Here is a 57,671-nt window from a genome sequence, read left to right as displayed (position 1 = left end):
GACGTTTTGCGACAACGCCTTCCATCCCATGTTCACGGCTGTACTCGGCGGCCGCGGCGCCCGGCCCGGGTAGCAGTGGCGGTACCTCGACGTAACGGGATCGCCGGAAGGCCGGGGCGAGCTCCTCGAGTAGCTCGCGCCGCTGCGACCACGGTTTGCGCAGCAGCGACGTCCCGTTGAGGTAGAGCAGGTCGAACAGGTACAGCTTGAGGGTGACCTCGTCGTCGGCCGATCGGCGTCCGGCGAGCAGCGTGAAATTGGTGCGGCCGGTGGCGTCGAGGGCGACGACCTCCCCGTCCAGTACGACGTCGATGAGCCCGAGTTCGTCGGTGATGCAAGCGAGTTCGGGAAAGTCGGCGGTCATGTCCAGGCCGGAGCGCGAGGTGAGCCGGAATTCGCCGCCGATATAACGAACCAGGAGGCGATAACCGTCCCACTTGCCCTCGAAGGCCCAGTCCTTCGAGTCGAGCTTCTCGATGGATTCATCGGTTGCCAGCATCGGGCGCGGATCACGCAAACTCTCCGGCAGGATCGGTCGTGGTTCGTCGCTCATCAGGTGGGCGAGCCAATTCTTGTCGCCGGTCTTGATCAACGCGTACCGGCCCTGGACGCGTTCACCGTGCAGCCGGACGATGATCTCGTCGTCACGCCATTTCTCGGTCTCGTAGGTACCGCGATCCCAGATCTCGACGTGCCCGCCGCCGTACTCACCGGCCGGGATGTCGCCGGCGAAGTCGGCGTAATCCATCGGATGGTCCTCGGTCTGCACGGCGAGGCGGTTCTGGTCGGGATCGTCGGGCAGGTTCTTCGGTACTGCCCAACTCACCAGCACGCCATCGTGTTCGAGCCGGAAGTCGTAATGCAGGCGCCGGGCGTGATGCTCTTGGATCACGAAGATCGGCCCACCCGGCTCGTTCTCGCGCGACACCCGGGCCCCGTCCACCCCGGATCGTGACTTCGTGAATTCGTTGTCCCTGAACTTCGTGTCACCGAAGGGCTCCGGGGTGACCGCGGCGTTGCGCTTGCGCCGGTACTCGCGCAGGTTGATCACCTGGCCGCCCTCGGCGGAGACCGACTCCGGTTGTGCCGCATCGGCAGCCGAATCACCCGACTCCTCTGGGCCGGCTGGGACCCCGTCGTCGTCGAGTCCGTCGAGGAGATCGCCCCACTCATCGATCCGCTCGAGGACCTCGGTGTAGAGCAGCTGCGTCAGATCGGGATCGGCCATCTCGTCCCACGTCCGCGGTGCGGCCACCCAGGGCTGTTCGCGGCCCCGCAGCGAATACGGAGCGAGGGTGGTCTTGGACGCGCTGTTCTGGCTCCAGTCGATGAATACCTTGTGGGGCCGTTCGGATTTCGCCATGATCGCGGTGACCCGATCGGGCTGTTGCTGGGCCAACGAGGTCGCGATCTGCTTGGCGACCGTTCGCGCCGAATCCGCCGACACCGGCGTCGGGAACCTCGCATACACGTGAATTCCCTTGCCGCCACTGGTGACCGGATACGAGTCCAGTCCGGCGGCGTCGAGCATGTCGTGGATGTCGCGGGCGACCTCACCGCACTCGGCGAGGGTGACCCCGGGCCCCGGATCGAGGTCGAGGACGAGTCGGTTGGCCTTGGGGCCCTCGGCGGCGAAGTCGGCGAGCGCGTCGTCTCGCGGCAGTCGCCATTGTGGCGTATGCAACTCGAGTGCTGCCATCTGTGCGAGCCACACCAGTGTTGCGGGTGAATCGGCCACGACGTATTCGATGATCCGACTGCTGTGTTCGACTCCGCGCCGGGTCACCCAGTCGGGGATGCCCTCGGGAACCGACTTCTCGAAGAACGGGGTGGACTCGACGCCATTGGGCCAGCGTTTGCGGGTGACGAGACGATCGGCCAGATGCGGGAGCATCACCTCGGCGATCCGCGCGTAATAGTCGATGACGTCGAACTTGCGGGTGCCGGTCGACGGGTAGAGCACCTTGGCCAGGTTGGTCACCGAGATGGTGTGCCCATCAACCTCGAGTGTCTGCCCGGACGCCATGGTTCAAGCCTGCCACGTCCTCAAGATGGGCGTGGGACCCGCAGAGACCGGGTGAGGATGGCACAATGGCGACCATGCGCTCGATCTGGAAGGGCGATCTGAGCTTTGGTCTGGTCAACGTGCCGGTCAAGGTCTATTCGGCCACGGAAAGCCACGACCGGAAGTCGTATCAGGTCGACTCGTCCGACGGCACCCGCATCCGTTATCGACGGGTCCGGGAGGGCACCGACACCGAGGTCGAGTTCTCCGACATCGCCAATGCCTACGAATCCTCCGCGGGCGACACGGTGATCCTCACCAAGGACGATCTCGCGTCCCTGCCCGTGCAGAAGAGCCCGGAGATCTCGATCCTGGAATTCGTGCCGGTCGAGCAGGTCGATCCGATCTACTTCGACAAGCCCTACTATCTCGAACCCTCGTCGAAGTCACCGAAGGCCTACGTCTTGCTCGCCCGCGCCCTGCAGGAGACCGACCGGCTCGCCATCGCATCGTTCACGCTGCGCAACCGGACGCGGATGGCGGCGCTGCGGGTCATCGAGCCCGGTGTGATGACGCTGCAGACGCTGTTGTGGCCCGATGAGGTCCGCAAGCCCGATTTCGGGTTCCTCGACGACGACGTCGAGATCCGGGACCAGGAACTGAAGATGGCGTCCTCGTTGATCGATTCGATGGCGCAGGACTACGACCCGAGCGAGTTCTCCGACACCTACCAGGAAGAGCTGGCGAAGCTGATCGACGCGAAATCCGATGGCTCCGAGGCATTCCCGGAAGCCGAGGAGGACTCCACCGAAGACGAGGACTCCGAGGTCGCCGACCTGCTCGCCGCGCTGCGGGCATCGGTCAAGGACCGCGGTACGGCCGAGGAGTCCGACGACTCCGGGGTATCGAAGGCGCCCGCGAAGAAGGCCGCCAAGAAGGCTCCGGCGAAGAAGGCGGCCGCAAAGAAGGCGCCGGCCAAGAAGGCCGCAGCGAAGAAGGCGCCGGCCAAGAAGGCGGCGTCGTCAGGGTCCGACGACGAGTCGAAGACCGCGGCGAAGAAGACCTCACGCCGCGCGAGCTGAGCCGCGCGCCACGAAAAATCGGTGGCCGCCGATGCCCGGCGTCGGGCAAGCTCGTGAGGTGAGTTCGTCGACGTCCGCCCTGCCGCGCGCGCTGCGCCCCTTCGGCGGTGGGCAGTATCGGTTGCTGGCGGCGGGCCTGATGTTTGCTTTGTTCTCCGATGGCGTGTGGACGATCACGCTGGTCTGGCAGGTCATCGGTCTCGGCGGTGGACCCGGCCAGGTGTCGCTGGCGACCGGCTTGGCCGCGGTCGGCATGGTGATCTCGACGCTGGCCGGCGGCGTGCTCGCCGACCGGGTGTCGCAGCGTTCCATCATCATCGGGCTCGAGATCGTCAAGATGGCGGTCTTCGCGATCGTGGCGTTCTGCGCGATCGGCGGCGTCCTGACGATGCCCGTCGTGGCCGCGGCGGCCGTCTTCGGCGGCATCACCACCGGCATGTACTACCCCGCATACTCGGCGTTGTTGCCGGGCATCGTCGCCGCCGATGAGCTGCAGGCCGCCAACGGCATCGAGGGCATCGTCCGGCCGGTGCTGTTCCAGGCAGCCGGCCCGATGATCGCCGGAGCGGTGATCGCCGCGGCCGCCCCCGCCCAGGCGGCGCTGGTCGCCGCGGTGGCCAGCGTGGGTTCGGCCCTGTGCTATCTGCGGATGCGGCCGGTGCCGTTGCGTCGTGACCCGAACACCTTGCGCGGTCCCGCGATTGCCTCGATCGTCACCGATCTGGCCGAGGGATTCGCCTACATGTGGCGCACGCCGTGGTTGTGGTCGACGCTGTTCTTCGCGACCATTCTCGTGCTGGCGACGATGGGGCCGATCGAGGTACTCATCCCATTCGCCCTGCGGGAGCGGGTGCACGGCGGTGCCGGTGACCATTCGCTGGTGCTCGCGGCCTTCGGCGCCGGAGCCGCGATCAGCTCGCTGGTGTTCGCCTCGATCCCGATGCCGCGGCGATACCTCACGTTGATGTTCGGGTTGTGGGGTTGGTCGTCGATTCCGTTGGTGCTCATGGGCGTTGCCGGACACACCTGGGTGTTCATCATCGCCGGATTCATCATGGGGGTGTTGTTCGACGGGCCGATGGTGTTGTGGGGCACGCTGTTACAGCGTCGCGTCCCGCCTGGGCTGTTGGGCCGGGTGGCCAGTCTGGACTTCTTCGTCTCGGTGGTGCTGATGCCGGTGTCGATGGCGTTGGCGGCCCCGGTCAGTCACGCGATCGGACTCACCGCGACGTTCGTGGTGTGTGGGCTGGCGCCGGTACCGTTCGCTGCGGTCTTCTACGTCGCGGCCAAGCTGTGGCGTGACGAGATCGATCACCCGCTCGATCTCTCCACTCCCGGGCCGGCCGTCGCGGTGATGCACGACGAGATGTCGGCGTCGGCGTATGTCGATGCCGAGAACGCCAGGGTGTCCGATCAGGACTGATCCGCCGCGCCGAGGAACTCCGCGGCGGCCTCCACGATCGACTCCGTCAGGGCCGAGAGCAGGGGCGAGGCGAGCTTCCAGTACTGCCAGTAGAGCGGGACGTCGACGCGCCGTTCGGTGAAGGTGACCAGGCGTCCCGCGTCGAGAGCGTCGGCGATCTGCACCCGCGGGACCGCGCCCCAACCCATCCCGTACTCGACCGCTCGGTGGTACTCGGTGGAGGCCGGGATGTAGACCGCCGGTGGATCGGCCGGTGCTGGACTGAGCATGCGCAGTACCTCGCGCTGCAGATTGTCGCTGCGGTCGTATTGCACCATCGGCGCCCGGGCCAGCGCGGCCTCGGTCGGGCCGTCCGGCATCCATCGGGCCAGGTAGTCCGGGGTGGCGACGGGGATGTAGCGCATGACGCCGAGCATCTGCATCCGGCAGCCGCGGATGCGGTCCGGGACCGAGCTGATCGCCCCCAGCACCTCACCGGTCCGCAAATGGTCGGCGTTGCGGCTCTCGTCGTCGCGGATCACCTCGACGGCGGCCGGGTGGCCGTGGTGGAACCGGGCCAGCGCGGGCAGCAGCCAGGTGGCCAGTGAGTCGGCGTTGGCCGCGATAGGCAGGTGCACGAGGGGCTGGTCGTCGTGCGCGCCGTCGGAGGTGACGCCGGTCAGCTCCAGCCGCGCCTCGGTGGCCAGCAGTTCCCACTGTTCGGCCAGCCGGAGCAGCACCTCCCCGTCGCGCGTCGCCCGCACCGGTTTGGTGCGCTGGACCAGCACGCGACCGATGGAGTGCTCCATCGCCTTGATGCGTTGGCTGATCGCCGACGGTGTGACGTGCAATTCCGCCGCCGCGGCCTCGAAAGTGCCCGCCCGCAACACGGTCGCCAGCGTTTGCAGGCCGTCCTGACTGACATCCATATGAAGTCACTCTAATGATTCATGAGAAACATTCGCTGGCCTTCGGATTGTCGCGCTCCTAGCGTTGTCGACATGAACGCATTCCTGCTGCCGGCACTGGCCGGCCTGCTGACCGGTGCCGGGCTGATCATCGCGATCGGACCGCAGAACATCTTCGTTCTGCAGCAGGGTGTGCGACGCGTCCATGTGGCCCCGGTGGTGGCGGTCTGCGCGATCTCCGACGTCGTGCTCATCACCGCGGGGGTGGCCGGCCTCGGTGCGCTCGTAAGCGCCCACCCGAGCGTGGTGACCGCGGCCAAGTACCTCGGCGGGGCGTATGTGATCGTGCTCGGGCTGATGGCCGCCCGACGCTGCCTGCGCAGTCGGGAGGCGATCGCCGACAATGCCGGCGAGGTCACCACGGCGAGTCGCTGGGTGGCGATCGGCACGGCGCTGGCCCTCACCTGGCTCAATCCGCACGTCTACCTCGACACCGTGCTCACCATGGGCGCCATCGCCAATAGTCATGGAAATGGCAAGTGGGCCTTCGCAATCGGAGCCTGCTGTGCGAGCCTGATCTGGTTCTCACTCCTGGGCGGCGGCGGTCGCCGCATGGCGCCGATCTTCGCCAAGCCTGTCGCATGGCGCATCCTCGACGCCGTCGTCGCCGTGGTCATGATCGGGATGGGCGCTGTGTTGGTGGGGTCGGCGTAGGGCGTCATGCCGGTGCTTTTGTGTGTCGACCTCGGCGATGTGTGTCCTGCAGGACACACAAACCCGAAGTCGGCACGGATTCGCAGCGCCTCGCGGGCTCAGACGAGCCCGTGCCGATACGCGTAGGCAACCAGCGCCGCACGGTCGCGGCACGCGGTCTTGGCGAGCAGGTGATTGACGTGGGTCTTGACGGTGCTCACGCCGACGACGAGGTGGGCGGCGATCTGTTGATTCGACATCGCCTGCGCGATCAGGCCGAGCACCTCCACCTCACGCTCGGTGAGACCGTCGGGCGCCTCGGCCGGTGCCGCCTGCGCAGCCGACCGCTCGTGGGACAAGACCGCGCGCAACGCCTTCTCGTCGAGCATCGACCGACCGCCGGCCGCGGCGAGCACCGCCGCCTCGATGGCCTCGGGATCGGCGTCCTTGTTGAGGAATCCGACGGCCCCGGCGTCGAGGGCCTCGACGATCGTGGTGTCGTCGTCGTAGGTCGTCAACGCCACTGCGGCAGTGCGTGATCCGTCGGCGCGCAGCCGTCGTATTCCCTCGATGCCACCGATCCCCGGCATGCGGAGATCGGTGAGCAGCACGTCGGGGTCGGTCCCGGCGACGAGGTCGAGGGCGGATTCGGCCGAGGCCGCCACCCCGAGGACCTCGATGGTGTCGAACAGCGAGAGCATCGACCGCAGGCCCTCGCGCACCACGGTCTGATCGTCGGCGATCACCACCGTCACCGTCACGTCGTCACCCTCTCGTCGTCACCGTCACGTCGTCACCGCCATGATGAGCTCGAATCCTTCCTCGCACGGGCCGTGGGTCAGCCTACCGCCGGCCGCCGCGACCCGTTCGGCGAGACCGGCCAAACCGTATCCGCCGCTGTCGTGTTCGCGATCGGTGAACCCGTCGGGATCGCCGACGGAGAGCATCCGGAGGCCCTCGGACCCGAACTCCATGCGCACCGGTGCGCCCGCGGCGTGGCGTAACGAGTTGGTCAGCCCCTCCATCACCACCGATCGGGCGATTGCGGCCCATCCGGCGTCGAGATCGTCGGGCGAACCCGCGACCGTCACCTGCAATTCGGTTGCGGTACCGAGGCGTTTCAGGGTCGGCTCCAGCCAGGCGCTCAACGGTGCGGCGCTCGCCGCGGGTCCGTCGCGCAACGATCGGACCGCTTCTCGTGCCTCACCCAGGCCGTCCTTCGCCAAGGTCGTTGCGGTGTCCAGCTTTTCGGCGAGGTCGGCCGAAACACCCTCGCGTCGGGCGACGAGCGCGGCACCCTGCAGGGTGATGATCAACCCGGACAAGGTGTGGGCGAGCACGTCGTGGAGTTGGGCGGCGAGTATCCGACGGTTCTCCGCATCGACGGCACGCGCGCGCTCGGAATCGATGATCTCCTGTTGTGCTGCAGCGACTTCGGCGACCTCACGCCGGTAGCGCCGAAGATGCACCCATCCGAACACCACCACGGCGACCATCAGATTGATCACCAGCGTCCACCCGGATTGATGTAGTTGTGACCAGTGGACCGTCAGCGCGAGCATCGGGACGGCGGCCAGGGCGGCGGTGACGGGGAGGGCAACGGGTGCAAGCGCGGACGCGGCCACGCCGAGTTGGGGAATCCACACGGTCGCGCCGCCGGCGAAGGCGACGCCGACGACGACGGCGGCACCGATGACGATCGCCGAGTCGCCGAGTGAGGTGGAGGAGAGAAAGCGCGGCGCGGTCGTGGGTTGCATGCCCCCACGCACCAGGCAGACCACGAGAACCGCGGTGGCGATCCATCCAGGCGCCACGCGCCACGGTGGCACCGACGTCGTGTCGAGTACCGCCGAGGCGATCACCAGCGCGCAGACCGCGTACCGCACCGCGAGGATGTCGGGGCTCGCCCGCCCGGGGTTGAGAACACGCGCAATGCTGGGCACGACTCACCGTATCGAGGGTGTGCCCGCTCGCGGAGTCGCACGCGCAAGGATCAACCCGGCATCCACCCCGGGGTGGACGACCTCGTCGCGAGAGTTGGCGAGAGTGAAGGCATGTCCACAAACACAGCTCTGCCCATCGTTGTCGGCGTCATCGTCCTCGGCTACATCTTCTACCGCCAACTCACCGAACGGCCGATCAAGGACAACCCGCTCAAACTCCCGGTGATCCTGCTGGTGATCGGCGTCATCAGCTCCGTGAACTACCTCCAACACGCACCGCGGTTGACGGTCGGTGAGGTCGTCTCGACGCTGCTCGGGTTCGTGGTGGCCGCGCTCATCGCCGTTCCGCGCGGGCACACGATGCACATCTACCGCAACGCCGCGGGGGTGATGGTGCGACGGGGCAATGCGGTGACCATCGCGCTGTGGTTCGTCGCCATCGGCGCGCACCTGGCCATCGCGGTGTTCGGCCCGACGGTCTTCGGTGAGCCACGGGGCAGCCTCGGTGGGCTCGAGAGCGCGACGATCCTGGTGTTCCTCGGCATCAGCCTCGGGGTGCAGGGGCTCGTGGCGCGCAAGCGCGTGCTCGCCCACGGCCGGACCGCACACAGCCTCGCCGGGTGAGCGGTGCGTATCTTCGACTGCGATGCCCGACGATGGATGTCGCACGGGCTGCCGACACGAGGAGGTCGCGATGACCACGCCGGGGTGGGGACGCATCCGCCAGAACGACATCTACACCGCAGGCATTCACGATCGGCGCCCCACGGTGCCCACCGACTTCGCCGAACTCGAGCGTCGTGCCCGCAAGGCAATGTCGGAGCGGGCGTGGGCCTACATCGCCGGCGGTGCGGGGGAGGGGCGGACGATGGCGGCCAACCGGGCGGCCCTGGATCGGTGGGCGATCGTGCCGCGTGTGCTGCGCGATGTGTCGCAGCGCAGCCTCGAGACGGAATTGTTCGGTGCCCGGTTGCCCGCGCCGATCCTGTTCGCGCCGGTGGGAGCGGGTGGGCTGGCCATGCGTGACGCCGACGTCCACATCGGGCACGCGGCCGCCGAACTCGGTGTGCCCTACATCTTCTCCAATCAGGGCAGTGCGCCGATGGAACGGGTGGCCGCCGAGATGGATCGTGTGAAATCCGGTGCGCCACGCTGGTTTCAGCTGTATTGGTCCACCGACGACGATCTCGTCGGCTCGCTGCTGCGCCGCGCCGAGAACGCCGGCGCCCAGGCCGTCGCCGTCACCCTCGACACCACGATGCTCGGATGGCGACCCCAGGATCTCAACCTCGGTTCGCTGCCCTTCGCCAAGGGTGAGGGCATCGCCCAGTACACCTCCGACCCGCGGTTCACCGAGATCGTCGCCGGTCGCGCCGCGGGTGCGCCCGGCGAAAAACCCGAGATCTCGCTCGGCGCCCTCAAGACCCTGTTCTCCATTGCCCGCAACACGCCGGGAACGTTGCTGCGCAACCTGATCCGGCCCGAGCCGCGCGTGGGTGTGCAGACCTTCCTCGACATCTACTCGCGTCCGTCGCTGAGCTGGACCGAGATCGCCTCGCTGCGCGAGCGGACGTCGCTGCCGATCGTCCTCAAGGGAGTACTGCATCCCGACGACGCCCGCGCTGCCGTCGACGCGGGGGTGGACGGCATCATCGTGTCCAATCACGGTGGCCGCCAGATCGACGGCGAGATCAGCTCACTGGACGCGCTCACCGACATCGCACCGGTCGTCGACGGGCGGTGCAAGGTCCTCATCGACTCCGGGATCTACACCGGCGCAGACGTGTTCAAGGCGCTGGCACTCGGCGCCGACGCGGTGTGCATCGGTCGCCCGCACATGTACGGGTTGGCGATCGACGGCGCCGACGGTGCCCGGGACGTGGTGGCCAACATCATCGCCGAGCTGGATCTCACGCTCGGGCTGGCCGGTGTCACCTCGGTCGACGAGGTGAACACCGACGCGCTGCGACGGATCTGACCCCGCCTGCGACCTCAGACCAGCGGGCGCTTGGTCCGCATCCGCCACTTCACGTCGGCGAGCAGCAGGTTGAACGGGAAGGCGCGCAACGGCTTCGGCAGGCGCATGATGATCGCGCGGGCAATTGCGTTGTGCGTGTCGAAGAATCGCTGCTGCCACGGCTTCATCTCGATGCCCATGGCGGCGCGGAAGCCCTCGGGCAAGAAGCCGAGGGTGAAGATCTCCGAATGCCACCCGAACAGCCGCGAGACGATCGGGTGGGCGAACTCCATGCGAGCGATCGACATGAGGTGATCGCGGATGACCGGGTCGATCTCGAGCCGATCGATCATGCCGTTCCAGTAGTCGTCGAAGTCGGCGCGGGTCGCCGGCCACATCTCTCGTGGCATCTGCAGGGTGGTGCCCATGACGGCGCCGGCCTGGTAGGCCTGTTCGGTGATCGCGTCGGGGTCACCGAAGATGCGCTGCACGTCCTCCCACCCCTTGTAGAGGCAGGCCGCCACCCATAGCTGCAGTTCGGGATCGAAGGCGTTGTACTTCACCGGACTCTCGGGTGTGGAGCGCACCTTGGCATGCGAGCGCCCGACCGCGCGGCGATAGGCCTTGCGCACCTTGGGGTCGCCGCTGGCCGCCACCGCGAGATAGGCGAGCGTGGTGCGGGTGCGCTTGACCGGGTGCTTGAACAGGTTGCCCGAATCCACCCGGCTCTCGTACACGCCGTAGCCGACGGCCGGTAGTGCCAGCTGCATGATCACGTTGGCCGGACCGGCCAGCGTGGCGATGCCCAGCATCTCCATGTTCGCCGCGGGCAGGGCGTCGAGCTCGGCCCGCGACATACGCGCCGCGCGCGGCAGGAATTCGGTGTCCGGGGCGGGTGCGGCGAGGTTGGCCTCGAGGGCACTGTCGTGCGCGAGTGGTGAATTGCCGAGTGCCGTGGCGTCTTGTGTGGTCATGTTCCGACCTCCGATCGGACCGGATGTGCGCGAGACCCCTCGAATCGCGCCAATCTGGTAACGGATGTTTCCCGATTGATTGAACCTGTTCTCGCCGAAAGATGTCAAGGGAGGATGACAAGATGGGAGCCGTGACCGACGGCTCCCCGCGCGATGCGACACCGCAGGCCGAATCGGATGCCGTGCGCGCCGACCCACAGGCCGCCGGTGCACCGCTGCGTTCCTACGGGGGTGTCGACGGCGACGAGCGGATCTCCCGTCGCCGCGAGGCGCTGATGGACGCGACGCTGGAACTCCTCGACGCCGAGGGGGCGGTCACGGTGCGCGGTATCTGCCGGGCGTCCGGGCTCAACCCGCGCTACTTCTACGAAAGTTTCGAATCGGCAGACGCCCTGGTCGCGGCCACGTTCGACCGGGTGATCGAGGAGATCTCGGAGGCGGCGCTGACCGCCTTCGCCGCCGGGGTCGGCGTGGCCGGAAAGGTGTCCGGTGCCGTCGGCGCGATCGTCGACATCGTCGACGCCGACCGCCGCAAGGGGCAGTTGCTGTTCTCACCGTCCCTGCTGTCGCCGGTCGTGGCCGCCAAACGCAACGAATCCACCGGGCTGTTCGCGATGTTGACCCTGCACGCCGCCTCCGATGCGCTCGCGACGGAGGTCGGTCCGGCGGCCATCGCTGCCGCCCAATTCCAGGTCGGGGGGCTCGGTCGCCTCGTCTCCACGTGGCTCGACGACGAGATCCCGCTGGGTCGCGACGAGCTCGTCGCGCTGAGCGTGCGGCTGATGATGTCGCTGGTGGGTGCGGTCACCGACGGTGGTGACGATATGTTGGAGCCATGAGCGACGGAGTGGGTGACACAGGGGTCGAGGAGGCGACAGCGGATTCCCGGTCGGATGGTCCCGAGGGAGCGCACGCGTCGGAGGCCGTGCAGACCACGTCGTCGTGGCGCGATTACGGCGAGGCCGAGCTGCCGGTGCCGCTGGCCGCCGCGCTGGCCGCATTCGCCGAGCACGGCTATCACGGCACCTCGGTCCGGGAGATTGCCGCGCGCGCGGGCCTGTCGGTACCCGGGCTTTATCACCACTACCCGTCCAAGCAGTCGTTGCTGCAGGGGTTGCTCGAGCGCACCATGACCGATCTGCTGGCCCGCTCCGAGCAGGCGATCCGCGAGGCGGGGCCGGAGCCGGTGAGACGCTTCGACGCCGTCGTCGAGTCGCTGTTGCGTTTTCACATGTATCGCCGTGAACAGGCCTTCGTCGGGTCCACCGAGATCCGCAGCCTCGACGACTCCTACAAGCCCACCTACATCGGGCATCGGGACCGACAACAGCACATGGTCGACGAGATCGTCTTCGCCGGGGTGGAGGCGGGCGACTTCGAGACCGAGTACCCCAAGGATGCCGCGCGTGCGGTGGCGACCATGTGTGTCGGGGTCTCGACCTGGTTCAAGCTCGACGGAGAACTCGGTGCCGACGAATTGATCCGCCGGAACCTGGTTCTCGCCCGCCAGATCGTCGGCTACCGTCGGGGCTGAGCTGAGCGCTTGACCCACGACCGGTGGGATGGCAAGGTGTGGTCTCGACAGAGCGAACGCTCGGTCGGCATGGGCTGATCGGGCTTCAGTTGAGGAGACCGAATGCCCATTGACCTGAGTTACGGCGCCGACGTCGAGGATCTGGTCACCAAGACCTCCCGCTTCATCAAGGAGTATGTGCTGCCGATCGAGGAGCGCTTCGGCGGCGACATCGAGGCCGCGGGCGGCGACGAGATCCGCCGGGAGATGAACGCCAAGGCCAAGGCCGAGGGCATCTTCGCGCCTCACGCGCCGGTCGAATTCGGCGGGCTGGGGCTCGACATGTCCGACCGCGCTCCGGTGTTCGAGGCGGCCGGTTATTCGACCTTCGGTCCGGTGGCGCTGCACATCGGGGCGCCCGACGAGGGCAACGTGCACATGCTCGCCCACATCGCGAGCGAGGAACAGCGCCACACCTACCTCGCACCCCTGGCTGCCGGTGATGTGCGCTCGGCGTTCGCGATGAGCGAGCCGTCGCCCGGTGCCGGCTCGGACCCCAACGCCCTCGCCACCATTGCGACCAAGGTCGACGGCGGCTGGAAGATCAACGGCGAGAAGCGATTCATCACCGGGGCCGACGGCGCCGGGTTCTTCATCATCATGGCGCGCACCGCGGGCTCGCCCGGCGACCGGGGCGGTGCGACGATGTTCCTCGCCCCCGCCGACCGCGAGGGCATCGCCGTGGGCCGTCACATCCACACCACCGACCGGTCGATGGTCGGCGGTCACTGCGAGGTCCGGTTCACCGATGTCTTCGTCCCCGATGCCGACGTACTCGGTGAGGTCGACGAGGGATACCGCTACGCCCAGGTGCGGCTCGGCCCGGCCCGCATGACCCACGTGATGCGCTGGATGGGTTCGGCGGTGCGTTGTCAGGACGTCGCGGTCGACTACGTTTCGCGCCGTGAGGGTTTCGGCGGCAAACTCGCCGATCTCGGCATGATCCAGCAGATGGTCGCCGACAACGAGATCGACCTCGCGGCCGCCCGCGCGCTCCTGGTCAAGGCGTGCGCCGAACTCGATCGCGGAGGCCACGCGTCCAACGAGACCTCGATCGCGAAAACCTTTGCCGCCGAGGCATTCACCCGGATCGCCGACCGCTCCATCCAGATGTGCGGTGGCACCGGCGTCTCCGACGACCTGCCGCTGGCCCGCCTGCAGAACGAGCTGCGGCCCTTCCGGGTCTACGACGGACCATCCGAGGTGCACCGGTGGGCGATCGCCCGTCGCACCATCGGGCGTGCCCGCAAGGCCGCAGCGGCCGCGGAGGCCGCCCAGTGAGCGCCGCATTCGATCCCCGGAGCGTCCTCGATCCCGCGGTTCTGCGAAAGTTCCTGGAGGACAACGATGTCGACGTCGCCGGTGATCTGCAGATCGATCTGGTCAGCGGCGGCAAGTCCAACCTGACCTTCTCGGTCACCGACGGGGTGAAGAAGTGGATCGCCCGCCGACCACCCACCGGAGGCCTCACGCCGTCCGCGCACGACATGGCCCGGGAGTGGACGGTGACCAGCGCGCTCGGTGCCACCGATGTGCCGGTGGCGCCGACCGTCGCCTTCGACGCCGACGGTGCGATCCTCGGTGCGCCGTGCACCGTCGTCGAATTCATCGACGGAACCGTCATCCGGACCGCCGCAGAACTCGACGCGCTCTCCGATACGGAGGTCGACCGCAATCTCGACGGGCTCGTCGCCACCCTCGCGGCGCTGCACGCCGTCGACTACGAGACGGTCGGCCTCGGCGAATTCGGCCGCCCCGCAGGCTTTGCCGGTCGCCAGGTGAAACTGTGGGCGCGTCAGTGGGGCATCGTCAAGACCCGAGAGCTGCCCGACGTGGAGCGGCTGTGTGGCATCCTCGCCGACCGCGTCCCACAGGACGCCCGCGCGACCATCGTGCACGGCGACTACCGCGTCGACAACACCATCCTCGACGCCACCGACCCCGGAAAGGTTGCCGCGGTGGTGGATTGGGAGATGTCGACGCTCGGCGACCCGATCGCCGACGTCGCCCTGATGTGCATCTACCGGGAACCGGTCTTCGACACCGTTCTCGGATTCGACGCCGCCTGGACCAGTCCGCGGTACCCGTCGGCCGCCGAGATCGCCCAGCGCTATGTGACCGCGACCGGATACGACCTGGGGGACTGGGACTTCTACCTCGCGCTGGCGAGTCTCAAACTCGGTGTGATCGCCGAGGGCATCAGCCATCGCGCCCGGGCCGGGGCCTCCCCGGAGGCCGGCGCAGAGAAGGCCTCGGAGGCGACGGCGGAGTTCATCGCGGCGGGGCTGCGATACGTCGGGTGAGCACCCGGGCGTAGGCCCTACCGGAAGGTCGCGACACCACCGTCACGGTCGTCGAGGTGGGTGTGCTCGTTGAACGAGACGACCGAGACGCCGCGGCGTCCGACGATCAGCTTGGTCACCGACGCGTTGATCATGGCGCGCGCCACCGCGGGCCACCGCTGCGAGGGCACATCCCACAGGTCGGCGATCCACTGGGCGATCACGCCCGCCGAGGACACCACCAGCACCGTCTGGCTGCTGCCCGCGTGCGCGGCGGCGTCGTGTCCGGCGGCGTCCACGCGTTCGCGGAAGGCGCGGTAGGTCTCGCCGCTACCGTCGTGCGCGGCATCCGGGGTGTCGTCGCGATCGATCCAGGCCGACAGCGAATCGTCGAGCCGTTTCTGATAGTTGCGACCGTCGGCGAACTCGGCCGCGCTCGCCTCGCCGACCAGCGCCGGCAGCGCGTATTCGTTCCAGCGCGGGTCGATCACCGCCTCGGGGGCGTCGTCGAAGCGGCTCAGCACCCCGGCGAGGGTGTCGCGCTGACGCGGCAGATCGCCGCAGATGGCCGTGGTGATCCGCGCGGTCTGCGCGGCCAGGAGATCGCCGGTGAGACCGGCCTGCACGATCCCGGTGGGGGTGAGTCCGCCGACCTCACCGGAGGCGCTCGAGTCCTGCGACCCGACGATCCCGTACGCCTGCGGGTCGGCCTGACCGTGCCGCACCAGATAGATGACACCCATGAACTGAGCCTATTGGGGGCCTCGACGTCGGTGACCTCGAGGGTGGGCATGACCTCTGCCGATGACTTCGCGGGTGCCGACGGGTCAGTCCTTGGTGACGATGCACAGCTGCGATCCCCCGACACCCTTCTCCGGACGGCGCGGACGGCGCAGTTCCGGACCGGGCGGTGGGTGGTGGCGCCGATGATGTTCGTCAATCTGCCCGTCGCCGACGTGTCGCGATCGCGCGAGTTCTTCGGCCGGCTCGGATTCGTCTTCGACGAGATGTTCTGCGATCGGTCCACCCTGTGCATGTCGGTGAACCAGCAGACGATGGTGATCATGCACCGCCGCAACCGTTTCTGCGGCTACGCGTCGTCGCCGGTGGCTGATCTGCGAGCCGGGCGGGAGGCAGTTCTGGCGTTGTCGGCGTCGTCTCGGACCGAGGTGGACCGATGCGCCGACGCGGCGTTCGACGCCGGGGCCACGCCGCTGCGTGCCGCCGACGACCTCGGCTTCATGTATGCCCGCAGTTTCTGCGACCCCGACGGGCACGCCTGGGAGTTCGTGTGGATGGACGGCGCGCAGATCGCCGGCGAGCCGGGTTGACGAAGTGAATGACCGATAGCTGACTCGACAGTAGCGTTGCGCCTGCCGAATGCGATTATTTGTTTCAGCGAATCGCGATGGTCCGTTCCGGGCACCGGATGCGGTGGGGAGGACCACGAGGTGGAGAAGACGCACACAGGCAAGTCGCATACAGGCGAGTCGCACGCAGGCGAGTCGCACGCAGGGCAACAACCGAGTGGAGTCGGTCGCCGGCCGGTTCGTGACCTCATTCGCGAATGGTCACGCTCCGGCGACGAGGGCCGGTGGCTACGCGAGTTCTGCGCGCGGCGCGGGTGGGGACGATTCCTGGCGCACTGCTGTGCCCTCGGCGGGCTGGTGATGGCTCTGGCGGTGCTGTTCAATGCGATCGTGGGCGCGCAACTGGCCTACTCGAGCAGCCGGTTGGTCATGTGGATCTGCGTGGCGGTGGGGGTGCTGTGGGCGCTGCGCTGGCTGGGGCCATGGCCCAGCCAGCGCGAGATCGTCGGGCTGGTCATCGTCGGGGACATCACCATCGGCGCCGCCTGTCTGCAACACTCCGACCGCATCACCGGTATCGCCGGCATCTCGTTCTTCGCCGTCCTCGGCATCGTGGTGGCACTGTTCTCCACCCCGAGCGTGCAGGCCGTCCACCTCACCGTCACGGGCGTGGTGCTCGTGGTCCTGCTGATCTTGCTGGGCCGGGGGCAGGGTATCGCCGTGCTCGTCGGGGTCGGGATGCCGAAGGCGTTGGGGGAGATGATGGTGTGTGCGGGCCTGCCGGTCGTGCAGTTCGCATACTGGGTGATGCGTACCAACGCCGACGACTCACTGTGCGATCCGTTGACCGGCGTCGCCAACCGGCGTGGCCTCGTCGACCATCTGGCACGTCTCGACGCCGAGTCCGTGGTGCACCCGGTCTCCGGTGAGGCGTGCGGCGTGATGTTGGTCGACGTCGACGACTTCAAACACGTCAACGACACCTTCGGGCACGGTGCCGGCGACGCCGCGCTCACCCGGGTGGCTGACGTACTCACCGAGGTCTTCGGTCCCGAGGCACTCATCGCGCGCGTCGGTGGCGACGAATTCGTGGTCATCGGCCGGGTCGGTGACCACCGGTTCCGGGCATGCGCCCGGGCCGCCGCCCGCGCGATCAGTGCGTTCCCGGACCCGTCGATCACCGTGTCGACCGGAATCGCCACCGCAGCAGAGCCGTTGTCGGCCAACCTGTTCGACGAGCTGGTCGAACAGGCCGATCAGGCCATGTACCGGGCGAAGGGTCGCGGGCGCCCGCGGCGAGATGGAGTGGCGTCGGAGAACATCGCGTGACGGGCGGGCGACTCAGTCCGGCTGGTGATACGCGCTGGGGCCGGCCGCGGCAGGAGCGTCGTACGGGGTGGCCGGGAGCCCGAAGCGGGCGAAGTCCTGCTCCATGGTCTCGCTGAAGAAGGCGACCACGTGGGCGACCGCACGGGCTTCGGGGTCCAACTCGAGAACCTGCAGTTGGAACGGACGATGGACGCCGTCGGGCTCGCGCATGTACAAACCGAAGGCCGGCTGCCCGTTGGCGATGGTGGGCAGCAGGATCTGATCGCCTGCCTTCTCGGCAGGGCAATTGCCGCGGATGAGCGTGCCGATGGCTTCGCCGCCGAGATACCAACCGGTGAACGGCGGCATCTCCCAGATCGAGGAATCGGTGAACATGTCGACGATGGCGTCGACGTCGTAGCGTTCGAAGGCCGACACGTACTTGGCCAGTAACTCGCGCTTCGCGTCGTCATCGAGTGTGGATGCCGAATCCTCTTCGGTGCGAACATTTTTCAGCTGATCCCGAGCGCGCTGAAGCAGACTGTTGACGGTGGCGGTGGTGACGCCGATGGTGTCGGCGACCTCGGCTGCCTTCCACTGCAACACATCCCGCAGGATCAGAACGGCGCGCTGACGCTCGGGCAAGTGCTGCAGGGCGGCGATGAACGCGAGACGAATGGATTCGCGTGCGCCGACGACATAGGCGGGGTCGGCGTCGTCGCCCGGCGTGATCTCGTCGACGGTGCCGGCGTACGGCTCGAGCCAGGGGACCTCGTGGTCCTGGGTGAGGGTGTCGGTGGGGTCGTACGCGTCGCCGCCGAGTCCGGACGGCAGCGGGCGACGCTGGCTGCTGCCCAGCGCCGTCAAGCAGGTGTTGGTGGCGATCTTGTGCAGCCAGGTGCGGACCGACGCGCGCCGGTCGAACTTCGCATACCCGCGCCACGCGCGTAGATAGGTTTCCTGGGTGAGATCCTCGGCGTCGTGATGCGACCCCATCATGCGGTAACAGTGGGCGATGATCTCGCGGCGGAAGGGCTCGGTGGCCGCCAGGAACTCGGCGTCGGAGGGGCCGGAGGCCAGAGTCGTCGCCGGAGGAGTGGCGGGGGTGACGGACATGCAGACAAGGCTACGACGGCCCCCCGACAGCTTCCAGGCGATTGACAGACTCACGACCCGGTGGCGGGCCCCGGCGACTTTTGTGCGGCGTGCGTCAAACCCGGGTCGGCGCACCACGGTCGGCCTATCATCGCCGGTGAGCGCCCATGTGTGCAGGTCAGGGCGCGTGTTGCCAGGTGTGACGTGTGCACGTGCGCGCTTGCGGATGCGGCGCGCCGATTGCTAGCTTGAGGTCCATGACGTGCAGCGAGAACAGCCGCATCCCGGAGGTGACCTACATGATCACCGCCCTGGGTTGTCGTCTGCCGTTCGCTCGTGTCCTGTGTTGTTGTCGAATGTCCTGATCGCCGAGTCTCTCAGCGTCCTTTCCCGACGCCCGCGATCTCCTTCGCCTCTTTGACAACCCTTCCCACAACAACGCCATTCGCGGTGCTGAAAGCCTCGGCGCCGCAGCCCCCCCGTCGAGACACTCGACCGTTGGACGCCGATGGCAGCCTGTGGCACATTCACGAGGACACATTCACTCATGACCGCAACGATCGACCACCGCACCCGCACCACCGCTCCGTCGCCCGCCTCGCCGCGCGTCGTCCGGCCCCGTCCGATCCCCGGTGGTTCCGCCCGGGTCGATACGCGGGCGCTGCGCAAGGGGGGTCGAGGCATCCACGTAGCGACCCCGCAACTCGAACTCTCCACCAAGCCCTCGGCGCTGGTGCTGCGTACCGCCCGACTCTCGGGCCCGGTGTTCCGGGACGAAGCCGCCGAACTCACCGGACTGTCCATCTCGACGGTCAACCGCCAGGTTGGCGCACTGCTCAAGGCCGGACTGCTGCGTGAACGCGCCGATCTCGCACCGGCCGGCGCCATCGGGCGGCCGCGACTGCCCTTCGAACTCAACGTCTCGACGTTCCTGACCCTGGGCATCCACATCGGTTACAAGGTCACCTCCATCACCACGCATGATCTGCTCCACCGCGTGGTCGGCGCGATCCAGATCCCCACCCCGATCGCCGACACCCCGGAACAGACCCTCGCCGCAATCGGCGAGAGCGCCCAACGCTTTCTCGGCCGCTGGACCACTCGTCGCGTCCTCTGGGCCGGCGTCGCCGTCGGCGGTCGGGTGTCGCCGGGCGGATTCGTCGACCACCCACGCCTGGGCTGGGAGAACGCTCCGGTCGGGCAGGTCATCGCCGAGTCGGTGGGGCTGCCGGTGTCGGTGGCGTCGCATGTGGAGGCCATGGCCGCCGCCGAGCTCGTCGTGAACCCCAGCGGTTCCGACGCCGATCAGCGGTCGAGCTTCCTGTACTTCTACGCCCGCGAGATGGTCGGGATCGCCTTCAGCGTCGACGGCACCGTGCACACCCCTGCCGGAGGGCCGCCGGTGATCGGGCACTTCCCTGCGTCGGGTACCACGCTGCTCGACCCGAACCGGACCGGTCGGCTCGAGCCCACCGTGTCGGATACGGGTGTCGTCGAGGCGGCGCAGTCGCTGAATCTGCCGGTCAACGACATCGAGGGGGTGCTGGCTCTGGCCCGCAGCGGTGACGCGACCGCCCGCGCCCTGCTCGAGGAGCGAGCTCAGGTACTCGGCCGTACGGTGGCGCTGATCGCCGACATCTTCAACCCCGATCACGTGATCCTCGGTGGGCAGGCCTTCACCGACTACCCGACGACCCTGCCCGTCGTCGCCGGATCGCTGCGGGAGACCTCGGTGGTGCCCAATCGCGATGTCCGCGTCTCGCATTCGGGCACGACGGTCCAGCAGCAGGCAGCCGGTGCGGTCTCCCTCGACGCCGTCTACAGCGATCCGCTCGCCGCGCTCGCAGTCACGGAGTAGTACGGAAACAGCCTCGGCGCAAGGGGGTCTCGAGGCTTCGTCGCTATCGCTCCTACGCACCTCGACCATCGGGGTGGGATGGTCGCTTGCCGTTGGTCGAGGTGTGACGAGCCCCCTGGGGCGAGGAGCCTCGAGACCGTTGTCGGCCGGTGCTGGTTCGGAATCGGCGTCGGCGCAGGGGGTCTCGAACCGGTGGTAAGCACGTCGACCATCGGCGGCGGGTGCTCCCTGCCGGGTCAGTCGGCCGTGCGCTTGGCGTAGTTGCGCAATGCGAACGGGGAGAAGATCGCGGTCAGGATGATCGCCCAGATGAGCGTTGCCAGTTCGGGATGACGCAGCGGCCAGGCGGCGTCGGCCGCGGCGTCGGGGCCGTTGCCCCAGAGCACGCGCATCGCCTGAACCAGCGCCGACATCGGGTTCCATTCGGCGATCGCCCGCAGCCACGACTGCATGTTCTGCGTGGGCACGAAGGCGTTGGAGACAAAGGTGATCGGGAACAGGATCGAGAACATGAACCCGTTGACGGCCTCGACACTGCGCAGCCACGAACCGATCAGCACACCGAACCAGATCATCCCGAAACCGAAGAGCAGCACCAGCGCGAAACCCAACGCGCCCTCGGCGACCGAGGTGGTGATCCGCCAGCCGATGATCAGCCCGGTCAGGGCCATCACGACGATGCCGATCGAGGAGTGGATGAGGCTGGCGATGCTGCGTCCGACCAGCACCGACGACCGGCGGATGGGCAACGACCGGAAGCGGTCGACGATGCCCTTCTCCAGGTCGGCGGTGATCCCGGTGGCGACGATGAACGCGGTGAACACGATCGTCTGTCCCATGATGCCGGGCAACAGATATTCCTTGTAGCTCACCCCGGGTACGCCGAGGCTGATCGCCGGACCGAAGACGAAGGCGAACAGCACCACGAACATGATCGGCTGAATCGTCACATCCGACAGCATCTCGGGCATGCGTCGGGTATGGATGAGATTGCGGCGCACCATGATCCAGGACTGCTGCGCCAGGTTCGTCTGGTGTACCGCAGGCCGGTCGGTACGGGCGGTCGCGGTAGTGGAGGCACTCGTGGTGGTCATGCTGCTCCTTCGTTGGCCGACTCGTCGTCGGCAGGGGCGTCTTCGGCGCGATGGCCGGTGAGGGAGAGGAAGACGTCGTCGAGGCTCGGACGGACCAGGCCGAGGTCGTCGACGGCGATCTGTGAGTCGTCGAACCAGCCGGCGATGCGCGTCAGATCCGACAATCCCGCGGCAGCGGTGGTGACGGTCCGCGCGTTCTCGTCGACGAAGACCTCGTTGCCGCTGCGCGACAGCAGGTCCCGTGCTTGCGGGAGGTCGGCGTCGTCGGAGACGGTGATCACCACGCTGGCCGCGCCTGCCTGTTGTTTCAGCTGCAGCGGCGTGCCGTGGGCGATGATCGCGCCGCGGTCGATGACGACGATGTCGTCGGCGAGCTGATCGGCTTCCTCCAGGTACTGGGTGGTCAGCAACAAGGTGGTTCCGGACTTCACCAACTCGCGCAACACGTCCCACAGTTCGTTGCGGCTGCGCGGATCGAGGCCGGTGGTCGGTTCGTCGAGGAACAGCACCGGTGGTGCGGCCAGGAGGCTCACGGCCAGGTCGAGTCGTCGGCGCATACCACCTGAGTACGAGCGGACCTGTTTGTCGGCGGCATCGGCCAACGAGAACTGTTCGAGGAGCTCGACGCTGCGCCGGGCGAGGTCGCGACGGCCGATGCCGTAGAGCCCGCCGATCATCTTGAGATTCTCGCGACCGGTGAGGATCTCATCCACGGTGGCGGCCTGCCCGGTCAACCCCATGTTCCGGCGCACCGCGTCGGGTTCGGCGATGACGTCGTGACCGGCGATGCGCGCGGTGCCACTGGTCGGGGTGGACAGCGTCGTCATCATGCGCACGATCGTCGTCTTGCCGGCGCCGTTGGGGCCGAGCAGCCCGAGAACCGATCCCGGGGCCACGGAGAACGACACGCCGTCGACGGCGGTGAAGTCGCCGAAGGTCTTGACCAGATCGACAGCTTCGATCGCGGGATGGTCGCCGAATGCGGCTCCTGAGGAGGGTGCTGCGGTCATGGTTCTCCACGCTAGTAGACGGAACGGGTGGGTTGGCCAGCGATTTTCTCGGCGCCGGCAGTGCTCGCAGGTATGGACCGCGAGCGCATGCGCAATTCATCGGTGAACGAGCAAACACACGTCGAATACCGCGAATACGGCTGGTGAGCGACGATCTCTCCGATTCTGCGGATAAGCTACGTGCCATGCCCTCGATCCGGATCCGTGATGCGGCGCTTCTGCTGGGAGTCAGCGACGACACCGTGCGGCGATGGATTGCGGCCGGAACGTTACCCGCGAGCACCGACAACGCTGCCGGGTCGGCCGGCGGGGTCACGACGGTCGACGGTGCGCGCCTGGCCGAGATCGCCGTCGAACGCGCCCACGCCGATGCCGCGACATCGCCGATGCTGACCTCGGCGCGCAACCGGTTCACCGGATTGGTCACCGATGTCGAGATGGACGGGGTGATGGCCAAGGTGGGTCTGCAATGCGGGCCGTTCGCCGTGACCTCGCTGATGAGCGCCGAGGCGGCCCGCGAACTCGAACTCGAGCCAGGTGTCGTGGCGACCGCGGTGGTCAAGGCGACCACCGTCATCGTCGAACGTGCCGCCGCGGATTTGTGACCCGTCGTTCAGTGAGCGATCCCGATATCTCCCGTAACCCCGACAAGGAGTACAGATGACCACGGTTCGACGTGTGACCCGCTTGGCGTGCCTGGCGAGCGCCGCAGCGCTCATCGCCGGCCTCGCGGCGGGTTGTTCTTCCGACGACAACGACAAGACCCCGCTGACGGTCTACGCGGCGGCGTCGCTGAAGAAGACGTTCACCGAGATCGAGACCGCCTATGAGAAGCAGCATTCCGACGTCGATGTCACGCTGAACTTCGCCGGGTCGTCGGCGCTGGTGAATCAGATCAAGCAGGGTGCCTCCGCCGATGTCATCGCGACCGCCGACGAACCGACCATGGGCAAGCTCGGCGGTCTCGTGAACGCGCCGCAGGTCTTCGCCCGCAACACCCTGGTGATCGTGACCGCGAACGGAAATCCCAAGCAGGTGCGGGATTTCGCGAGCCTTTCCGATCCGTCGATCCGCACCGTGGTGTGCGCCGTCGAGGTGCCCTGTGGTGCGGCCACCGCCGAGGTCGAACGCAATACCGGCGTCGACGTCAAGCCGGTGAGCGAGGAGTCGTCGGTGACCGCGGTACTCACCAAGGTCACCTCCGGTGAAGCCGACGCCGGACTGGTCTACGTCACCGACGCGAAGACGGTGCCCGGCAAGGTGACGGTGGTCGACGACGCAGCCTTCGGCAAGGTCGTCAACAACTATCCGATCGCGACGCTCAAGGCGAGCAAACATCAGCAGCAGGCAACCGATTTCATGAGCTTCGTGCTCGGCGAGACCGGTCAGAAGATCCTCACCGACGCCGGTTTCGCCGCGCCGAACTGACCCTCGCCGATCTCCGGATGCGCCGCGTTCCCCAATGGATTCATCTGCCCGCCCTGCTGGGGGTGGCGCTGATCCTCATCGGGCCCCTGGCGATCATCGTGCGGATGCCGTGGGGGATCTTCGTCTCCTCGGTGACCTCACCGGATTCCGTTGCGGCACTGCGGTTGGGGGTGGTCACCGCGGTGGTGTCCACCGTGGTCTGCGTGGTACTCGGGGTGCCGATGGCCATCGTGTTCGCCCGCTACGACGGCGTCGTCGTCCGGGTCGTCCGCGCACTGGTTCTGCTCCCGCTGGTGTTGCCGCCGGTGGTCGGGGGAGTGGCCTTGCTCTATGCGCTCGGTCGATACGGTCTCGTCGGACAGTACCTCGACCGCGTCGGCATCACGCTGGCCTTCACCACTCCGGCGGTGGTGATCGCGCAAACCTTTGTGGCACTGCCATTTCTGGTGCTCAGCGTGGAGGGCGCGTTGCGCAGTGGTGATCAGGGGTTCGAGCGGATCGCGGCGACTCTCGGTGCGTCACCGACGCGCACCCTGTGGCGGGTGACGCTGCCCATGGCGCGTCCGGCGCTGCTGGCCGGTGGGGTCCTGGCATTCGCCCGTGCACTCGGCGAGTTCGGTGCCACCATCACCTTCGCCGGGAACCTTCCCGGAACCACGCAGACCGCACCGCTCAAGATCTACCTCGACGCGATCAACGACCCGAGTCAGGCGTTGCCGCTCGCCCTGGTGTTGATGGTCGTGGCCCTGGTGATCGTCGTCGGTGTCCACCTGCGACGCTCGACCGTGGTGGCGGCGTGACCGGTATGGCGATGAATTCGCTCGAGCAGCAGGGTTTTCGAGCGTCGGTGCGGTGCACTGTCCCCGATCTGGTCGCCGATATCGAGGTCGCGCCCGGCGACACCCTCGGCATCATCGGCCCGAACGGAGCCGGGAAGTCGACCTTGCTGTCGATCGTGGCGGGCCTGCGTCGCACCCCCGACTCCAGGGTCGCGGTCGGATCGCGAATTCTGCAGGGCGACCGGACCTTTGTGGAACCACACCGTCGATCGGTGGTGTTGCTCGAGCAGAAGGCCAGACTGTTCGGTCATCTGTCGGTGCGGCGCAACGTCGAATTCGGCCCGGCGGCGGCCGGGTTGTCGCGCAAGGACATCCGGAATCGGGCACAGTGCTGGCTCGACGCGGTCGGGGTGGCCGACCTCGCCGACCGCATGCCGTCGGGGCTGTCCGGTGGGCAGGCGCAGCGGGTTGCGATCGCGCGTGCGCTGGCCACCGAACCCGAGGTGCTGTTGCTCGACGAGCCGTTCGCCGCGCTCGATGTCGATGTGGCCCAACAGATGCGTTCGCTGATGCGTCATCTCCTCGCCGACCGTGCCGGGATGACGGTGCTGGTCACCCACGATCTGATCGACGTGGTCAGCCTCGCCGATCGGATCGCGGTGATCGACGACGCCCGCATCGTGCAGACCGGCCCCACCACCTCGGTGCTCACCCGGCCCGAATCGGCGTTCACGGCGTCGCTGGCCGGGACGAACCTGATCGTCGGGCAGTTGCGTGACGCCGGCATTGTTGTCGCCGACGACGGCATCCGGGTGGTCGGTACCGTGGTCGAATCCGCAGCCGCCGGTCGGGCGGCGGCGGCCTTCTCGCCGCGCGCGGTGGCGGTGTATCTCCGAGACCCGCAGGGCAGTCCGCGCAACAGTTGGCACGGAGTCGTGGAAGACGTGATACCGCAGGGTGATCGGGCGTTGGTCCGCACTCGATGCGGCGAGCATCGGATCGGGGCCGAGGTGACCTGGGCGTCGATCGTCGACCTCGATCTGAGTCCGGGCACCGACGTCGTGCTGAGCGTGAAGGCCACCGAGGTCTCGGTCTACGGCGCTGCCGGATCACCCTCGTAGTACTTGTTGGCCTCGAGGACCTTGGCCCGCAGTTTGCGATACCCCCGCACCGACAGTGGTGAGATCGACCGCAGGTGAAAGGGTTCGGCGTCGGTGAGGTCGGCGGCAAGTGCCTCGTCGACCAGGACGGTACCCGGCCGGGCCGAACCACACAGGCGGGCAGCGATGTTGACCGGTTCACCGAAGAGGTCGCCGAGCCGGCTCAGGACGGCACCGCGGGCGAGCCCGACTCGTAGGGGTGGAATCGGTCCGTCGTCACTGAGTCGCTGGATCGCGAGCGCCGCGGCGGCGGCGTCGGCACTGTCGTCGAAGCTGAACATCACCGCGTCGCCGAGGGTTTTGATGACGTGACCGCCGCGGTCGGTGACGATGTCGAAGGTGCGCTCCTCGAAGTTCTCGAGTAGATCTTCGAGCTCGCCCATCCCGATGCGCCGCGACAGGCTTGTGTAGCCGACGATGTCGGCGAAACCGACCACGAGATCGTGCTTCTCGTCGGAGTCGCGGGCGACGTCGCGTTCGAGCGCGATCTTGAGGTGACGCCGCCAGATCAATCGCTGGATGACATCGATGGCGCCGATCATCTGCTCGCGGGTCCACGGGACGTCCGGATTGCGATCGAGATCCAGGATCTGGTCGGCCTGCCATTCGGTCAGCCGCGACATCGTTTGTCCGATCGCCCGGGCGGTGGCGATCTGGGCCTGCTCCGGCAGGGTCTCCTCGGAACTGGCGAACAGCCGCAAGGCGTCGACCTCGTCGGCGGTGAAGATCTTGTCGGTCGTGGTCCGATGCGCGAAACCGAAGGCGTTCCACAGCCTCTCGGCGTACTCCGGCGAGACTCCCAGCTCGGCGATGAGCTCGTCGCGGGAATAGCGTGGCTCACCGGGATCAGCGGCGGAACTCATCGGGGCGGCTCCCGTCGTCGTGGTCCCGGTGAGTCTAGCAACGGTGGTGGCGTACGCCGCTGACACGAGCCTCGTGTCAGACCCCCAGGACACCCTTCATCAGATATGCCATCCGGGCCGGGAAGTCGGGGCGCGAGGTGCCGCGTCGGACGCGGACGGCGTCGTTGACGATCGACAACGCGGCGTGTACGGCCACGCCTGCCTCCGGCCGGTCGAGGTCGGGATGGGTGCGCGTCATCAGGTCGACCCAGCGGGCGACGTAGTTGCGTTGGACGTCGAGCAGGTCGGCGGCGTCGGACTGGCCGATGAAGACCGCCGAGTTGTTGAAACCGACCGACAGGTCCGGGCTGGAGGTGAGCGTCGAGACGTACGAATCGACCAGCAGGGACAGGAGTTTCGCGCTGTCCGACGTGGTCGAATGAGCGGCCATCGCGCCGGCCTCCAGCCGGGTGGCGCTGCGCCGGCCGATGCCGACGAGGATGGCGAGCTTCGAGCTGAAGTGCCGGTAGACACTCGGACCGGTGATCCCCACCGCGGCGCCGATATCGTCAACGCCCACACCGGCATAGCCGCGTCGGGCGAACAATTCGGCTGCGGCGTCGAGGATCTCGTCGCGGCGGGTACGGGATCCGCCGGTCATCACCGGCGCCGGCACCATCGGCGGGGCCGAGTCGGGTCGCAGGGTGATCAGCCGATGCACGAGGATCTTGAGCTCGGCCAACGACCGGGTGGCCGACAGGCGCGCGTTGTGCACGCCCAGACTTCCGGCGACGCTCAGCGTCGCCCAACACAATTCGACGGCCTCGCGTTCGGGCATGCCGGTGCCCGCGGCGAGGACCCCGGCCCACCGGTGCATGACGCCGCGGATGCGCAGGACGATCACCCGGTTCTCCTCCTCGCTGAGGTGCTGGCTGGCCGAGCGCCACAGTGACGTGGCCGCGGGTCTGCGCACCCCGATCGAACACACCGCGTCGACGAGTTCCTCCGGGCTCGAGTCGGTGCCCTCGAGCAACCGGTCGGTGCACGCCTCCAACTCGTCCACGCCGCCCATCACCGCGGCCAACAGCAAGGCGTGCTTGTCGGCGAAGTGCCGGTAGACCGAGGGCGCGGTGACACCGGCCGCCCGCGCGATGTCGGCGAGGGCGACCTGGGTGTAGCCGCGCTCGGCGAATAGCGTCGCCGCGTGGTCGGCGAGCTGCCGCTTGCGGTCGGCCGGTCGGGCGCGGGTGGGCTTCGGGCTAGGCATGGTGAATCGACCATAGCGCAGAATTGCCGGTCCGGATCAAGTGTTGACCACCGGGTATGGCCAAATAAGTTATTCCGCGTTAGCCTGTCGTGGTAACCGTCTCCGGTTCATGTGAAAGGAACACAGCATCGTGGCCGATCAAGCATTCATCTACGAGGCGTTGCGTACGCCGCGTGGCAAGCAGCGCGGCGGAGCGCTGCACAGCATCAAGCCGGTTGATCTCGCATCGGGGATCATCAACGAGGTTCTCGCCCGGCACGGGGGACTCGACCCGGCAGAGATCAACGACGTGATCTTGGGTGTCGTGTCGCCTGTCGGTGAGCAGGGCGGCGTCATCGCCCGCACCGCGGCTCTCAACAGCGGTCTGCCCGAGACCGTCCCCGGCACCCAGATCGACCGCTTCTGCGCGTCGGGCCTGGAGGCCACCAACATGGCGGCATCGAAGGTCGCCTCCGGCTTCGACGATCTGGTCCTGGCCGGCGGCGTGGAGTCGATGAGCCGTGTCCCGATGGGCTCCGACGGTGGCGCCCTGTTCATGGACCCGGCGACCGCCTATGACCACTACATCACCCCTCAGGGCATCGGTGCCGACACCATCGCCACCATCGAGGGCTTCAGCCGCGAGGACGTCGACGCCTACGCCGTCGAGTCGCAGAATCGCGCCGAGAAGGCGTGGACGAGTGGTTACTTCGCCAAGTCGGTGGTTCCGGTTCGTGACATCAACGGTGTGATCGTGCTCGATCACGACGAGCACCGCCGTCCGGGCACCACCGTGGAATCGCTGGGCAAGCTCAAGCCCGCCTTCGCCGCACTCGCCGAGATGGCCGGCTTCGACGACGTGATCATGCAGAAGTACCCCTTCCTCGAGAAGATCAACCACGTCCACACCGGCGGTAACAGCTCCGGCATCGTCGACGGTGCCGCGGTCGTGCTGCTGGGCAGTGAGGCGGCCGGCAAGCGCAACGGCCTGACCCCGCGCGGTCGCGTCGTGGCCTTCGCCGAGGTCGGCTCGGAGCCCTCGATCATGCTGACGGGTCCGACCCCGGCGACCGAGCTGGCGCTGAAGAAGGCCGGTCTGACTGTCGACGACATCGACGTGTTCGAGCTGAACGAGGCGTTCGCGTCGGTCGTCATGAAGTGGATGAAGGATCTGAAGATCCCGCACGAGAAGGTCAACGTCAACGGCGGCGCGATCGCGATGGGTCACCCGCTCGGTGCGACCGGCGCGATGATCTTCGGTACCTGCCTCGACGAGCTCGAGCGCACCGGCGGTCGCTACGGCCTGGTCACCCTGTGCATCGGCGGCGGCATGGGCGTCGCGACCATCATCGAGCGTCTCTGACGGCCACCTCACCAAAGGAATCTGCGAAAAACCATGAGTGACAACATGATCAATTGGGAGAAGGATGCCGACGGCGTCGTCATCCTGACCATGGACGACAAGAGCCAGGGCGCCAACACCATGAACCAGACGTTCATGGACTCGATTGCCGCCACGGTGGATCGTCTCGAGGCGGAGAAGGACGACATCACCGGTGTCGTCATCACCTCGGCGAAGAAGACCTTCTTCGCCGGCGGCGACCTCAAGGACATGACCGCCGAGCAGACCCAGACCAAAGAGGAGATCGCCACCGCGATCACCGAGCGCACCAACGGCATGAAGAAGGTGCTGCGTCGGCTCGAGACCCTCGGCAAGCCGGTCGTCGCCGCCATCAACGGTGCCGCACTCGGTGGCGGCCTCGAGCTCGCGCTGCACACCCACCACCGCATTGCCGCGGACATCAAGGGTGTCCAGATCGGTCTGCCCGAGGTCACCCTCGGCCTGCTGCCCGGTGGCGGTGGCGTCGTGCGTACCGTGCGTCTGCTCGGCTTCCAGGCCGCGCTGATGAACGTGCTCCTGCAGGGCCCGCGGTTCAACGCCGCCAAGGCCAAGGAGACCGGTCTCGTCGATGAGCTCGTCGGCTCGGTCGAAGAACTCGTGCCGGCCGCCAAGGAATGGATCAAGGCGAACCCCGAAGCGGTCCAGCCGTGGGATGTCAAGGGCTACAAGATGCCCGGTGGTGCGGTCACCAATCCGTCGGTCGCGGCCAACCTGCCCGCCTTCCCGGCGATCCTGCGCAAGCAGATCAAGGGCGCCAACATGCCGGCTCCGCGCGCCATCCTGGCCGCGGCCATCGAGGGCGCCTACGTCGACGTCGACACCGCCGACATCATCGAGACCCGCTACTTCGTGTCGCTGGTGACCGGTCAGGTCGCGCAGAACATGATCAAGGCGTTCTTCTTCGACCTGCAGCACATCAACAACGGTGGCTCGCGGCCGGAAGGCTACGACAAGTACACCGCCAAGAAGGTCGGCGTCATCGGCGCGGGCATGATGGGTGCGGCGATCGCCTACGTCTCGGCCAAGGCCGGCATCGAGGTGGTCCTCAAGGACATCGACATCGAGGCTGCCAAGCGGGGCAAGGGCTACTCGGAGAAGCTCGAGGAGAAGGCGCTCTCGCGGGGCAAGACCACCAAGGAGAAGAGTGACGCGCTGCTCGCGCGGATCACGCCGACCGTCGACGCCGCCGATTTCAAGGGTGTCGACCTCGTCATCGAGGCCGCCTTCGAGTCGGTCGAGGTGAAGAACAAGGTGTTCCAGGAGATCGAGGACATCGTCGAACCCGACGCGGTGCTCGGCTCGAACACCTCGACGCTGCCGATCACGATCCTCGCCCAGGGCGTCAAGCGCCAGGAGGACTTCATCGGCATCCACTTCTTCTCGCCGGTCGACAAGATGCCGCTGGTGGAGATCATCCGTGGTGAGAAGACCTCGGATGCGGTGCTGGCCAAGGTGATCGACTACACCCTGCAGATCCGCAAGACCCCGATCGTGGTCAACGACAGCCGCGGGTTCTTCACCAGCCGGGTCATCGGCACCTTCATCAACGAGGCCATCGCGGCCGTCGGCGAAGGTGTGGAACCGGCACTGGTCGAGCACGCCGGCACCCAGGCCGGATACCCGGCCGCACCGCTGCAGCTGTCCGATGAGCTGAATCTCATCCTGATGCAGAAGATCCGTAAGGAATCCCAGGCTGCCGCCGAGGCGGAGGGCAAGGAATTCCCGCAGCACGGATCGTTCGCCGTCATCGATTACCTCGTCGAGCAGGGCCGTCCCGGCAAGAAGGAAGGCGCCGGCTTCTACGAGTACGACGAGAACGGCAAGCGCGTGCGGCTGTGGCCGGGTCTGCGGGAGAAGTTCAACTCCGGAAGCAGCCAGCAGTCGCTCGAGGACCTCAAGGAGCGCATGCTCTTCGCCGAGGCCGTCGAGACCGCGCGCTGCATCGAGGAAGGTGTCATCACCTCGGTGCCCGACGCCAACATCGGCTCGATCTTCGGCATCGGCTTCCCGGCCTGGACCGGCGGTGTGGTGCAGTACATGAACCAGTACGAAGGCGGCCTGGCCGGCTTCGTCGAACGCTCGCGCGAACTGGCCAAGAAGTACGGCGCGCAGTTCGAGCCGCCGGCCTCGCTGGTGGAGAAGGCGAACAAGGGCGAGAAGTACTGAGCCGCTTGATGAGCTGAGCGATACGCGAAAGTGGGGGAAGAATCTTCTTCCCCCACTTTCGCTTTCGTCCGCAGGAAATCTCTGGGGGACGAGTGGGACACCCGGGGAAGAAACTTTCCTCCCCGGGTGTCGTCGTCGGTGGCGACGGTTGCGTCAGTCGTCGTCGGCCACCTGCGCGGCAGCCGAATCGCCCACTCGCGCAGCATCACCCACCGACAACACCAGCCTGGTGCCATGCGGCGCTTCCTGGACCAGGCGCAACTGTGCCAGTGCCGGGTGTGCGTCGAGCACGCGGCCGGCGTTGGCGAGTGAGCGCAATGCAGCCGTCTCCGCGCGTGCGGTCTCCAGCTTGGCCAGGCCGCGTGCCTTGGCGGAGATCAGCTCGGTTGCCGCCGAACGGATCTCACTCGGCACGATGACGTCCTTGAGGAGCGCCTCGGCGACGGTCACACCCACGGTCGCACCGACCGTTCGCGCAGCGGCGAGCACGACGCCCATGTCGACTGCATCACCACGTGCCATCAGATCCTCGAGCGACACCGACGCACAGGAGTCGCGCAGCGCAACCTGAGCCGAGAGATAGATGGCCGACCAGGGGTCGTTGGACTGTTCGACGAAGGCGACGGGGTCGGTGATCGTCGCGCGCAGGGCCACCGTCACGCGAACCGACACTCCCTCGGCCGTGAGGATCTCCTGCGGTGCAACCGAGATGACGCGCGCACGCATGTCGAGCCAGGTGTGGGTTGCCGTCCGACGCCGACGGTACTGGCCGGGTGTCAGCGTCCGGGACAGTCGTCCACGGCGGTATTCGAGAACGCAATGGCCGGCCGGGACGGAGACCGTGGCGAATGCGGATGTGATGATGGACAAGGCGAACCTCCCTTCGGCGGCGGTGTATGGCGGCGGACACCGCCCGCGGGCGGGTGCGTCGGTGGGGACACGCGCGAGACCTCCACGCGTGGCCGCAGGACCGAGGCCCACCGGGGTTCCCGGGGGCGGTGCCGAGTGGGGAGTCGAACCCGGGTGCCGTAGCACGGACCGTAGCCATACCTTAAATGGATGCACGAGAGTACAACGCGCAGAACATGATCGACGGTACCCCGCGATCGGCTGCTCTCTCGTGCGGGAGTGAACTCTGCCAGGGCGGGTGGCGAGGGCGCAAGCGAATAAACGCTCAGCGGATCAAGCCGCGCTCGAAGGCCACCCGCACCGCTGCGGCGCGGTCCTTCACGCCGAGCTTGGGGTAGAGCCGCAGCAGGTGCGTCTTCACCGTGGCCTCACTGATCATCAGCTCGGCGGCCACCTGACGATTGGTGCCGCCACCGGCCACCGCCCGCAGCACCTCGCATTCGCGTTCGGTCAGCGCCTCGAACCGGTTGCGGCTCATCAGACTTGCCGCAGCACTCGGGTCGAGGGCGCTCTGACCGGCTGCGGCGCGGCGTACCGCGGCGATGAGATCGGCACGCGGCGTCGCCTTGAGAAGGTATCCGTCGGCGCCTGCGTCGACCGCGGCCCGGATGTCGGTGTCGGTGTCGTAGGTGGTGAGCACGAGTATCCGTGGCGCGTCCGGGTTCTCGGCTCGCAGCACTCGGATCGCGCCCACCCCGTCGAGTTCGGGCATCCGTAGATCCATCAGCACGACGTCGGGGTGCAGTCGGGCGATCGTGGTGAGTGCCTCGGCTCCATCGGCGGCCTCGCCGATCACCGACATCCCGGGCTCCCGCTCGAGCATGCCGCGAATACCGTCGCGTACCACCGGGTGGTCGTCGACCACGACGATGCTGATCGTCGTATCCGTGGCGTCGCGCATCATCGCCTCGTCTCCGCTCGATCCGCCGAGTGCGGCGTGCCCACGCAATCGGTCGACGCCGGGAACGGTAGCGCCACCGAGATGACACAGCCGGCTCCCGGTTCGGCTTCGATCTCGAGTGTCCCGTTGATCAGCGCGGCGCGTTCGGCCATGGCGGTCAACCCGAAACCGCCGTCCGGACAACGCCGCGTCTCGTCGGGGGTGAAACCGCGCCCGTTGTCCCGGATGTCGAGCAGCAGGGTGTCGTCGAGGTAGGTCAGGGTCGTCACCACCTGGGTGGCTCCGGAATGACGGGCCACGTTGGCCAGTGATTCCTGGGTGATCCGCAGCAGCGCATCGTCACCCACCAGCGGGCGTGGGGAGCCGTCGACCCGTAGCGTCGCCGCGATGTCGTGACGTCGGGAGAACAGTGCGAGTTGCTCCTGCAGGGCGGTGGCCAGGGACCGGGCGGCCAGCGGTAGCGGCTGCAGGGCGTTGACCGCTCGACGTGCCTCGCCGAGCCCTTCGCGCGCAAGGGCTTTCGCGTTCTCGACGCGATCGCGCACCGAGGAGGCGAGATCGTCCTCATCGATCGATTGGAGCTGGGTGACGACGGCGACGAAGCCCTGGGCGACGGTGTCGTGCAGCTCGCGCGCCAACCGGGCCCGCTCGTCGTGGACACCACTGCGGCGGGCCTGCTCGAGGAGCTCCTGCTGGAGTTCGGCGTTGCGAGAGCGTTCGGCGATCAGCTCGTCGGTGAGTTCGCGGCGCCGCAGCAGGGTGGACTCACGGGCATCGATGACGGCCACCACCGCCAGACCGATCACCACGTTGAGCGCCCAGCACAGGATCGAGGCCCACCACGGGTCGAGGAGATTGTGCCAGCCGTTGCGCTGGGTGGCGGTCATCAGCACACACGAGCCGGCGACGCACAGCAGCATGGGCGGCCCGGTGAACAGGGACGCGTAAAGCATGTAGCCGGCCCACGACGCGATCCCGGCCATCGGTGTCACGGCGATCGCGGCGGCCAGCAGTGCGGTGGTGATCCCGAACACCGTGAACCGCCGCCACATCGGCGTGATGTCGATCCGGATCCAGAATTCGGTGAACGCCATCAACGTCAGCATCAGGACGGCGCCGATCACATGGTGCAGATGGGTGGCCGGCACGAGCTGGGCGACCACCAGGCCCGCGAGAGTGAGCACGCGCAGCCCCCACACCTCCGATTGCGGCGGCAGCAACGTATCCGGCCAGGTCAGCGTCGTCCGGCAGTCGATCCACCGGCCGTGGGGCTCGCGTTCTCGAATGCGATGCAGGAGGATGCTGCGAGGCCGGGTGCTCGGTGGCCGTGGGTTGCGGCGTCGGGTGATGCCACGCGGGCGAGGGTGCAGCGCCGCGCGGTTCTCCGACGCGGCTATTCCCACTGGAAGGTCCGCATCGCGATGATCGTGGCGAGTGCTCCCCACACGACCAGTGTGCCGAAGAAGCCGATCGGGGGCCAGCCCGTGGTCGCCGTGTCCACCAATGCCTGGGTGCCCGCGCCCGACGGCGTCAGATTCGAGATCGTGTGCATCCATCCGGGCATCGTCGACCGCGGTATCCACAGGCCCGCGAAGAACTGCAACACGAAGAACGCGAGGGTACCAAATCCCGCTGCCACCTTGGCATTACGGAACAACGACGCGATCACCATGCCCAGGCCGAGAAATGCCCAGCACGACAGCAGATAGCTGACGACGAAGCCGAACAGATGGTGCGGCCACTGGCCGGAGATGATGCCGGGGATCACCACGATCAGCGCGAGGCACACCAGCGACACTCCCATGATGAGCACGAACTGGGCGGTCAACAGCAGGAAAGGGGAGACCGGGGTGGTGCGTAATCGCTTGAGCACACCCATTTCCCGGTACCGGGTGAGGACGTCGGGCAGCGCCTGGACGGCGAGCATCGACAGCACGAACAACACCAGGATGGGCTGGTACACCTGAAAGGTGCTCAGGCCTCCGAAGGAGCCGACGGGCTTGCGGGCGGCCGGGATGGCGGCGATCACGATCGCCGCGGCGACCGGCAGGATCACCGTCCAGAGGACGACACCCGGGTTGCGTACGAGAAGCCGGGCTTCCGAGGCGATCATGGCAGTGGCGGCGCTCATCGTCGGGCTCCTTGCGTCGTGTCGGTATCGGCGTCGGTTGGGGGGTCGGGCTCGGTTGCGGTGGTGAGCGCCAGGAAGGCGTCGTCGAGGCTCGGCTGGTCGACGCGCAGCTTGCGGCAGGCGATCCCGCGCTCGTGCAGCGCGATGATGACCGCCGACGCCACGTTGTCGGTTCCGGTGACGATCACCCTCTCGCCGCTGTGGTCGATGCGGTGGACGTCGGGTAACGCGCTCAGTGCGTCGACGTCGACAATGGCGTTGGGTACGAACGACATTCGCTGGTCGGCGTGCACCGACGCCGCCAACTCCGCCGGGGTGTCGAGCGCGACGACCCGTCCGTCGTCGATCACCGCGACGCGGTCGCACAGACGCTCGGCCTCCTCCATGAAGTGGCTGACGAGCAGCAGCGTGACGCCGGTGTCCTTGAGGTCCTCGAGCAGGCCCCATACCTCGCGGCGGGCGCTGGGGTCGAGGCCGGTGGTGAGCTCGTCGAGGATCGCGACCTTCGGATTGCCGATGAGCGCCAGTGCCACCGACAGCCGCTGTTTCTGCCCGCCCGAGAGCTTGGCGAAATAGGTGCGCTCGTGTGCGCGCATGTCGAGCCGCTCGAGCAGTTCCCGCCAGTCGCGCGGCGCTTCGTAGAAACTCGAATACAGGCGCATCACCTCACCGACGGTCTGCTTGTCGGGAAGTCGGCTCTCCTGCAACTGGATTCCGAGTGCCTCCCGCAGGCCGCGGTCCTCGTCGGCCGGGTCGAATCCGGCGACGCGGACGTGCCCGCCGTCGCGTTTGCGAAGACCGCCGATGCACTCGACGGTCGTGGTCTTGCCCGCGCCGTTGGGGCCGAGGATGCCGAAGATCTCGCCCTGCGCCACCTCGAAATCGACACCACGAACGACCTGCTTGTCGCCGTAGCGTTTCGTCAGTCCTGCGACCTCGATCATTGCCATGACATCCAGCATGGCCGGATCGAGCGGACAGCGGATCCACCGGATGACCACACCTCGGTCAACCGATCGGTGGACGCGGGGTGGGCTCGCGGCCTGAGGTGGTTCGGACGTTCCTCCCCAAGGTTCTCGTTCTTCCCCTGGCAATTTCTGAGGGAAGAACGAGAGTCTTGGGGAAGAATCGGGAAAGGGGCCGGTCAGCTCGCCAGGAACGCCGCCACCGTCGCCTCGAAGTCCTCCTTGGCCTCGATCATCACCCAGTGGCCACACCGCGGAAAGATGTGCAGTTGTGCGTCGGGGATCAGCCGCATCGGCGCCAGCGCCATGTCGGGGGGACTGACGCGGTCGTCGCGGCCCCAGGTGAGCAGCGTCGGGCAGGAGATCTTGTGCATCATCGCCCAGTACGGCGGGATGTCGGCGGTCGCCATGAACCGCTGTTGCATCGCGAAAGATGCTGAGCCGTACATTGTTCTGGCCGTGGCCAAGGCGTCGGGATTCATCGCCACCTCCCAGCGCTCACTGATGAGTTCCTCGGTGACCAGGGTGCGGTCGTAGACCATCGCGGTCAGCCAACGGACGAGTTTGTCGCGATCGGGGTCGTCCGCGAACTCCTGCAGGAGACGGAGGCCTTCGCTCGGGCTGGGGCTGAACAGGTTGGGGCCGACGCCGCCGATGGTCACCAGCTTCTCGACGCGATCGGGTTTGCGGATGGCCAGGTTCACCCCGACGACGCCGCCCATCGAGTTGCCGATCATCGGCGCCGAGGCGATCCCGAGTGCGTCCATGAAGGTGATCACCGATTTACCTGCGGTCAGTACCGGCATGCCCTCCCACGCATCGCTGACCCCGAAGCCGGGGAACTCGATGACGTAGCAGTGATGGGTCTGGGCGAAAAAGCCGAGGTTACCGCGGTAATTGCGCCATCCGGTCACGCCCGGGCCGGAGCCGTGGAGCAGGATCAGCGGCGGTGCATCGGCAGCGCCGGCCTCGTGGTAGCGCAGCACGCCCTTGTCGGTGGTCAGCTCGCGTCGGGTCGCGTCAAAGGAGACATCCACCCCCACAGACTAGAACGTGTTCTAGTTGTTTGTCATCGGGGTCGGCGGTCAGGTGCCGAGCGCTTCGGCTTCCTCCTCGCCGAACCGCTCCTCGAGTTCGGCAGGGGAGTAGTCGAGGTCGATCTCGGCGACGTCGCGACCGCGGGCCGACTCGATCGCATGCAGCCGTCGCTGCGCGCGATCGGCGGCGTAGGCGAGGAACTCGTTGTTGTCCAGGCCGAACGGTTGCTCGTCGAACTGCTCGTTGACCCACGTGATCATGCCCAGCGCCAACGGCATCAGCTCGCCCATCCGGGTGTTGATCGCCTCCCACAGCGAGTCGTCGGCGGCCACGTGACGACGGCAGGTGAACGTCCCCCAGGCCATGTGGCGCCGCTCGTCGTCGCCGATGAACCGGATCAACCGCTGCATGCCGGGGAAGATGCCGTGCCGGGTGCACACGGTCTGCCACGCGTGATAGCCCGTCAACGCCAGTGACCCCTCGATGACGTGGTTGTAGGTGACGCTGGCGCGGATCTGATGGAGCGGGGACGGGTCGTGGTCGAGGACGTGCAGGCTCTGCGGCAACTCCTCGTAGAACAGCTGACGGTAGTAGGGGTTGTCGGCGACGAAGGACTGCAGATCGTCGTCGAGCCCCACCGCATCCATCCACCGCCGGAACACCTGCGTGTGCTTGGCCTCCTCGAAGCAGAACTGCGACAGATACATCTCGTCGCCGAAGCGCCCCTCGGCGGCCATCGCCTTCATGAACGGCTGGATGTCCTGGGTGACGGCTTCTTCACCCGCGATGAACTGACTGACCAGAAACGTCGTGCTGCGTCGTTGCTCGTCGGTGATCTCGTGCCAATCCTCGGAATCACGGCTGAAGTCGATCGCGGCCGGATCCCAGAACCGCCCATTGCCTTTCACGAACAGCCGCAAGGGAAACGAGTCCCAGTTCAGTCCACCGCGACGCAGCGAGGCGAAGTCCGATCGCGTCGGGCTGGAGTGTTCGGCGAGAGGCTTCTGGGCGATGGTCATCGGGGGTCACCTGCTTTCCCTGTGCGGTGAGTCCGACGCTATCGGGTTACCCGCCGGTTGGGGTTCGGAATCGCTCAACCCTCAGGAAACATTGCCCTCCGACGCCCGAGTACCTGTGGTGACCGGATCGCCGGAGTCCTCGTCGGGCTCGGATCTCTTGTGGGACAGGCTGCTTGGCCACCAGATACGGCTCCCGATGTCCAGTGACAGGGCGGGTACGAGCAGGGTCCGCACGATCAGTGTGTCGACGAGGACGCCGAAGGCCACGAGGAACGCGACCTGCACGAGGAATAGCAGCGGGATCACCGCCAGGGCCGCGAAGGTGGCGGCGAGAACCACACCGGCAGAAGTGATGACGCCACCGGTCGAGGTCAACCCACGGATGATGCCCGCGCGGGTGCCGTGCCGGATCGATTCCTCACGCACCCGGGTCATCAGGAAGATGTTGTAGTCGATGCCCAGGGCGACGAGGAACACGAACGCGAACAACGGGACCACCGGGTCGGCGCCGGGGAAACCGAAGGGGCCGTTGAAGAGCAGGGCCGAGACACCGAGCGTGGTCGCGAACGACAACACCGTGGTCGCCAGCAACAAGACCGGCGCGAGGATGCTGCGCAGCAACAGGATCAGCACCGCGAGGACCACGATGAGCACGATCGGGATGATCAGATTGCGATCGTGGATCGCGGTGGTGCGCGTATCGAGGTCGACCGCCGTCGTACCACCGACCTTCGCGTCGGCCCCGGAGATCGCATGCACCTTGGTGCGGATGCGTTCGACGGTGTCCTGCGCGGCGAGGGACTCGGCGTTGTCCGACAGGGTGGCCTGCACCGCGACCTCGCCGTCGCGGACTACGGGCGCGCCGTTGCTGCTGAGCACACTGACCTGCGCGACGCCGTCGACACCGCGGGTCGCGGCGACGACCTCGTCGGCGCGATCGGCACGGGTGAGAATCCACGTCGGGGTGCCGGCACCGGCGTCGAAATGCTGTGCCTGCAGTTGCGCGCCGGCGACCGAGTCGACGTCCCCGAGGAAGAAGTCGGTCTGGGCGATGCCGTCGGCCTTGAACATCGGGGCGAACGACGCGCCGATGACCAGCAGGATCAACGTTGCGATCCACACGGTGCGGGGCCGCGCCGCGACCCACTGGGCGATCGCGTACCAGAAGCGATGGGTGTTCGAGGTGGCGTCGTCGAAGTCGGCGCTGGTGGCGCTGTTGCTCTTGGCGTCGGTCTTCGTGTCGGGGTCGGGCGTCTCGACCAGGTGCGGGCGCAACGGCCAGAACGCGGCTCGGCCGAGCAGGGCCAGTGCGGCCGGCAAGAAGGTCATCGACGCCAGGAACGAGGCGACGATCCCGAGCGCGGCGACCGGTCCGAGGCTGCGGTTGGAGTTGAGGTCGGAGAACAGCAGACACAGCACGCCGAGGATGACCGTGCCCGCCGACGCCGACACCGGCTCGATGGTGGCCCGCCACGCCCGGCGCAGCGCCGTGTACTTGTCGGCGGTGTGCATCAGTTCCTCCCGGAACCGCGACACCAGCAGCAGCGCGTAGTCGGTGGCGGCGCCGAAGACCAGGATGAACAGGATGCCCTGGCTCTGTCCGTTGAGTTCGAGCCAGCCCTGATCGGCGGCGAAGTACACCGCCCCGGAGGCCAGACCGAGCGCGAAGACCGCTGAGATGAGTACGACGAAAGGCAGGATCGGGCTGCGGTAGACGACGACGAGGATGAGCACGACGACGGCACCGGCCACCAGCAGCAACAGACCGTCGATGCCGGCGAACGCCTCGCCGAGGTCGGCGACCTGCCCGGCCGGGCCGGTGACCTTGACCTCGAGGCCGTTGGGTGGATTGGCCAGCGAGTCCCGCAACGTCTTGACGGTGTCGGCGGGCTCGCCCTTGGTGGAGATCGGGATGAAGACCTCGGCGGCCTTGCCGTCCTTGGAGCCGATGACCGGCGAGAACGCCGATGCGAAGCCCTCTTTGCCCTGCAGTCGCTGGGTCTGCTCGGTGAGGTAGGCGCGGTCGGCGGCCGTGATCCCCGAGTCGCGGACCGCGATCACGATGGCCGGGATCTCGGTGGTGTCCTGGAACCGGGACAGTTGATCGTTGACCTGGGTCGACTCGGCCGAGGCCGGCAGGAACGCGGTGTTGTCGTTGGTCGAGACCGAGGCGAGCTTCCCGGCGAACGGCCCGAGCCCCCCGCCGATGATCAGCCACACCAGGATCAGCAGGGCCGGGATCAGCCAGCGCAGAAACGAGCGCCGGGAAGGTCGAGAGTCGGGCATTTCCGAACTGGCCATGCGGTCATCCTTTCACGAGTCCGGAAGCCATTCGGTGCCGCGGCGGGATCGGAGGGGTCCTGGTGCCCGGCGAACCGTCCGCGTCGGTACTTGCGTACCGATCGCGGTGACGACGACGCCGGTTGCTGTGTAGATGTTTTGCGGCGGAACCTATCTCACGAAATCCATGCCGAGGCGTGCATGGATGGACGACGATGGCGACCGGGGCATTCGACTGTGCCGAGAAAGGGGCAGAACCATGAAGACCAAGGGCGCGATCCTGCGCGAACCCGGACAACCGTGGCAGATCGAGGAGATCGAGGTCGGCGACCCGGTCGCCGGCGAGGTCCAGGTGCGCTTGGCCGCGTCCGGGCTGTGCCATTCCGACCACCACCTGCGCACCGGCGACAGCCCGGCACCGATGCCGGTGCTCGGCGGACACGAGGGCGCCGGGGTGGTCACCAAGGTCGGTCCGGGTGTGACGCGGCTGGCCGAAGGTGATCACGTCGTCACCGCATTCATTCCGGCCTGCGGCACCTGCGAACCGTGTTCGCGGGGATTGCAGAACATCTGCGACGAGGGCGCACGGCTGCTGACGGGACTGTCGATCTCCGATGACACCCACCGCCTGCACACCGCCGACGGCACGCCACTGACGCCGATGTGTCTGCTGGGCACCTTCGCGCCCTACATCACCGTCAACGAGGCCTCGTTGGTCAAGATCGAGGACGACATCCCGCTGCGCGAGGCGGCGCTGCTCGGCTGCGGTGTGGCCACCGGATGGGGATCGGCCGTCGAGATCGGCGACACCCACACCGGCGACACGGTGGTCGTCATCGGCATCGGCGGCGTCGGGATCAACTCGATCCAGGGTGCGGCCGCGGCCGGCGCGCGCTACGTGGTCGCCATCGACCCGGTGCCGTTCAAACTGCAGATGGCCGAGAAGCTCGGAGCGACACACACCTTCGCCTCGATCGAGGAGGCCGCTCCGGTTCTGGGCGAGATCACCTGGGGCAAGATGGCCAACACCACGGTGATCACGGTCGGCGAGATCTTCGGTGACATCATCGCGCCGGCGTTGAGCCTGACCGGCAAGGGCGGCCAGGTGGTCGTCACCGGCATGGGCAACTTCGCCTCGATGGACGTCAAGCTCAACCTCTTCGAGCTGACCCTGCTGCAGAAGCGGGTCCAGGGTGCGATCTTCGGCGGGACCGGACCGCGTACCCAGATCCCGAACCTGTTGCGCGAGTACCGGGCCGGGCGGCTGAACCTCTCGGATCTGATCACCACAACCTACCGACAGGATCAGATCAACGAGGCCTACGACGACATGCTGTCGGGCAAGAACATTCGCGGCATGATCGTCTACGGCGACGACGACTACTGACCTGCACCGAAGTTCGACACCGCGCTAACCGACCGGCCCGTCGTGGCCGGTCGGTTTGCGTCGTGCACTGACCAGCAGGCTCAGGAACCGGATTCCGAGGCCGAGTAGGGCAAAGGTGCTGACCATCTGGATCGACACCGCGACACGGGTTTCCTGAGCGACGGCAGCGATGTCGCCGAATCCGGTGGTCGTGAACACCGTCAGACTGAAGTACAGCGCGTCGATCCGGGTGAGTTTCTCGGTGAAACTACCGTGATCATAGTCGGAGAAGATGAAATACATTGTCGCGAAGGCGATCACGTAGAACGTGGCCAGCGCCACCAACATCTCGAGGGCGGTGACCACCGGGTACGGTGACCGCAGGAAGTGGTGGATCTCGTAGCCGCAGAACGCAATCAGCAATGCAACACCAACCAGGAACCCCAGGGCCTTGGAGTTGCTCGCGGCGTTGATCGGCAACAGGAAATAACCGAACAGCAAGATCACACCCGCCGCGATCGGCCGTACCACGCCGGCGGCCATCTCGAGGCGGGTGACCTCGTGGCCGCCGATCAGCCGACGGCGATGCGGTTCACCAGATCCGGACACGATCGGCGTCCGGGAGGAACAGAGCATCGCCCTCGGTGACGCCGAACGCCTCGTAGAACGCGTCGATATTCCGGACGACCCCGTTGCAGCGGAACTCCGGCGGCGAGTGCGGATCGATCGACAGTCGGCGGATGGCCTCGGCCTCACGGGTTTTGGTGCGCCAGATCTGCGCCCAGCTGTAGAACACCCGCTGGGTTCCGGTGAGGCCGTCGATCTCCGGCACGTCGGTCCCCGAGGTTGCGAGATCGTAGGCGACGAGCGCGATCGACAACCCGCCGAGGTCGCCGATGTTCTCGCCGATGGTGAACTCGCCGTTCACCTTGTACTTCTCGTCGAGACCCTCGGGTGTGAACTCGTTGTACTGATCGATGAGTGTGCGGGTGCGAGTGGAGAATTCGGCGCGGTCGGCGTCGCTCCACCAGTTCACGAGGTTGCCGTCACCGTCGTACTTGGCGCCCTGATCGTCGAACCCGTGGCCGATCTCGTGGCCGATCACCGCGCCGATGCCGCCGTAGTTGGCGGCGTCGTCGGCATCGGGATCGAAGAACGGTGGCTGCAAGATGGCCGCGGGGAAGACGATCTCGTTCATCCCCGGGTTGTAGTAGGCGTTGACCGTCTGCGGCGTCATGAACCACTCGTCGCGGTCGACCGGTGCGCCGATCTTCGCGAACTCCCGATCCTGCTCGAAAGACGCGGCGCGCGCGACGTTTCCGATGAGATCGCCACGATCGACGGTCAGCGCACTGTAATCCCGCCAATGCGCCGGGTAGCCGATCTTCGGGGTGAACTTGCCGAGTTTGGTCAGCGCCTTCTCCCGGGTGGCCGGGGTCATCCACTCCAGTTCGGAGATGTTGCGACGGTAGGCCTCAACGAGATTGCCGATCAGTTCGTCCATTCGCGCCTTGGCCTCGGGCGGGAAATGCTTGGCCACATACAGTCGTCCGACGGCGAAGCCCATCGCGTTCTCGACGAAGCCCACGCCCCGCTTCCAGCGGTCCCGATTGGTCTCCGCGCCGGTCAGGGTGCGACCGTAGAAATCGAAGTTCTCGTCGACGAATGCCGAGGACAGATACGGCGCCGCTGTGCGCAGCAACCGCCACGACAACCAGGTCGTCCAGTCCGACAAGGGGGCCTGGGCGACGAGCGCCGAGACGTCGGTGACGAAGGACGGCTGCCCCACGACCACCTCGGCGAACGTGGTGTCGCCGACCGTGCCCAGACCGCCGAACCACGAGTGAAGATCGAAACCCGATGCCGCGGAACCGAACTCGTCGAGACTCATCAGGTTGTATGTGAGCTCCGCGTCGCGACGGCGGACCACGTCCCAATGGTGGCCGGCGATCGCGGTCTCCAGACGCAGTACCGTGGCCGCCCGGTCGTCGGCGTCGTCGAAGCCGGCGAGGGTGAACATCTGCGCCACATGCGCCCGGTAGGCGTCCAGCGTCGCGGCGTGCTTGTCCTCGCGGTAGTAGGACTCGTCGGGCAGGCCGAGTCCCGACTGCACGACGTGCACGAGGTAGCGGTCGGACTGGCGGGCGTCGGTGTCGACGTAGAACCCGAAGAGCCCGCCGACGCCGTGCCGCTGCAGCCGACCCATGCGTGCGGAGAGCTCACTGACGTCGGAGATCGAGGCGATGGCCTCGAGCTCGCCGGAGATCGGGCCGATGCCGAGCGCTTCGATGTGCTCGGTGTCCATGAAGGAGCCGTAGAGATCGCCGATCTTGGCGGCGTCGGTGCCGCTCTCGGGATTCGAGTCGGCGGCTTCGACGATGATGTCGCGGACGTTCTCCTCGGCGCGATCGCGCAGCACGTGGAAGGCACCGTCGACCGATCGGTCCTCGGGGATGGTGTGGGACTCCAGCCACTTGCCGTTGACGTGGGTGAACAGGTCGTCCTGGACGCGCACGGCGTCGTCGACCCAGTCGAGGTCCAGTCCGGAAGCGGGGAGAGAAGTATTCGACACAGTCACGCGTTCCATCCTGTCACCGCCGTCGCGATCCGTCAGCCGGCATGGTCGGGTAGGGATCACGGGTGTTCGCGAGAAACATCGGATGAGTGCGGTCAGTCCGACGTGGCCGCCCTGCCTCTCGCCTGTTTTCAGTCATCCGGCGAGTAGCTCGACCGCAAAAGCCCAGGTCAGCGAGCGCGGCTACTGGAGAAATGACTGAAAACAGGCGATCGGCTCAGAACTCTTCGAAAGCTGAGTTCAGAACTCCCCGAGTGCCGAGTTCATCGCCCAGTACAGGATCTCGGCGTTCTCGCCGGCCGTCAGCTCCGCGTCGTCGACGTCGGTTCCGCGTGCGGCGTCCCCGGCGCCGAGCTCGATGGGTGCCTGCGGGTCGTCGGCGTCCACCGAGACATCCGCCGACCCGGTGACGACGAACAGATGGGTGAACCGTGCCCCGGGGAGCTGGATCGTCGAGCCCGCCGCGGGTCGGGCGGCATACAGTGTCGCGCCGGCGTTCGCGATCGAAATGGCCGCCTCGTGGGCGGGATCGCCGGAGGCCACCGTCACCAGGGCGCCGGTGGACAGCTCCGCGGAGATGTCGCGCTGGGCGTAGGAGGGGGACAGACCGTGACTGTCGGGCATGACCCACATCTGCACGTAGTGCGTGGTCGAGGTACCCGACCCCGGCAGGTCGGGCCAAGGGTCGTTGCGCTCGGAGTGGTCGATACCGCGTCCGGCGCTCATGCGTTGGGCCAGGCCGGGGACCACCACGCCCGCATGGCCCTCGGAGTCACGGTGAACCAGCGAGCCCGAGCTCACCCATGTGACGATCTCGGATTCTTGATGATGATGTGATCCGAAACCACAATCGGGCGGTAAAAATTCTTCATTAGATGCAATTAAGGCACCATGATGGGTGTTGGCTGGATCATAGTGATCCCCGAAGGAGAAGCAATGGTAGGAGGTGAGCCAGGCGGTCGCCGTCAGGCTCCTGTCTCCGGCCCGAATGACCGTGTAGCCCATACCCCATTATGGGCATCCGAGAGCAGCACGGATTCGGGCCCGTCGCGCGCTGCCCGCACTCCGCAGCCCTCGCCACGGTCGCCGTCGGGTCGTCATCGCGCCGCGGACGACGAAGCCGAGGCGTGGCCCGTACCTCGCGGGCCCCGCGATCGCCGCTTCGACGACAGAACGCCGGTCCGCGCCCCCGGCCGCTCACCCGCTGTCAACAGGCGTGCGGTACCCGGAGCTCCGTCCGCGCAGCGGGCGGTCGGGCCATCCCGGCGGCAAGCGCCGCCACCGACCCCGCGGCAAGCGCCGCCGCCGACCCCGCGCCCCCGCGCGGGTGACATGCCCCCGCGATCCGGTACTCGGTCCGCTGCGGCGTCGCACCCCGACGCCGTGCGCCCAGACCCCGTGCGTACTGCCAAGCACTCGCGCGCCGACGCCCCGCCCAGGTCGTCCACGTCGACAATCGCGGCACCCACGGCACGCGACAGCGGGACGGGCGGCACGTCCGATGAGGGCGTCGTGTCACTGACGAAGACGGCCACTCGCGACAAAACCGCGGCACGAGACACGATCGTGACCGGTCCGAATCCCGACTGCAAGCCCACGGGATCGAAATCGCGTGTGACTAGAGTGAAAATTGTGACTATGGGTACTCGTGTGAAGTGGGCGGTGTTGGCCGCGTGCGTCGTGCTGATCTGTGCGGCCGCATTCGGCATCAAGGAGTTGGTCGCACCGACCCCCGACACCGGTGCCAAGGCAGCGATCAATGCCTTCGCCGCGGCATGGGGACGCCAGGACGCGGCGGCGACGGCGTCGCTGACCACCGCACCCGGCCAGGCCGGTGAGTCCTTCACCCAGACCTTCCAGGCGATGAACGCCCGTGAGGTCGACGTCGAGGTCCGCAAGCCGGTCGAATACAGCGACGGCACGGCGTCGTTCTCGCTGCAGACGACGTGGAAGTTCGACGCCGACCACAGCTTCACCTCGACCACCTCCGGCGGTGCGCGGCACCTGTCGACCGGGTGGAAGGTCACCTGGGACCCGGGCGTGATCTATCCGGGACTGCCCGCGGGCGGCAACCTGCGGGAGATCCGCACCGATGCCACACCGGCGCCGACGGTCACCAGCCGCTCCGGCAAGACTTTCATGTATCTGCAGCCGGTCAACGAGATCGTCCTCGACCCCACCCAGACCCGCAACGTCAACGCCTCTGCGGCGGCCCTGGCCAACGCGCTCGCCCCGATCGCCCCCCTGATCACCACCTCGGTGATCAATCAGAAGCTGGCCCAGACGCCGGGTCAGGCCATCACCGCGGTCACCCTGCGCAACTCCGACATGGCTGTTCTCAGTCGTGACCCGGCGTCGGTGCCCGGGGTCACGGTGCGCAAGGCCGGCATGCTCGTCATGGCCGATCGGCGCCTGTCCTCACCGTTGGAGGCGGGTCTGACCAATTACTGGCAGGCCATCCGCGACGCCACCGCCGGCTGGCAGGTGCAGATGGTCGGGCCGGGATTGGCCCCGCAGCGGCTCGACGGCGAGCAGGGCCCGCCCGGGCCTGCCGTGTCCACCTCGGTCGATCAGGGCGTCCAGCTCAGTCTCGGTGACGCCGCCGTCGAGGTCGGCCAGCCGGCGACGATCATGGCGCTCGACGCCAAGACCGGGGCGATTCTCGGTGTGGCACAGAATGATTACGCGGCCGGCCGGGGCAACAACCTCGACGCCGCCTACCCCGTCGGCACCACCCTCGACCCGGTGCTCGCCGCCGTCGACAAGGCTGCCCGCGCCAACCAGGAGACCACCGATCAGGTGCTCGATCGGCTCGGCCTGGGCGTGCAGTTCACGATCCCCGGCGCCAGCGCGCCGGCCCAGGGGTCGGGCGTCGCGACGATCGACCTGCAGTCGGCGGCGTCGCGGATGTCGATGACCAACATGGCCGCGCTCGGGGTGGCGATGGCGCGCAGTGCGTCGGGCACGATGAGCTCGGTGGCGCCCTACGTCATCAACGGTGTACCGACCAAGGTTGCGGGCGGATCGCTGGGGAATCTCGATGCCGGACTGACCACTCCGATCTGGGCCGCGATGACGAGCACCGCCAAGACCGGCGACGCCAGTGACCTCACCGGCGCTCCCGGGTTGCGTGCGCTGGTCGGCACCAACGGACCCGAGGGCCCCGGATGGTTCGTCGGCGTCCAGGGCGGCAAGGTCATCGTCATCTACACCGAGGGACCGAAGTCCGGGACCGCAGCACTGCAGGTGGCGCAGAAGTACTTCCGGATCAACTGAGTCATCAACCGCGACCCGGTGTGGACCGAGGCCCGATCGTGGCCGGCTACTGCGCGGCGTCGGCCGGTCGGGGTGGTTCGGCAGTCGCCGTGCGCCGCAGGATGAGAGCTGCCAGCGCCCGCCAGCCCAGGAGCACCAGGCCGAGGAACAGTGTCGCGACGATGATGAAGCTCACCTCGGTGCCCTCGTGGAGCAGATACCGCAGGATCATGCCGACGGTGACGGTGCAGAACCAGATGGCCAACCCGGCCGGTGCCAGGCGCTCCGGGCGGAAGTCGCGACCGAACCAATCGCTGGAACGGACGTGGGAGTAGACGTAGACGATCGACCAGCCGACCGCTGTCCCGGCGAGGAACGGCCACAGCGTCTGAGCCACACCGAGCGGGTTGAAACCGTTGTGGTGTGAGGCCCGTCCGATCAGCACGAACACGGATACGGCGACGATGTCGACGAGTGCGGTGACCGGCAACTGCACGTGTGCAGACGCCTGTGACTGGGACCTGGCCCCCCTGGTGGCCATGTCAGGACTCGACATGGTCATCCACGGTAGCCCGAAATCCTCGTCAGGCCGAACTCGCTCCGTCATTCGGAGGATCCACCGCGGCCCTCGGCGCGCGGTGTTTGGTCGGATGTGCCGGGCTCGTCGTGCTCCTCGAGCTCGTCGATCACCATCTCGCGTTCGCGGTCGTAGGTGGCCTCGAGTTCTCCCTTGTCGCGGATACCCGTCCGGAACTTCGCCAGGATGACGACCCATCCGATTGCTGCGATCAGCACGTAGCTGACGATCCGATAGACCAGCACGGCGGTCAGCGCGTCCGCGGCCGGCATGCCCGCGGTGGTCAACGCCGGCACCAGGACCGCATCGACGACACCGATCCCACCGGGCAGCAGCGGCACCGCGGTGCCCACCGCCTTGCCGGCGGCGTAGGCGACCATCACCCCCGAGATCGACGGGTGCACGCCGACCGCCCAGCACGCGAACATCAGACAGGCGATGTCGGTGACCCAGTTGAACAGGCTCCAGCCGAACGCGATGGTGGTGTCGCGGCGGGTCAACTGCACCGCGCGGAGCTGTTCGAGGACCTCGTTGAACCGCTCCAGGCCCGAGTCCTCGGGCTTGTTGCGCAGATGGTTGTACCAGCCCAGAACCCGTTCGCCGGTGGACTGCAGCGACTCGGGGTGGGTGGCCAGGTACTGCAGGACGAGCGCGACGGCGACGAAGCCGACGATGGAGAACATCAGCGAGAACGGGTTGGTCTTGGCGCCCGCGAGCACCGCGCCGCCGAAACCGAGGACGGCCAGACCCACGCCCGCCAGCAACCCCGACATCACCACCTGCCAGGACGCGACGACCGGCGTGGCGCCCCACTTGCGGGTTTCGCGATAGGTGAACGCAGGCGCCAGCACCTGACCGCCGGGCATCGTCTGCGACAACGAGTTGGCCGCCAGCACCACCGCCAACGATTGCAGCTGCCGGACCCGTACCCCGGCCGAGCGCAGCAGCGCCCGCTGGACCTGGGCGAAGCTGTCCATCGAGAGCACGGCCGCGACGATGCACGCCACCAGCCACACCCAGTCCAGATCGCCGGTTCGGTGCCAGACCTGCTCGAGTTTTGGCCAGATCAGCACCACCTCGACCGCGAGAATCGCGATCACCAACGCGAGCAATACCCATCGGAGCCACCAGAATCGGCGACGCAATGCCGGATGCGCGCCGACCGACGGATGCTCCGATGACATAGCCATCACCCTAACGACCGCTACGCTGACAATTGTGAACGATGGTTCCCCGGCGGGCTCCGCGTCCGGCGACGGTGACGACGGGTCCCAGCCAGGTGTGTCCCAGCCAGGTGTGTCCCAGCCGGGTCGGGGTCTGGCCGACCTCGACCGGTCGTCGGTACATCCGATGGTCCGCAAGGCGGCCGAGTGGAGTTGGCGGCTTCTGCTGATCCTGGCGGCGATCTACGTCGTGGGTCGGCTGTTCAAGAAGTTCGACGAGGTCACGGTGCCACTGGCATTGGCGATCCTGCTGTCGGCGTTCTTGGTGCCCGCCGTCGATTTCCTCAATCGCCGTCGGGTTCCGCGGTCGCTGGCGGTCGTCATCGTGATGCTCACCGCGCTCGGCGTGGTCGCGGGTGTGCTGACCTTTGTCGGGCGGGCCTTCGTCAGTGGGTTCCCGCAGTTGACCAATGAGGTGGTCGCGACGATCGACCAGACGCGAAAGTGGTTAACCAACGGGCCATTGGGTATCGACCCCTCGCAGGTCAATCATCTCGGCAACAACATCATCGACCTTATGCAGCACAATCAGGCAAAGCTCGCCAGTGGCGCACTCGCCACCGCGACCACCGCCACCGAGCTGGTCACCGGCCTGCTGTTGATGATCTTCCTGATGATCTTCTTCCTCTACGGGGGCGGTCAGATCTGGGAGTTCTGCGCGCATCTGATCCCGCGCGGCTCCCGGGAGAAGGTCGTCGCGGCGGGGGTCGCCGGTTTCGGCACGCTGGTGGCGTATGTGCGTGCGACCGTCGTGGTCGCGCTCGTCGACGCCGTCTGCATCGGGATCGGTCTGGCGATTCTCCGTGTGCCGCTGGCGCTTCCGCTGGCCACGGTGATCTTTCTGTTCTCCTTCATCCCGATCGTCGGTGCGCTGATCAGCGGAACCCTCGCGGTGATCATCGCGCTGGTCACCCAGGGCTGGCTGACCGCGGTGATCGTGCTGGCGATCCTCGTCGGCGTCATGCAACTCGAAGGGCATGTGCTGCAACCGTTCCTGATGGGTCGTTCGGTGCGATTGCATCCGGTTGCCGTGGTCCTCGGGATCGGCGCGGGCATTGTCGCCTCAGGAATCGTCGGCGGTCTGCTCGCTGTGCCCGTGATCGCCTTCGCCAACACCGCGATCCGCTACCTGCGCGGCACCCCGCTCACCGAGGTGATCAAGGGCGACAAGGGGTTCGAGGCGGCACCCGATCCGCCGATCTGGGATCGATTACATCTCGATCAGGCGATCGTCGACGCCGAACAACTCGCCGAGGAGATCGGCGACGACGATGCGGACGCCGACCGCAACGGGCCGGAGCCGGACCGCGAGAACCCCGATCGCACGGACGCGGGCCCGGAGGATTCCGGCCGCAAGCCCTGAGGTCTCAGTCGGCCGTCTGGCCGCTGCGGCTGCGACGCAGCAACTCGTGCACGCTGATCCGATCGTCGTCCTCGGTGTCGCGGGCATGACGATCCGATGTCGTCCGGTCACGGCCCGGCGAGGTGGCTCGCGGGTCGTCGGCGGACGGCGCACCCGCGCGATCGGGTCCGGTACGACCTGGTGCCGCCGGATCGGGGACGTCGGCCGTGGTGGTCGGGTCCGCGGTGGTCGGATCACTGACGGCGCGCGGCGGCACCAGCCGCGACGATCCCTGCGACAGACCACGATCCATGGGTGAGGGGCGGTCGGGACGTGCCTCGGTGGGGGCCGGGCGACCGCGTCGAGAGCGTTCCTCCGGGCTCAACGATGCGGCCAGCGGACGCTGGCCGGTCTGGTCGAGCTCGGGCCGACGCGACAGCGGTGATCCCGGTCCCGGTTGTGGCCCGCTCGCGCTGCCGGGTGGAGGTCCCGAGGGCGGTGGTGCTGAGGGCGGTGTCGGCGGACGGCGGGTCAGGTCGGGACGTGCACGGTGACCCGGCTGCGATTGAGTGCCCCGCTGGGGCCGGCCTGTCGCCGGCGGTGCGGTTCGGGGGCGCGGCGCGCTCGGTGGTTGCGGAGTACTCGGTGGTTGCGACCGTGCTGCGCCCGACGTGCCCGGGGCGCCCGAAGTGCTTGGCGCGCTGGGCGATTCCGCTGCGCCTGCGACCGGTCCGGGTGCACTGAGGCGGATGCCGCCCTCGCCGAGGCTCCACCCACCGGTATCGGGGCGGTCCTGTGTGTTCGGCGAGTAGCGCCGCGGCGGGGCCGGCGGTGCGTCGGCGGGCGCCGAGGCCACCGGCCGAGGTGCCCCTGGACGGGGGCCGGTCGTCATGCGCGGCGCAGGCATGTCACCCGACGGAGGTGCGGACGGACCGCGTCGTGCAGTGGCCGGCGGTGTGGGAACCTTCTGCGCCGGAACCTTCTGGGTGGGAACCCGTTGCGGCCGTGCGCGGTTCGGCGCTGATGAGGGTGCGGCCGATGCGGGTGTGGCAGGCCTGCGGGGTCCGCCCGGTTCCACGGTTTGCGGGGTGGCCCGCCCGGCGCGGCGTCGCGTACCCGCCGCCGACGGCGCTGCGGCCATCACCGATGTCGGGACCTCCGAGACCAGGGTGCCCGCACTGATCGCGCGTGGCGCGACGGCGTCGGGACGCTTGTCGTCGGGTTCCTCGTCGAGAATGATCTCGCCCAGGCCGATCTTGCGCTGCAGCGTGCGCATCCAGCGCGGTGCCCACCAGCAGTCGTCGCCGAGCAGTTTCATCACCGACGGCACCAACAGCATGCGAATGATGGTGGCGTCCAAGATGAGTGCGGCGATCATGCCGTACGCGATGTACTTCATCATCACGATCTCGGACAGGCCGAACGCGCCGGTCACCACCACGAGAATGGCGGCGGCCGCGGTGATGATGCGACCGGTCAGCGCCGTGCCGACGCGGATCGCCTCGGTGGTCGACGCGCCGCGCTGTCTCGCTTCGACCATGCGGGACAACAGGAATATCTCGTAGTCCGTGGACAGGCCGAACACAATCGCGATGATCAGTACCAGCACCGCGGCGAACAGCGGGCCGGGGGTGAAGTTGGCGATGCCGGCACCATGGCCGTCGACGAAGATCCATGTCAGGATGCCCAGCGTGGCGCCGAGACCCAGCACCGACATCAACGCCGCCTTGATCGGCAACACCACCGACCCGAACGCCAAGAACATCAGCAGCCCGGTGATCAGCACGAGCATCAGTGCCATCAACGGAAGTCGTTGCAGCAGAGCATCAATGGAGTCCTGCGTGAGCGCCGGCGTGCCGGCCACCCACATGCGCATACCGCTGGGCACATCGATCTTGCGCAGATCCTTGATCGCCTCACCCGCGGTGTCCCGATTCACCAGGCCCGCCGACATCTGCAGCACCTGTAGTCCCGACGATCCGTAGCTGCCGGTGAGGGCGCCGTCGTCGGCGGAGGAGCTGAATTTCTTGGTGAAGCCGGGGACCTTGTTGGCCTCGTCGGCGATCTGCGAGATCGCATTACCCGCCGACGAGTTGTTCTCGTCGTACATGATGACGAGCTTGATGTCCTCGGTGCGTTCGGTCGGGAAGTACTTGTCGAAAGCCTCCTGCGCGACCCGGCTCGGATTGTCCGGCGGCAGGTACTGCTCGCTGATACCGCCGAACTTGATGCCACCGAACGGGATCGTCAATACCAGCAGCAAGAGGACGGTGGGTACCGCGGTGGCCACCGGGTGCTTCATCACCCAGCCCGAGAGCCGGCCCCAGAATCCGTTCTCGATCTCCTCCCGCGACTTGGTGCGGCCGGTGAGGTCGGCGACGCGGTGGTCGAGCCGATCGGCGCCCGACGGGGAGAACTTCCGCACGATCGGGAACAGGGTGTAGGAGAGCATCCAGCGCAGCGAGAATGCGTCGACGCGCGGCCCGAGGATGCCCAGGAGTGCGGGCAGCACGGTGATCGAGAGGATCGCCGCCAGCGACACCGACGCGATCGCGCCGTAGGCCACCGACTTGAGGAAGCCCTGCGGCATGATCAGCAGACACGCGATCGCGGCGACGATGATCGTCGCCGAGAACACCACCGTCTGACCGGCGGTCATCACGGTTCTTCGTACCGCGGCTTTCGTCGAATACCCTTCGGCGAGTTCTTCTCGGAATCGGCTGACGATGAACAGCCCGTAGTCGATGGCGATGCCCAGACCGATCAGGGTGACGACCGACTGGGCGAAGATGTTCAGTTCGGTGACCTGGGCGATCGCGTTCATGATGCCCAGCGAGCCGGCGATCGTCAGACCGCCGATGAAGACCGGCAGGCAGGCGGCGATGACACCACCGAAGATGAAGAACAACATCAGCGCGACCAGTGGCAGGGCGATGATCTCGGCGCGGTGGATGTCGGCGTCCATGCCGCGGGCCATGGCTCCGGCGACCGGCTGCAGACCGGCGAGTTGGAACGTGGTGCCGGCCGGTAGGTCGTAGCGCTGCGCGATGTTGTCGAAGAACGGCTCGATCGTCTTGAAGTTGTTGAGCACCGTGGTGTCGTCGTTGCCGGCGACACCGATACTGATGAACGCCCGCTGCTGATCAGGGGTGATCGTGCGGGATCTGACGATGTCCTGCGCGGCCTTGCCCGCGGCATCGGTCGGGGTGAAGAACGGGTCGATGACCTGCTGGTTGTTCCGCAGCGCCGACTGTTCGCCCTCCGGAGTGGAGGTGTCGCCGTTGTAGGCGCGCTGCACGACCGTCGGATATTTGGTCAGCAGGTCGTCGACGAATTTCTCGACCTTCGTGCTGATCTGCGGGTCGGTCACCTTGGTGCCGGGCGGGGCGGTGATCAGCAGGATGACGTCGGAGCGGTGATCGCGGCCGAGGGCGGTGTCGGCGACGACCGAACCCTTCGACGACTGCGACGTCGGATCGAACCACCCGCTCTGGCTGAGATGCTTGCTGAGTCCGAGGCCGTAGAGCCCCAGTCCGCCCATCAACACCACCAGGACGGCGATGACGGCGAAGCGCATCCGATAGACGAATGTGCCGATGGCTCCGAACACGCCGAGTCCTTTCTGAAAGTCCGGGGAAGAATTGTCGCAGCGCCTCCTGAGCTCTCCCTGAGGTACTGCTCGTGAGGCCCCCGACGCCTCGTTACTGCGGTTGTGCCACCCGGCTCACCGGAGAAGCGCCGACAGCGGCCGGAACGGCGCCAGCCACGCGCCCTCGTCGGGCAGCGAGTCCAGGCCGATACGCGGTAACGGTTCGCGGAACACACCGGGGATGTCTTCGAGATCGACGAACTCGAGTCCGTCGGTCGTCAACGCCCAGCTGGCGTGCTCGCGGAACCCGATCACGGTGACCGGGACACCGTCGGCGACGATCTCCAACAGTGGTTCCCGGAACGCCTGCCCGTCGGCAGACGCCACGATCAGTCCGGCTAACCCCACAGTGTGCCTGCGCAACTCGATGTGGTCGAGCATGTCGGAGTCGACGTCGCTGTCCTCGGACACCTTGGGCTTGGCGAACACGGCGTAGCCGACGTTGCGCAAGGCCTCCACCCACGGCCGAACGACATCGGCGCTACCAGGCACGATGTTGGTGAACACGGTCGCCTCGGGTTCCACGGGATGCCCGGCCGCCGAGCCGTCGGCGGCTGTGTCGAGTTCCACGTCGCCGGCCGCGCGTCGACCGGACAGATCGGCTGTGCGGGTCAGCATCCACCGCCCGAGAGCGTCGAAACGTGGGCGGTGCGCCGCGGTCGGCCGACCGCCGAGGATCGCGCCGAGACCCATGTCCATGTTCGGTGCGTCCCACACCAGGAGCATGCGCGGGGCGCCGCTCTGGCCGGCGATCGTGTCGGCGAATCGACCGCCGGGCGGGGTCGGTGCGGCGTCGTTCATCGATTCTCCTCGGCCCTGGTGGGTGGGTCCTGCGGCGGCTTGACGTAGACGAACTCGTTGACGTCGCGGCCCTCGCGTTCGGCGCGTCCCTCGAACTTCGTCGTCGGACGGCTCAGCGAGATGGGTGTCGGGCGGGTCGCCGGCACCACGTGCGGCGCGGCCGGGTCCTGGGTGGCCAGGATCTCGGCGATCCACTCGGCGTAGTCGGCGTGGTCGGTGGCGATGTGCAGGATCCCACCGTCGACGAGGCGGTCGGCCATCAACTCGACGGTGCCGCGCTGGATGAAACGGCGTTTGTGGTGGCGGGATTTGGGCCACGGGTCGGGAAAGAAAACCCGGATACCGGTGAGACTGCGCGGTGCGATCAGTTCCCGCAGCACCACCAGTGCGTCACCGCGGATCATCCGGATGTTGGTGAGACCGCTCCGATCGATCAGGCCGAGAAGCTGCGCGAGCCCCGGTTTGTAGACCTCGACGGCGACGACGTCGACGTCGGGTTCGGCCTGCGCCATCGCCGCGGTCGAGATCCCGGTGCCGCTGCCGACCTCGAGGACCCGCGGCGCGTCCCGGCCGAACGCGGCGGCCATGTCCATCGGCGGCTCCGGCGTCTGATCGGCACCGGTGGCCAGATCGCGGCCCAGACGGGGCCACAGGGTCTCCCAATTGCGCTGCTGGTTGGGCGTCAGGGTGCCGCGCCGGAACCGGAAGCTCGTCACCCGCGGGTACAGCCGGGACCGATCGACGTACTCACCGGCGGGCTGGTCCCGAATGGATTCACCCTGCTCACGCCCGGTGGCGTCGGCGGCAGGGGGCACCGGTCGGTCAGTGTTCACCGGTCCATCGTGTCCTATCGCCGTGGAGAGGTCATCCTCGACACCCTGGGCCTGTGTATTTCTGTGCCGCACGTCGGGCTTGTCCGGGTTAGGCTGCCAGACCAGGGGAGATGTGGGGGAGAGGTGAATGACCGATCGACGTGGTGAGCTGGCGCAGGTGCTCGATGGCGCTTCGTCGGCGGTGTGTGACGCCCTGCCCGGCGCGGTGCGCGCCGAGGTGTCGGCGGCGGCGCGCGATCACCGGCGCGCCCTGACGATCGCGGTCACCGGCCGCCCGGGCACCGGTCGCGACACCATGACGCGGGCGGTGCGGGAGCGGTTGCGAGTCGGCGCGCTCGGCCCCGGCGAGGACCCCGACGCGATCGACGGCGCCGACCTCTGGGTGCACGTGATCGTGGCCGCCGTACGCCCCGCCGACCACGAGATCCTGGCGTCCTTGCCCGCCGAGCGCACGATCGTCGTCCTCGGCAAGGCCGACACCCACCCCGATCCGCGCGACGCCGCGCACGCAGCGGCCGATGCCGCCCGGATACTGGGCCGACCGGTCACTGCCGTCTCGGCACTTCTCGCCTGCGCCGATGTCACCGAGGCGGAATGGACCTTTCTCGCCGACCTCGTCGCCCGCGACGAGCAGATGCCGTCGATGGCCGGGCACTTCCTCGTCGGCGATCCCGGCGGACGCGAACGCACAGTGCGACGTGGTCTGCTGCGGCGCCTCGACCGGTTCGGTATCGAGACCGCTCTCGACCTGATGGGTGCGGGTGTGGTGGCCGACGTCGACGGTCTCAATGCGACATTGCACCGGCTCAGTGGCATCGAGGCGCTCGTCCCGACGGTCGCCGCGTGCGTCGACGAGGTCCGTGGGCGTCGGGAGGGCGTGGTTCGCGATCGTCTGGAGGGTCTGGCGGTTGCAGGCGTCGCTCGCGAGGGGATCGAGCAGCTGTTACGCGTGCCGGAGGTGGTTCGGTGAACGCCACCGCTGCGCAGCAGATCACCCCAGACGGAATCACCCCAGACGGAATCACCCCAGACGGGATCTACCACCAGGTCTGGCAGGCGACGGGATTCGACGCGACGTGCATGCCGGAGCCCGGGGCTTCGATCGTAGTGGCCGGGGCGGTGGGTTCGGCCGTCGACGATCTGCTGGCCGCCTGCGCGGCGGTCGCCCCAGACCTACCGATCTCGGCGACCGGTTCCGGCCTGGGAACCGGTGGGATCGGCTCGGGCCTGATGGTGCTGGGTCCGTCGTCGGACCTCGATGCCGACGAGGTCGAGCTGTTCGTGCGGTTG

50 protein-coding genes (2 of these 50 cut by a window edge) are annotated in these 57,671 nt (G+C 67.4%); 23 read left to right on the top strand and 27 right to left on the bottom strand.

Annotated features, from left to right (window positions below; translation table 11 throughout):
* Positions 1–2,026, bottom strand: partial view of an ATP-dependent DNA ligase gene (locus P3L18_RS14745; RefSeq protein WP_276114468.1) — the 5' portion only. It extends 413 nt beyond the left edge of the window; only the first 2,026 of its 2,439 coding nucleotides appear in the window; it begins with the start codon at positions 2,024–2,026; its stop codon lies beyond the left edge, outside the window.
* A gap of 65 nt (positions 2,027–2,091) precedes the next feature.
* On the opposite strand from P3L18_RS14745, the gene P3L18_RS14740 reads away from it, so the two are divergent.
* Positions 2,092–3,087 (top strand): Ku protein, encoded by a 996-nt coding sequence (locus P3L18_RS14740; protein ID WP_006369348.1) that lies wholly within the window; start codon positions 2,092–2,094, stop codon positions 3,085–3,087.
* Between the two features lie 31 nt (positions 3,088–3,118).
* The gene (locus tag P3L18_RS14735; RefSeq protein WP_276114467.1) at positions 3,119–4,510 is read left to right on the top strand and encodes an MFS transporter; all 1,392 of its coding nucleotides are present in this window, start codon (positions 3,119–3,121) and stop codon (positions 4,508–4,510) included.
* Here the strand turns inward: P3L18_RS14735 and P3L18_RS14730 are convergent.
* Complete coding sequence (locus P3L18_RS14730; RefSeq protein WP_020172610.1) at positions 4,501–5,418, bottom strand: LysR family transcriptional regulator ArgP; 918 nt, start codon at positions 5,416–5,418, stop codon at positions 4,501–4,503. The two genes, P3L18_RS14735 and P3L18_RS14730, sit on opposite strands and share 10 nt — an antisense overlap.
* Before the next feature lie 72 nt (positions 5,419–5,490).
* Between P3L18_RS14730 and P3L18_RS14725 the strand changes: the two genes are divergently transcribed.
* Entirely contained in the window at positions 5,491–6,111 is a 621-nt protein-coding gene (locus P3L18_RS14725) for a LysE/ArgO family amino acid transporter (protein WP_079931409.1), read from the top strand.
* Between the two features lie 98 nt (positions 6,112–6,209).
* On the opposite strand, the gene P3L18_RS14720 is transcribed toward P3L18_RS14725, so the two are convergent.
* Positions 6,210–6,851 carry a response regulator transcription factor gene (locus P3L18_RS14720; RefSeq protein ID WP_014358584.1) on the bottom strand — a complete coding sequence of 214 codons (642 nt, stop codon included), beginning with the start codon at positions 6,849–6,851 and terminating at the stop codon, positions 6,210–6,212.
* Positions 6,852–6,875: 24 nt separating this feature from the next.
* The gene (locus P3L18_RS14715; protein WP_276114466.1) at positions 6,876–8,033 is read right to left on the bottom strand and encodes a histidine kinase; all 1,158 of its coding nucleotides are present in this window, start codon (positions 8,031–8,033) and stop codon (positions 6,876–6,878) included.
* Positions 8,034–8,144: 111 nt separating this feature from the next.
* Between P3L18_RS14715 and P3L18_RS14710 the strand changes: the two genes are divergently transcribed.
* Together P3L18_RS14710 and P3L18_RS14705 are read left to right on the top strand one after the other, a co-directional pair.
* Positions 8,145–8,657 carry a hypothetical protein gene (locus tag P3L18_RS14710; protein ID WP_006369356.1) on the top strand — a complete coding sequence of 171 codons (513 nt, stop codon included), beginning with the start codon at positions 8,145–8,147 and terminating at the stop codon, positions 8,655–8,657.
* Between the two features lie 70 nt (positions 8,658–8,727).
* Entirely contained in the window at positions 8,728–10,011 is a 1,284-nt protein-coding gene (locus P3L18_RS14705; RefSeq protein ID WP_276114465.1) for an alpha-hydroxy-acid oxidizing protein, read from the top strand.
* A gap of 14 nt (positions 10,012–10,025) precedes the next feature.
* Here P3L18_RS14705 and P3L18_RS14700 read toward each other — a convergent pair whose 3' ends face one another.
* A complete protein-coding gene (locus P3L18_RS14700; RefSeq protein WP_276114464.1) occupies positions 10,026–10,964 on the bottom strand; it encodes an oxygenase MpaB family protein in 939 nt (312 codons plus the stop codon).
* A gap of 122 nt (positions 10,965–11,086) precedes the next feature.
* Between P3L18_RS14700 and P3L18_RS14695 the strand changes: the two genes are divergently transcribed.
* The 4 genes from P3L18_RS14695 (at position 11,087) to P3L18_RS14680 (ending at position 14,840) form a co-directional block, all read left to right on the top strand.
* Complete coding sequence (locus tag P3L18_RS14695; RefSeq protein ID WP_006369359.1) at positions 11,087–11,803, top strand: TetR/AcrR family transcriptional regulator; 717 nt, start codon at positions 11,087–11,089, stop codon at positions 11,801–11,803.
* Positions 11,800–12,498: a TetR/AcrR family transcriptional regulator gene (locus tag P3L18_RS14690; protein WP_006369360.1), complete on the top strand. Its 699-nt coding sequence runs from the start codon at positions 11,800–11,802 to the stop codon at positions 12,496–12,498. The genes P3L18_RS14695 and P3L18_RS14690 overlap by 4 nt, the downstream gene beginning before the upstream one ends.
* A gap of 102 nt (positions 12,499–12,600) precedes the next feature.
* Positions 12,601–13,818, top strand: coding sequence for an acyl-CoA dehydrogenase family protein (locus P3L18_RS14685; protein WP_006369361.1), 1,218 nt, complete (start codon positions 12,601–12,603; stop codon positions 13,816–13,818).
* The gene (locus tag P3L18_RS14680) at positions 13,815–14,840 is read left to right on the top strand and encodes a phosphotransferase family protein (RefSeq protein ID WP_276114463.1); all 1,026 of its coding nucleotides are present in this window, start codon (positions 13,815–13,817) and stop codon (positions 14,838–14,840) included. Before P3L18_RS14685 ends, P3L18_RS14680 begins: the two co-directional genes overlap by 4 nt.
* A gap of 17 nt (positions 14,841–14,857) precedes the next feature.
* On the opposite strand, the gene P3L18_RS14675 is transcribed toward P3L18_RS14680, so the two are convergent.
* Entirely contained in the window at positions 14,858–15,562 is a 705-nt protein-coding gene (locus P3L18_RS14675) for a histidine phosphatase family protein (RefSeq protein WP_276114462.1), read from the bottom strand.
* A 183-nt stretch (positions 15,563–15,745) separates the two neighbouring features.
* Here P3L18_RS14675 and P3L18_RS14670 point away from each other — a divergent pair, with 183 nt between their 5' ends.
* Complete coding sequence (locus P3L18_RS14670; RefSeq protein ID WP_276114523.1) at positions 15,746–16,150, top strand: glyoxalase; 405 nt, start codon at positions 15,746–15,748, stop codon at positions 16,148–16,150.
* Positions 16,151–16,270: 120 nt separating this feature from the next.
* A complete protein-coding gene (locus tag P3L18_RS14665) occupies positions 16,271–17,458 on the top strand; it encodes a GGDEF domain-containing protein (protein ID WP_276114460.1) in 1,188 nt (395 codons plus the stop codon).
* A gap of 12 nt (positions 17,459–17,470) precedes the next feature.
* On the opposite strand, the gene P3L18_RS14660 is transcribed toward P3L18_RS14665, so the two are convergent.
* The gene (locus P3L18_RS14660) at positions 17,471–18,553 is read right to left on the bottom strand and encodes a sigma-70 family RNA polymerase sigma factor (protein WP_276114459.1); all 1,083 of its coding nucleotides are present in this window, start codon (positions 18,551–18,553) and stop codon (positions 17,471–17,473) included.
* A 526-nt stretch (positions 18,554–19,079) separates the two neighbouring features.
* On the opposite strand from P3L18_RS14660, the gene P3L18_RS14655 reads away from it, so the two are divergent.
* The gene (locus P3L18_RS14655) at positions 19,080–20,390 is read left to right on the top strand and encodes an ROK family protein (protein WP_026920390.1); all 1,311 of its coding nucleotides are present in this window, start codon (positions 19,080–19,082) and stop codon (positions 20,388–20,390) included.
* A gap of 236 nt (positions 20,391–20,626) precedes the next feature.
* Here P3L18_RS14655 and P3L18_RS14650 read toward each other — a convergent pair whose 3' ends face one another.
* A complete protein-coding gene (locus tag P3L18_RS14650; protein ID WP_014358596.1) occupies positions 20,627–21,484 on the bottom strand; it encodes an ABC transporter permease in 858 nt (285 codons plus the stop codon).
* Positions 21,481–22,494, bottom strand: a complete 1,014-nt coding sequence (locus P3L18_RS14645; RefSeq protein WP_079931400.1) for an ATP-binding cassette domain-containing protein — start codon at positions 22,492–22,494, stop codon at positions 21,481–21,483. The genes P3L18_RS14650 and P3L18_RS14645 overlap by 4 nt, the downstream gene beginning before the upstream one ends.
* 185 nt (positions 22,495–22,679) lie before the next feature.
* Here P3L18_RS14645 and P3L18_RS14640 point away from each other — a divergent pair, with 185 nt between their 5' ends.
* Genes P3L18_RS14640 through P3L18_RS14625 form a run of 4 tightly spaced genes read left to right on the top strand, consistent with a single transcriptional unit; the run spans position 22,680 to position 25,822 of the window.
* Entirely contained in the window at positions 22,680–23,099 is a 420-nt protein-coding gene (locus P3L18_RS14640; protein WP_006369370.1) for a TOBE domain-containing protein, read from the top strand.
* Positions 23,100–23,154: 55 nt separating this feature from the next.
* On the top strand, positions 23,155–23,922 hold the full coding sequence (modA, locus tag P3L18_RS14635) for a molybdate ABC transporter substrate-binding protein (protein WP_276114458.1): 768 nt from the start codon (positions 23,155–23,157) through the stop codon (positions 23,920–23,922).
* Positions 23,923–23,939: 17 nt separating this feature from the next.
* Entirely contained in the window at positions 23,940–24,722 is a 783-nt protein-coding gene (locus P3L18_RS14630; RefSeq protein ID WP_276114457.1) for an ABC transporter permease, read from the top strand.
* Between the two features lie 5 nt (positions 24,723–24,727).
* Entirely contained in the window at positions 24,728–25,822 is a 1,095-nt protein-coding gene (locus tag P3L18_RS14625; protein ID WP_276114522.1) for an ATP-binding cassette domain-containing protein, read from the top strand.
* Here the strand turns inward: P3L18_RS14625 and P3L18_RS14620 are convergent.
* Positions 25,795–26,724 carry an adenylate/guanylate cyclase domain-containing protein gene (locus P3L18_RS14620; RefSeq protein ID WP_014358599.1) on the bottom strand — a complete coding sequence of 310 codons (930 nt, stop codon included), beginning with the start codon at positions 26,722–26,724 and terminating at the stop codon, positions 25,795–25,797. The two genes, P3L18_RS14625 and P3L18_RS14620, sit on opposite strands and share 28 nt — an antisense overlap.
* A 76-nt stretch (positions 26,725–26,800) precedes the next feature.
* Positions 26,801–27,970: a TetR/AcrR family transcriptional regulator gene (locus P3L18_RS14615; protein ID WP_079931397.1), complete on the bottom strand. Its 1,170-nt coding sequence runs from the start codon at positions 27,968–27,970 to the stop codon at positions 26,801–26,803.
* A gap of 130 nt (positions 27,971–28,100) precedes the next feature.
* Between P3L18_RS14615 and P3L18_RS14610 the strand changes: the two genes are divergently transcribed.
* Entirely contained in the window at positions 28,101–29,312 is a 1,212-nt protein-coding gene (locus P3L18_RS14610; RefSeq protein ID WP_006369376.1) for an acetyl-CoA C-acetyltransferase, read from the top strand.
* A 33-nt stretch (positions 29,313–29,345) separates the two neighbouring features.
* Complete coding sequence (locus P3L18_RS14605; RefSeq protein WP_020172599.1) at positions 29,346–31,517, top strand: 3-hydroxyacyl-CoA dehydrogenase NAD-binding domain-containing protein; 2,172 nt, start codon at positions 29,346–29,348, stop codon at positions 31,515–31,517.
* A gap of 153 nt (positions 31,518–31,670) precedes the next feature.
* Here P3L18_RS14605 and P3L18_RS14600 read toward each other — a convergent pair whose 3' ends face one another.
* The 8 genes from P3L18_RS14600 to P3L18_RS14565 form a co-directional block, all read right to left on the bottom strand.
* Entirely contained in the window at positions 31,671–32,387 is a 717-nt protein-coding gene (locus P3L18_RS14600; protein WP_276114456.1) for a slipin family protein, read from the bottom strand.
* Positions 32,388–32,691: 304 nt separating this feature from the next.
* Positions 32,692–33,327 carry a response regulator transcription factor gene (locus P3L18_RS14595; RefSeq protein WP_276114455.1) on the bottom strand — a complete coding sequence of 212 codons (636 nt, stop codon included), beginning with the start codon at positions 33,325–33,327 and terminating at the stop codon, positions 32,692–32,694.
* Entirely contained in the window at positions 33,327–34,730 is a 1,404-nt protein-coding gene (locus P3L18_RS14590; RefSeq protein ID WP_276114454.1) for a sensor histidine kinase, read from the bottom strand. Before P3L18_RS14590 ends, P3L18_RS14595 begins: the two co-directional genes overlap by 1 nt.
* Positions 34,721–35,458, bottom strand: a complete 738-nt coding sequence (locus P3L18_RS14585) for an ABC transporter permease (RefSeq protein WP_020172596.1) — start codon at positions 35,456–35,458, stop codon at positions 34,721–34,723. Before P3L18_RS14585 ends, P3L18_RS14590 begins: the two co-directional genes overlap by 10 nt.
* On the bottom strand, positions 35,455–36,408 hold the full coding sequence (locus P3L18_RS14580) for an ABC transporter ATP-binding protein (RefSeq protein ID WP_211542798.1): 954 nt from the start codon (positions 36,406–36,408) through the stop codon (positions 35,455–35,457). The genes P3L18_RS14585 and P3L18_RS14580 overlap by 4 nt, the downstream gene beginning before the upstream one ends.
* Positions 36,409–36,602: 194 nt before the next feature.
* A complete protein-coding gene (locus P3L18_RS14575; RefSeq protein ID WP_276114453.1) occupies positions 36,603–37,460 on the bottom strand; it encodes an alpha/beta fold hydrolase in 858 nt (285 codons plus the stop codon).
* A 48-nt stretch (positions 37,461–37,508) separates the two neighbouring features.
* A complete protein-coding gene (locus tag P3L18_RS14570; protein WP_079931395.1) occupies positions 37,509–38,480 on the bottom strand; it encodes a R2-like ligand-binding oxidase in 972 nt (323 codons plus the stop codon).
* A gap of 81 nt (positions 38,481–38,561) precedes the next feature.
* Positions 38,562–40,781: an MMPL family transporter gene (locus P3L18_RS14565; protein WP_276114452.1), complete on the bottom strand. Its 2,220-nt coding sequence runs from the start codon at positions 40,779–40,781 to the stop codon at positions 38,562–38,564.
* A 238-nt stretch (positions 40,782–41,019) separates the two neighbouring features.
* On the opposite strand from P3L18_RS14565, the gene P3L18_RS14560 reads away from it, so the two are divergent.
* Positions 41,020–42,147, top strand: a complete 1,128-nt coding sequence (locus P3L18_RS14560) for an NDMA-dependent alcohol dehydrogenase (RefSeq protein ID WP_006369386.1) — start codon at positions 41,020–41,022, stop codon at positions 42,145–42,147.
* Between the two features lie 24 nt (positions 42,148–42,171).
* Here P3L18_RS14560 and P3L18_RS14555 read toward each other — a convergent pair whose 3' ends face one another.
* The 3 genes from P3L18_RS14555 to P3L18_RS14545 form a co-directional block, all read right to left on the bottom strand.
* On the bottom strand, positions 42,172–42,735 hold the full coding sequence (locus tag P3L18_RS14555; RefSeq protein WP_240524086.1) for a potassium channel family protein: 564 nt from the start codon (positions 42,733–42,735) through the stop codon (positions 42,172–42,174).
* On the bottom strand, positions 42,719–44,713 hold the full coding sequence (locus P3L18_RS14550) for a M13 family metallopeptidase (protein ID WP_276114451.1): 1,995 nt from the start codon (positions 44,711–44,713) through the stop codon (positions 42,719–42,721). Before P3L18_RS14550 ends, P3L18_RS14555 begins: the two co-directional genes overlap by 17 nt.
* Before the next feature lie 228 nt (positions 44,714–44,941).
* Positions 44,942–45,706 (bottom strand): pirin family protein, encoded by a 765-nt coding sequence (locus tag P3L18_RS14545; RefSeq protein ID WP_276114450.1) that lies wholly within the window; start codon positions 45,704–45,706, stop codon positions 44,942–44,944.
* A gap of 633 nt (positions 45,707–46,339) precedes the next feature.
* On the opposite strand from P3L18_RS14545, the gene P3L18_RS14540 reads away from it, so the two are divergent.
* A complete protein-coding gene (locus P3L18_RS14540; protein ID WP_276114449.1) occupies positions 46,340–47,977 on the top strand; it encodes an NTF2-like N-terminal transpeptidase domain-containing protein in 1,638 nt (545 codons plus the stop codon).
* A gap of 46 nt (positions 47,978–48,023) precedes the next feature.
* Here the strand turns inward: P3L18_RS14540 and P3L18_RS14535 are convergent, their stop codons facing one another.
* Together P3L18_RS14535 and P3L18_RS14530 are read right to left on the bottom strand one after the other, a co-directional pair.
* Positions 48,024–48,512, bottom strand: coding sequence for a DUF3054 domain-containing protein (locus P3L18_RS14535; RefSeq protein WP_051110367.1), 489 nt, complete (start codon positions 48,510–48,512; stop codon positions 48,024–48,026).
* A 47-nt stretch (positions 48,513–48,559) separates the two neighbouring features.
* The gene (locus P3L18_RS14530; protein WP_276114521.1) at positions 48,560–49,717 is read right to left on the bottom strand and encodes a YbhN family protein; all 1,158 of its coding nucleotides are present in this window, start codon (positions 49,715–49,717) and stop codon (positions 48,560–48,562) included.
* A gap of 112 nt (positions 49,718–49,829) precedes the next feature.
* On the opposite strand from P3L18_RS14530, the gene P3L18_RS14525 reads away from it, so the two are divergent.
* Complete coding sequence (locus P3L18_RS14525) at positions 49,830–51,119, top strand: AI-2E family transporter (RefSeq protein ID WP_276114520.1); 1,290 nt, start codon at positions 49,830–49,832, stop codon at positions 51,117–51,119.
* A gap of 4 nt (positions 51,120–51,123) precedes the next feature.
* On the opposite strand, the gene P3L18_RS14520 is transcribed toward P3L18_RS14525, so the two are convergent.
* The 3 genes from P3L18_RS14520 to trmB all read right to left on the bottom strand — a co-directional run bounded on the left by P3L18_RS14520 (position 51,124) and on the right by trmB (position 56,318).
* Positions 51,124–54,708: an MMPL family transporter gene (locus P3L18_RS14520; protein ID WP_276114448.1), complete on the bottom strand. Its 3,585-nt coding sequence runs from the start codon at positions 54,706–54,708 to the stop codon at positions 51,124–51,126.
* 114 nt (positions 54,709–54,822) lie between these two features.
* Positions 54,823–55,548: an NYN domain-containing protein gene (locus P3L18_RS14515; protein ID WP_006369395.1), complete on the bottom strand. Its 726-nt coding sequence runs from the start codon at positions 55,546–55,548 to the stop codon at positions 54,823–54,825.
* Entirely contained in the window at positions 55,545–56,318 is a 774-nt protein-coding gene (gene trmB / locus P3L18_RS14510; protein ID WP_276114519.1) for a tRNA (guanosine(46)-N7)-methyltransferase TrmB, read from the bottom strand. Before trmB ends, P3L18_RS14515 begins: the two co-directional genes overlap by 4 nt.
* Positions 56,319–56,508: 190 nt before the next feature.
* Between trmB and P3L18_RS14505 the strand changes: the two genes are divergently transcribed.
* Together P3L18_RS14505 and P3L18_RS14500 are read left to right on the top strand one after the other, a co-directional pair.
* The gene (locus tag P3L18_RS14505; protein WP_276114447.1) at positions 56,509–57,351 is read left to right on the top strand and encodes a hypothetical protein; all 843 of its coding nucleotides are present in this window, start codon (positions 56,509–56,511) and stop codon (positions 57,349–57,351) included.
* Positions 57,348–57,671: the 5' end (the start) of a hypothetical protein gene (locus tag P3L18_RS14500; protein WP_276114446.1), read on the top strand. The gene runs 1,224 nt beyond the window's last position; 324 of the gene's 1,548 nt are visible here — the first part of the coding sequence; it begins with the start codon at positions 57,348–57,350; the stop codon falls past the right edge of the window. Before P3L18_RS14505 ends, P3L18_RS14500 begins: the two co-directional genes overlap by 4 nt.

This window comes from Gordonia sp. N1V (genome assembly GCF_029269935.1).
Taxonomy (GTDB): Bacteria; Actinomycetota; Actinomycetes; order Mycobacteriales; family Mycobacteriaceae; genus Gordonia; species Gordonia polyisoprenivorans.
This window is presented reverse-complemented; position numbering and strand designations above follow the sequence as displayed.

Bases quoted from the DNA above. Each gene is read 5' to 3' on its own strand.
- P3L18_RS14550 (WP_276114451.1), bottom strand. From the start codon at position 44,713: ATGGAACGCGTGACTGTGTCGAATACTTCTCTCCCCGCTTCCGGACTG.
- P3L18_RS14685 (WP_006369361.1), top strand. From the start codon at position 12,601: ATGCCCATTGACCTGAGTTACGGCGCCGACGTCGAGGATCTGGTCACC.
- P3L18_RS14670 (WP_276114523.1), top strand. From the start codon at position 15,746: ATGATGTTCGTCAATCTGCCCGTCGCCGACGTGTCGCGATCGCGCGAG.
- P3L18_RS14540 (WP_276114449.1), top strand. From the start codon at position 46,340: ATGGGTACTCGTGTGAAGTGGGCGGTGTTGGCCGCGTGCGTCGTGCTG.
- P3L18_RS14565 (WP_276114452.1), bottom strand. From the start codon at position 40,781: ATGGCCAGTTCGGAAATGCCCGACTCTCGACCTTCCCGGCGCTCGTTT.
- P3L18_RS14570 (WP_079931395.1), bottom strand. From the start codon at position 38,480: ATGACCATCGCCCAGAAGCCTCTCGCCGAACACTCCAGCCCGACGCGA.
- P3L18_RS14640 (WP_006369370.1), top strand. From the start codon at position 22,680: ATGCCCTCGATCCGGATCCGTGATGCGGCGCTTCTGCTGGGAGTCAGC.
- P3L18_RS14705 (WP_276114465.1), top strand. From the start codon at position 8,728: ATGACCACGCCGGGGTGGGGACGCATCCGCCAGAACGACATCTACACC.
- P3L18_RS14620 (WP_014358599.1), bottom strand. From the start codon at position 26,724: ATGAGTTCCGCCGCTGATCCCGGTGAGCCACGCTATTCCCGCGACGAG.
- P3L18_RS14625 (WP_276114522.1), top strand. From the start codon at position 24,728: ATGGCGATGAATTCGCTCGAGCAGCAGGGTTTTCGAGCGTCGGTGCGG.
- P3L18_RS14675 (WP_276114462.1), bottom strand. From the start codon at position 15,562: ATGGGTGTCATCTATCTGGTGCGGCACGGTCAGGCCGACCCGCAGGCG.
- P3L18_RS14735 (WP_276114467.1), top strand. From the start codon at position 3,119: ATGCCCGGCGTCGGGCAAGCTCGTGAGGTGAGTTCGTCGACGTCCGCC.
- P3L18_RS14710 (WP_006369356.1), top strand. From the start codon at position 8,145: ATGTCCACAAACACAGCTCTGCCCATCGTTGTCGGCGTCATCGTCCTC.
- P3L18_RS14535 (WP_051110367.1), bottom strand. From the start codon at position 48,512: ATGTCGAGTCCTGACATGGCCACCAGGGGGGCCAGGTCCCAGTCACAG.
- P3L18_RS14595 (WP_276114455.1), bottom strand. From the start codon at position 33,327: ATGCGCGACGCCACGGATACGACGATCAGCATCGTCGTGGTCGACGAC.
- P3L18_RS14505 (WP_276114447.1), top strand. From the start codon at position 56,509: ATGACCGATCGACGTGGTGAGCTGGCGCAGGTGCTCGATGGCGCTTCG.
- P3L18_RS14695 (WP_006369359.1), top strand. From the start codon at position 11,087: ATGGGAGCCGTGACCGACGGCTCCCCGCGCGATGCGACACCGCAGGCC.
- P3L18_RS14530 (WP_276114521.1), bottom strand. From the start codon at position 49,717: ATGTCATCGGAGCATCCGTCGGTCGGCGCGCATCCGGCATTGCGTCGC.
- P3L18_RS14740 (WP_006369348.1), top strand. From the start codon at position 2,092: ATGGCGACCATGCGCTCGATCTGGAAGGGCGATCTGAGCTTTGGTCTG.
- modA (WP_276114458.1), top strand. From the start codon at position 23,155: ATGACCACGGTTCGACGTGTGACCCGCTTGGCGTGCCTGGCGAGCGCC.
- P3L18_RS14515 (WP_006369395.1), bottom strand. From the start codon at position 55,548: ATGAACGACGCCGCACCGACCCCGCCCGGCGGTCGATTCGCCGACACG.
- P3L18_RS14655 (WP_026920390.1), top strand. From the start codon at position 19,080: ATGACCGCAACGATCGACCACCGCACCCGCACCACCGCTCCGTCGCCC.
- P3L18_RS14615 (WP_079931397.1), bottom strand. From the start codon at position 27,970: ATGCCTAGCCCGAAGCCCACCCGCGCCCGACCGGCCGACCGCAAGCGG.
- P3L18_RS14560 (WP_006369386.1), top strand. From the start codon at position 41,020: ATGAAGACCAAGGGCGCGATCCTGCGCGAACCCGGACAACCGTGGCAG.
- P3L18_RS14660 (WP_276114459.1), bottom strand. From the start codon at position 18,553: ATGTCCGTCACCCCCGCCACTCCTCCGGCGACGACTCTGGCCTCCGGC.
- P3L18_RS14725 (WP_079931409.1), top strand. From the start codon at position 5,491: ATGAACGCATTCCTGCTGCCGGCACTGGCCGGCCTGCTGACCGGTGCC.
- P3L18_RS14585 (WP_020172596.1), bottom strand. From the start codon at position 35,458: ATGAGCGCCGCCACTGCCATGATCGCCTCGGAAGCCCGGCTTCTCGTA.
- P3L18_RS14630 (WP_276114457.1), top strand. From the start codon at position 23,940: ATGCGCCGCGTTCCCCAATGGATTCATCTGCCCGCCCTGCTGGGGGTG.
- P3L18_RS14545 (WP_276114450.1), bottom strand. From the start codon at position 45,706: ATGGGCTACACGGTCATTCGGGCCGGAGACAGGAGCCTGACGGCGACC.
- P3L18_RS14605 (WP_020172599.1), top strand. From the start codon at position 29,346: ATGAGTGACAACATGATCAATTGGGAGAAGGATGCCGACGGCGTCGTC.
- P3L18_RS14580 (WP_211542798.1), bottom strand. From the start codon at position 36,408: ATGGCAATGATCGAGGTCGCAGGACTGACGAAACGCTACGGCGACAAG.
- P3L18_RS14690 (WP_006369360.1), top strand. From the start codon at position 11,800: ATGAGCGACGGAGTGGGTGACACAGGGGTCGAGGAGGCGACAGCGGAT.
- P3L18_RS14730 (WP_020172610.1), bottom strand. From the start codon at position 5,418: ATGGATGTCAGTCAGGACGGCCTGCAAACGCTGGCGACCGTGTTGCGG.
- P3L18_RS14700 (WP_276114464.1), bottom strand. From the start codon at position 10,964: ATGACCACACAAGACGCCACGGCACTCGGCAATTCACCACTCGCGCAC.
- P3L18_RS14650 (WP_014358596.1), bottom strand. From the start codon at position 21,484: ATGACCACCACGAGTGCCTCCACTACCGCGACCGCCCGTACCGACCGG.
- P3L18_RS14645 (WP_079931400.1), bottom strand. From the start codon at position 22,494: ATGACCGCAGCACCCTCCTCAGGAGCCGCATTCGGCGACCATCCCGCG.